Raw genomic sequence first — 57,671 nt, forward strand, 5'->3', positions numbered from 1 at the left:
TCTGCGCGATCTTCTGCCAGACGCCCTTCTCGTTGGCGAAGCCAAAGCCCTCACCACCGATCACCGCACCCGACTGGATGACCACCCGTGCGCCGATGCGTACGTCGTGGTAAAGGGTAACGCGCGGTGCCAGCCAGCCACCTTCGCCGATCTGCGAACGCGCACCGACCACGCAATGCGCGCCCAGGGTCACCCCGGCACCGATACGAGCTGCAGACTCGATCACCACGAAGGGGCCGATAGACGCGCTGGGATCAACCTGCGCATCACTCGCCACCTGGGCAGTTGGGTGTACACCCACAACGCCATGCGGTTTGCGGTCGAACAGATGCGAAAGCTGCGCGTAGGCCAGGTAAGGGTTTTCCACGACCACCGCAGTGCCGTCATAGCCTTCGGCATCGGCTGCGGTCAGCAGCACGGCACCGGCACGGCAACTGGGGAGAAACTTGCGGTACTGCGGGTTGGCGAGAAACGTCAGCTGGCCGGGGCCGGCATCCTGCAAGGTCGCCAACCCATTGATCACCTGGCTGGCATCGCCACGCACAACAGCGTCCAGCTGCTCAGCCAGCCGGGCCAGTACAAACACCGGGCTCGTCATGATCAGCGCAGCTGATTCATGCGCTCGATAACCTGGCGGGTGATGTCGAACTGCGGTTTGACATCAACGACCGCACCGCGCTCGAACACCAGGTCGTAGTTGCCGGACTTGATCACTTCTTCCACAGCCTTGTCCAGGTTGGGCTTGAGCTTCTTGAGCATGTCACGGTCGGCAACGGCCTTGGCTTCGTTCAGTTCCTTGGACTGGAACTGGAAGTCACGGGCCTTCTGCTTGAATTCGAGTTCCAGACGCTCGCGCTCGGCGGTCTGCATCTTTTCGCCATCTTTGACGATGCGATCCTGAATGCGCTTGGCATCGCTTTCCAGGGTTTTCAGTTTGTTCAGTTGGGGGCCGAACTTCTTCTCGGCGTCAACCGCGTAGCGCTTGGCCGCGTCGGATTCGAGCAGGGCCATCTGGTAGTTCAGGACGGCGATTTTCATTTCCGCGAAGGCCGGGGTGGCCAGCAGCGCGGCACTTAACAAAACCAGTTGAGTCAACTTACGCACAATAAAACTCCTGCAAAACTGCGGTCGTGGGTCAGACGTCTTAGAACGTCTGGCCGAGGGAGAATTGGAACACCTGGGTATCGGCATCATCCGGTTTGACCACCGGCATGGCCAGGCTGAAGCTCAGCGGGCCCAGGGCGGTAATCCAGGTCAGGCCGACACCGACCGAGCTGGCCAGATTGCCGGCATCGATATCACAGCTGTCGCTCAAGCGTTTCTGGCTGGCCGAGCAGTTGGTATCGAAGACGTTACCCACATCCCAGAACAGAGCGGTACGCAGCGAGCGCTGATCCTTGACGAATGGCAGCGGGAACAGCATTTCGACGCCACCTTGCACCAGCACGTTACCACCGAAGGGCAATGGGTCTTGGTCAGGATCGCGACGAGTGCCAGGATTATTACCTGTACTTGGCGTACTGCGCGGCCCGAGGCTGCTGTCTTCGAAGCCACGCACGGAGTTGAAACCACCGGCATAGTAGTGCTCGTAGAACGGCAGCTCGGCGGTCGAGCCGTAAGCATCGCCATAGCCCAGCTGGGTATGGAAGCGCAGCGTGTAGTTGTCGGTCAGCGGCTGGAATACCTGGCCACGGTAGTCGAGCTTATAGAACGAAAGGTCGCTGCCCGGCACGGTCGTTTCCAAGACCAGGCTCTGGGAGTGGCCACGGTTCGGCATCACACCACGGTTCAGGGTCGATTCAGACCAGCCAACAGACGCCTTCAGGTTCAGGTAACTGTCGCCCTCCTGCTCGGTGAAGTCGAAGATCTCATCGACCGTGTACAGACCGGTGTTGATATCGTCTTGCTGGATGGTCAGGCCATAAGTGAGACGTGAGGTTTCACTGATCGGGTAGCCGATGCTTACGCCGGCGCCCAGGCTATCTACCGCGTAGCTCGACACATCGACATCCAGCTCGTCGTAGTCGGTGGTGCGGTAGAACGCGTTGTAACCCAGGCTCACGCCATCCGGCGTCCAGTAGGGGTCGACAAAGCCAAAGTTATAACGGCTCTGGTATTCGCTGCGGGTCAAACCCAGGCTGACTTTGTTACCCGAACCGAGGAAGTTGTTCTGAGTGATCGAACCACCCAGGATCAGACCGGCGTTCTGGGCGAAACCCACGCTCGCGGTGATCGAACCTGAGGCCTGCTCTTCGACGCTGTAGTTCACATCGATCTGATCATCTGTACCCGGTACCTGCGGGGTCTCGACGTTGACTTCCTTGAAGAAGCCCAGGCGCTCGAGACGCGTCTTGGACTGATCGATCAGGTAAGTCGAAGCCCAGCCGCCTTCCATCTGGCGCATTTCACGGCGCAGCACTTCGTCTTCGGACTTGGTGTTACCACGGAAGTTAATGCGGTTGACGTAAGCACGTTTGCCCGGATCAACCACGAAGGTGATGGACACGGTGTTGTCTTCGTCGTGGGCTTCCGGCACGCCGTTGACGTTAGCGAAGGTGTAGCCCTCGTTACCCAGGCGACGGGTAATCAGCTCACTGGTGGTGGTCATCACCTTGCGCGAGAACACCTGACCTTCCTGCACCAGCAGCAGCGCCTTGACTTCGTCTTCCGGCACCTTGAGGTCACCACTCAGACGTACATCACGCACGGTGTACTTCTCACCCTCGTCGACGTTGACGGTCACATAGACGTGCTTCTTGTCCGGGGTAATCGATACCTGGGTCGACGAGATATCCATGTTGATATAGCCGCGGTCCAGGTAGTAGGAACGCAGGCGCTCAAGGTCGCCGGAGAGTTTTTCGCGGGCGTACTTGTCATCGTTTTTGAAGAACGACAGCCAGTTGGTGGTCTTCAGCTCGAACAGGTCGATCAGGTCTTCATCGGGGAAGACACTGTTGCCCACCACGTTGATGTGCTGGATGGCCGCAACGCTGCCTTCGTTGATGTCGATCTTCAGCGCCACACGGTTACGCGGCTGCGGAATGACCTCGGCCTGAATCTCGGCCGAGTAGCGACCCTGGGCCACATACTGACGCTGCAGCTCGTTGCGCACGCCTTCGAGCGTCGCGCGCTGGAAAATCTCGCCTTCGGCCAGGCCGGACTGGTTCAAGCCTTTGAGCAGGTCTTCACTGCTGATGGCCTTGTTGCCTTCGATCTCGATGCTGGAGATCGACGGACGCTCGACCAGGGTGATGACCAGCACGTTGCCATCGCGACCGAGCTGGATATCCTGGAAGAAGCCGGTCTTGAACAGCTCGCGCGTCGCTTCGACCAGCGTACGGTCATCGGCCTGCTCGCCTACGTTGAGCGGCAGGGCGCCAAACACGCTACCAGCGGAAACCCGCTGCAAGCCGTTGACGCGGATATCGGAGATGGTGAAGGACTCAGCGTGAACTTCGGCGATCATCAATGCGGCAAGCACCGCAGGTAGCAGCAGACGTTTCATGAAGTCCTTTCTTATTCCAACTGACGATAAAAAATCTGCCGCCTGGAGCGACAGATTTGTAATTCAGTAGCGGTTACAAACGACCCAGATCGTTGACCAGAGCAAGCAACATCACCCCGATCACCAAACTGATGCCAATCTGCATCCCCCAACCTTGAACCCGTTCGGACAGCGGGCGACCACGCACCCACTCGACGAGGTAAAAAAGCAGATGCCCGCCGTCGAGTACCGGAATGGGCAAGAGATTGAGCACCCCCAGGCTTATGCTCAGGTAGGCGAGGAAGTTCAAGAAGTCCCCAAAACCCGACTCAGCCGAAGCGCCCGCCACTTTAGCAATGGTTATCGGCCCGCTCAAGTTTTTTACCGACAGCTCGCCGAAGAGCATTTTCTTTAACGAGTCGAGGGTCAGCAGGCTCATGGTCCAGGTGCGCGAGGCCCCTTCCACTACGGCTTCCAGCGGACCATAACTGATCTCGCGGAGCATCTCCGCTGGCCAGTCAACGCCGGCAACACCAGCGCCCAGGTAGCCACTACGCTGCTCACCCTCACCGCGCTCAGCCAGGCGCAGCGTCACTTCGCGCACCTGCCCTTGGCGCTCAACCTGCAGATTAACGCTCGCACCTGGCAATTCGCGTACACGATCGACCAATTGCTGCCACTCATCCATCGGCTGCCCATCAAGGCTCAACAGACGATCTCCGACCTGCAGCCCGGCTGCCTGGGCAGGGCCTTCTGGATCGAGCTCCGCCAATACCGGAGGCAGTGAGGGGCGCCACGGGCGGATACCCAGCGAGCCAATGGGGTCGGGTTCTTCGGCCCCTCTCAACCAACCATCGAGCACCACAGTGCGCGTGCTGACCTGGGTCGATCCCGGCTCCCGCACATCCACCGCCAGGTTGCCGGTTTCGCCCAGGCGTCGCACCAACTGCAGGTTGACCGCCGACCAGCCCGTGGTCGGCTCGCCATCAATGGCGACGATTTCGGCACCCACCTGCAGACCGGCCGCGGCCGCCAGGCTATCAGGGCTGACCGCACCTATGACTGGACGCACCTGCTGGCTGCCGAGCATGGCCACCATCCAGAAGAACACCAGCGCCAGAATGAAGTTGGCCAGCGGCCCCGCCGCGACAATGGCGATACGCTGATAGACGGTTTTACGATTGAACGCCTGCTCCAGCAGCGCCGGCTCGACCTCACCTTCACGCTCATCGAGCATTTTCACGTAACCGCCCAGGGGAATGGCCGCCACCACGAATTCCGTGCCCTGACGATCATGCCAGCGCAGCAGCGGCGTGCCGAAGCCGACGGAGAAGCGCAATACCTTGACGCCGCAACGGCGCGCCACCCAGAAGTGGCCAAATTCATGGAACGTCACCAGTACGCCCAGCGCCACCAGTGTTCCGAGGATCATGTACAACGCACTCATGCCATCACTCCATGCCGATCATGCACGGCGATTCAACCAGTGTTCGGCACGCACGCGGGCGCGCCGGTCTGCCTCGAAGACACATGCCAACTGCTCAACAGGCAGCACGGCCTCGGCGCTCAAAACGTGGTCAATGATACGCGCGATCTCGGGGAAACGGATGCGCCGTTCGAGAAACGCCTGGACCGCCACCTCATTGGCCGCGTTGAGCATCGCCGGCGCAGTCCCGCCCTGCTCAGCCGCCAGGCGCGCCAGGCGCAGGCAAGGGAAGCGCTGCTCGTCCGGCGCCTGGAAATCGAGCCGGGCAATGGCGAACAGATCCAGCGGCGCCACGCCGGAGTCGATGCGCTCTGGCCAGGCCAGGGCATGGGCGATCGGCGTGCGCATGTCCGGATTACCCAACTGCGCGAGCACCGAGCCGTCGATATAGTCGACCAGCGAATGGATCACGCTTTGCGGGTGGACAACCACCTCAACACGCGAAGGCGGCGCGTCGAACAACCAGCAGGCCTCGATCAGTTCGAGCCCTTTGTTCATCATGCTCGCCGAATCGACGGAGATCTTCCGACCCATCGACCAATTGGGATGCGCGCAGGCCTGCTCGGGCGTTACCGCGTCCAGCTGTGCCAGCGGTGTTTCGCGAAACGGGCCACCGGAGGCTGTCAGCAGAATACGCCGGACACCGACCGCCCCCAGCCCGCGACTGTAATCCACAGGCAGGCATTGGAAAATTGCATTGTGCTCACTGTCGATCGGCAGCAGCTGTGCGCCACTGCGCCGAACGGCCTGCATAAACAGGGCGCCGGACATTACCAGCGCCTCCTTGTTGGCCAGCAGCACCTTTTTGCCCGCTTCGACCGCCGCCAGGGTCGGGGTCAACCCGGCGGCGCCGACGATGGCAGCCATCACCGCATCCACTTCGGGATGGGCTGCCACTTCTGCCAGCCCCGCCTCCCCCACCAACACGCGCGTGGCCAACCCGGCATCAGCCAGCTGCGCCTGCAGCAGCGCCGCGGCAGCTGCATCGGCGACCACCGCAAACGCCGGACGATGGCGCAGGCACAAGCCAGCCAACTCGGCAACGCGGCTGAACGCAGTCAAAGCAAATACCGCATAGCGCTCAGGATGGCGCGCGATCACATCCAGGGTGCTGAGTCCGATGGAGCCGGTAGCACCCAGCACGGTGACCTGTTGCGGGCGATTCAAGGCGTGGCCCAACCGGCCAACCACAGGAGTACGGCGAAGACCGGCACAGCCGCAGTCAGGCTGTCGATACGGTCGAGAATGCCGCCGTGGCCTGGCAGCAGATTACTGCTGTCCTTGATCCCCGACTGACGCTTGAACATGCTTTCAGTCAGGTCACCCACCACCGAGAACGCCACTACTACAGCAGCGCCCAGCACACCCCAGAGCAGCTCGCTAGCGCTCCAGTCGCGGTAAAGACCAACCCCGAAGGTAATCAGCAAACTGGTGATCATGCCGCCAATCAGGCCTTCCCAACTCTTGCCGGGGCTGACCCGCGGCGCCAGCTTGCGCTTGCCGAAGGTTTTGCCGCTGAAATACGCACCGATATCGGCCGCCCAGACCAGCACCATGACCGCCAGGATCAGCCCATTGGCCAACGGCCACTGCTTGAGCAGCACCAGACCCTGCCAGGCAGGCAGCAGAATCAACAGGCCGATCACCAACTTGCCAATACCGCCCCCCCAGTAGCGACTGCTATCGGGATAGCCTGTCACCAGCCAAGTTGCCGCCAGCCACCAGAACAGCGCCAGCAGCAGTACACCAGGCGCCAGCACAGGCATGAAGTACAGCAGCAGCAGCAGCACGGCTACTGCACCCGCATAAGTCAGGCGCTGAGTGGCGCCGGCAAACCCCGCCAGACGCGCCCACTCCCAGCCACCCAAGGTGACGACCGCGCCGATAAACAGGGCGAACGCCGCACCATGCAGCCAGAAGAAGCCACCCAGGGCGATGGGCAACAGCACCAGCGCCGTAATCACTCGTTGTTTAAGCATTTGCACGTGCCTCGGCTTCGACCTGCTCGCTGGTTTTACCGAAACGCCGCTGTCGCGTGGCGTAATCCGCCAGGGCCTTGCGCATGGCATCGTGTTTGAAATCCGGCCAGAACAGGTCGGAGAAATACAGCTCACTGTAAGCCAGCTGCCACAACAGGAAATTGCTGATGCGATGCTCCCCACCGGTGCGGATACACAGATCAGGCAGCGGTAGCTCACCGGTCACCAGGCAACGCTGGAGCAACTGCGGGCTGATCTCTTCAGGCCGCAAATGCCCAGCCTGGACATCACGAGCCAGGCGCTGGGCGGCCTGGGCGATGTCCCACTGACCGCCGTAGTTGGCGGCAACCTGCAACACGAACCGCTTGTCGCCCGCCGTCTGCGCTTCGGCATCACGCATGGCCTGCTGCAACTCCGGGTGAAAGCGCGAGCGATCACCGATGATGCGCAGGCTGATACCGTTGTCATTGAGTCGTCGGGTTTCTCGACGCAGGGCGCTGAGGAACAACTCCATCAGCGCACCTACCTCATCAGCCGGGCGCGCCCAATTCTCACTGGAGAAGGCGAACAGGGTCAGCACCTCGACCCCCGCCTCGGCGCACACCTCGATCACCGCGCGCACCGCATCGACGCCGGCTTTATGCCCAGCCACACCCGGCAGCAGGCGCTTCTTCGCCCAGCGGTTGTTGCCATCCATGATGATGGCAACGTGCCGGGGCACCGCCAACAGTGGGTCTACAGGAGTCTTGTGCATGGCGAGAGCTCGGCCATCAGACGGCCATCAGGTCCGCTTCTTTCTGCTTCACGGCCACTTCGATCTCAGCCACGAACTTGTCGGTCAGCTTCTGGATATCATCAGCCGCACGGCGCTCTTCGTCTTCGCTGATCTCTTTCTCCTTGACCAGATCTTTCAACTGGCTCAGGGCATCGCGACGAATGTTGCGCACGGCAACGCGACCATCTTCGGCAGCATCACGAGCCTGTTTGGTGAAGCCCTTGCGGGTTTCTTCGGTCAGGGCCGGCATGCTGATCAGCAGCAGCTCGCCAAGGTTGGTCGGGTTAAAGCCCAGGCCGGAGCTCTGAATGGCCTTGTCCACAGCTGCGAGCATGTTGCGCTCGAACGCCACGACCTGCAGGGTGCGGGCGTCTTTGACGGTGACGCTGGCAACCTGGTTGATCGGTGTATCAGAACCGTAATACGGGACCATCACACCGCCAAGGATGCTCGGGTGCGCCTGACCAGTACGGATCCGGCTGAAAGCGTGGACTAACGACTCCAGGCTCTTCTGCATACGGACCTGGGCGTCCTTCTTGATCTCATTGATCATGCTTGTCTTCCTCGATCAGGGTGCCTTCAGCGCCGCCCACTACGATATTGAGCAGGGCGCCGGGCTTGTTCATGTTGAAAACGCGAAGCGGCATAGCGTGGTCGCGGCACAGGCAGATCGCCGTGAGGTCCATCACACCCAGCTTGCGATCGAGCACTTCGTCGTAAGTCAGGCGGTCGAACTTCTCGGCATGCGGGTCCTTGAACGGATCGGCAGTGTACACGCCGTCGACCTTGGTCGCCTTGAGCACCACGTCGGCATCGATTTCGATGGCGCGTAGGCAGGCGGCCGAATCGGTGGTGAAAAACGGGTTGCCGGTACCGGCGGCAAAGATCACCACCTCACCGGTCTTGAGGTGACGCATGGCCTTGCGACGGTCGTAATGATCGGTGACACCGACCATGGAGATCGCCGACATGACGATGGCCGGAATATTCGAGCGCTCCAGGGCATCGCGCATGGCCAGGGCATTCATCACCGTGGCCAGCATGCCCATGTGGTCGCCGGTGACCCGATCCATACCCGCCGCCGAAAGAGCGGCGCCACGGAACAGGTTACCACCACCGATCACCAGGCCGACCTGCACGCCGATACCGACCAACTGGCCGACTTCCAGCGCCATGCGGTCGAGCACCTTGGGATCGATGCCGAAATCTTCCGAGCCCATCAGGGCCTCGCCGCTGAGTTTGAGCAGAATGCGCTTGTAGCGCGGTTGACGACCACTCACCTGCTGAGCCATTACCAGTCTCTCCTGCGGCGTTTTTGAATACTGACAGGCCAAGCCTGTGATTATCGAGCGCTTCGACAGCGCTCAAGGCACTTTGGTGCCACGAGGGCAGCAGTGCCTTGTACAGCGTAGCTGGCGCACTTTGAAAAAGAGGCCGCGCGCATAAGCGGGCAGCCTCTCCAATGCGACAGCGAAGCCGTCTTACTGCTTGCTGGCAGCCAGCTGGGCAGCAACTTCTTCGGCGAAGTTGTCGACCGGCTTCTCGATGCCTTCGCCTACCTGGAAGCGGGTGAAGGAAACGATTTCAGCACCGGCTTTCTTGGCCAGCGCGCCGACCTTGATTTCCGGGTCCTTGACGAACGCCTGCTCAACCAGGCTCGCCTCGGCCAGGAACTTCTGGATACGGCCAGCGACCATCTTCTCGACGATGTCAGCAGGCTTGCCCTTGATTTTCTCTTCGTTGAGGCTCAGGAACACGGCTTTCTCGCGCTCGATGGCTTCAGCGGAAACTTCCGAAGGCAGCAGGAATTCCGGGTTGCTGGCAGCAACGTGCATGGCAACGTCTTTGGCCAGCTCAGCATCACCGCCTTTCAGAACGACGATCACACCGATCTTGTTGCCGTGCAGGTAAGCGTTGACCACATCACCTTCAACGCGCGCCAGGCGACGGATGTTGACGTTCTCGCCCACTTTGGCAACCAGCGCTTCACGGGCCGGCTCTTGAGCGGCGATCAGCGGAGCTGCGTCGGTCAGCTTGTCAGCAAAGGCTTTGTCGAGGCTGCTGGTGACGAAGTTCTTGAAATCGTCCTGCAGGGCCAGGAAGTCGGTTTGCGAGTTGACTTCGAGGATCACAGCCGACTTGCCGTCTTCAGCGACTTTCACGCCGATAGCGCCTTCAGCAGCTACGTTGCCTGCTTTCTTGGCCGCTTTGATTGCGCCGGAAGCACGCATGTCGTCGATGGCTTTTTCGATGTCGCCGCCAGCCTTGGTCAAGGCTTTCTTGCAATCCATCATGCCTTCGCCAGTACGCTCACGCAGTTCTTTAACCAACGCTGCAGTAATCTCTGCCATTTTCACAATCCTCTGGATAGGTTGTTAACCATTCCACCCGCCAAAACGGGCGCTCGATTCGTAACGCATTGCCGACAATGATCACATCGCATTGCAACTGCGAGTCGGCGATGGTTTTCTAGGTGGCAAAAAGGGGGCCAAGCCCCCTTTTTGCGAACTAAGCAAAACGCTCTAGGCGCCTGGCTTAGCCTTCAGCCGCTTCAACAGCCGGGGCTTCTGCGACGAATTCGTCGGTGCCGCCATTGGCATTGTTGCGACCACGGATCACGGCGTCGGCCATGGCACCCATGTACAGCTGGATGGCGCGGATGGCGTCGTCGTTACCCGGGATGATGTAGTCAACGCCTTCTGGGCTGCTGTTGGTATCGACGATGCCGATAACCGGGATGCCCAGCTTGTTGGCTTCGGTGATCGCGATGCGCTCGTGATCAACGTCGATGACGAACAGTGCGTCAGGCAGACCGCCCATGTCCTTGATACCACCCAGGCTGCGGTCCAGTTTTTCCAGATCGCGGGTGCGCATCAGGGCTTCTTTCTTGGTCAGCTTGGTGAAGGTACCGTCCTGGGACTGAGTCTCCAGGTCGCGCAGACGCTTGATCGAGGCACGGATGGTCTTGTAGTTGGTCAGCATGCCGCCCAACCAGCGATGGTCGACGTACGGCGAACCGCAACGTGCAGCTTCTTCAGCGACGATCTTGCCAGCCGAACGCTTGGTGCCGACGAACAGGATCTTGTTCTTGCCCGAAGCCAGCTTCTCAACGAACGACAGCGCGTCGTTGAACATCGGCAGGGTTTTTTCGAGGTTGATGATGTGGATCTTGTTGCGCGCGCCGAAAATGAACTTGCCCATTTTCGGGTTCCAGTAACGGGTCTGGTGGCCGAAGTGCACACCGGCCTTCAGCATATCGCGCATATTGACTTGGGACATGGTCGTTCCTTAATAAGTCGGGTTAGGCCTCCACGCATCCCAATCTCCAACCCTTGCGGGCACCCAGGAAATCGTGTCGATACGTGTGTGGGTTAAGCTTCCAGGCACTACTGCCCGTAAAGCGGCGCGTTTTATACCATAAGCCTTGCACAGATGCCACTCGCAATGACTGTAAACAGCGCCCGAAGCAGGGCGACCTGCGCAACCCTGGGGCGCGGCAGTGCTTCTCTGTTAGAATCGCGACTTTATCTTTTTGCCTTGCGCCGCCGCGCGCCGAGAGAGCCCGTATGACCGTCACCATCAAGACGCCCGATGAAATCGAAAAAATGCGCATCGCCGGCCGTCTCGCCGCTGAAGTGCTGGAAATGATCGGCGAGCACGTCAAGCCGGGCGTGACCACCGACGAGCTGGACCGCATTTGCCACGACTATATTGTCAATGTGCAACAGGCCATCCCAGCCCCGCTTAATTACAAGGGCTTCCCCAAGTCGATCTGTACCTCGATCAACCATGTGGTCTGCCATGGCATCCCCAATGACAAACCGCTCAAGGATGGTGACGTACTGAATATCGACGTCACCGTGATCAAGAACGGCTACCACGGCGACACCAGCAAGATGTTCATGGTCGGCAAGGTGCCCGAGTGGGCCGAGCGCTTGGCGCGGGTCACCCAGGAATGTCTCTATAAAGGTATCGAACTGGTCCGCCCCGGCGCTCGCCTGGGCGACATCGGCGAGGTGATCCAGAAGCACGCCGAAAAGAACGGCTTCTCGGTGGTCCGCGAATACTGCGGCCACGGCATCGGCGCGGTGTTCCACGAAGAGCCGCAGGTCGTTCATTACGGCCGCGCCGGTACCGGCATGGAACTCAAGGAAGGCATGACCTTCACCATCGAGCCGATGATCAACCAGGGCCGCGCGGAAACCCGCCTGCTGGGCGACGGCTGGACCGCGATCACCAAGGACCGCAAGCTCTCTGCGCAGTGGGAACACACCCTGCTGGTCACCGCTGATGGCTACGAAATCTTCACCCTGCGCAGCGATGACACTATCGCCCGCACAGCGCCTTGATTCCCGAGTGCCGATCGTTCGCTGAGATAAAGGAAAGCCTCTGCATGCCGCAGGTAGATCCCGAGCTGTTCGACCGTGGCCAGTTCCAGGCGGAACTCGCCCTCAAGGCCAGCCCTATCGCCGCCTTCAAGAAAGCCATCCGCCGCGCCCATGAGGTGCTCGATGCGCGTTTCCGCGAAGGTCGCGACGTGCGCCGCCTGGTCGAAGACCGCGCCTGGTTCACCGATCAGATTCTGCGCGAAGCCTGGGACCGTCTGGATTGGTGCGAAGACGCCGACATCGCCCTGCTGGCCGTAGGCGGCTACGGCCGTGGCGAGTTGCATCCCTATTCGGATATCGACCTGCTGATCCTGCTCGACAATGCCGATCACGAGACCTTTCGCGAACCGATCGAGCGCTTTCTCACCCTGCTCTGGGACATCGGCCTGGAAGTCGGCCAGAGCGTGCGCTCGGTTGATGAATGCGCCGAAGAAGCCCGCGCCGACCTTACGGTCATCACCAACCTGATGGAAAGCCGCACCATCGCCGGCCCCGAACGCCTGCGTCTGCGCATGCAGACGGTGACCAGTGCCGAGCAGATGTGGCCGAGCAAGCACTTCTACCTGGCCAAGCGCAAAGAACAGCGCGCCCGCCACAGCAAATACAACGACACAGAATACAACCTGGAGCCCAACGTCAAGGGCTCACCCGGCGGGCTGCGTGACATTCAGACCATCCTCTGGGTTGCACGCCGGCACTTCGGCACACTCAACCTGCATGCCATGGTCGGCCAGGGATTTCTGCTGGAGAGTGAATACGCACTGCTGGCTTCCAGCCAGGAGTTCCTCTGGAAGGTGCGCTACGCCCTGCACATGCTGGCTGGCCGCGCCGAGGATCGCCTGCTGTTCGATTACCAGGTACAGGTCGCGACTCTGCTCGGCTACGAAGCAGGCGACAACAAGCGCACCATCGAACGCTTTATGCAGAAGTACTACCGCGTGGTCATGGGCATCGCCGAGCTGTCCGACCTGATCAACCAGCACTTCGAAGAAGAAATCATGCGCGCCGGCGAAAGTGGCCCGGTGACGACGCTCAACAGCCGCTTCCAGCTGCGCGACGGCTACATCCAGGTGACCCACCCGAACGTGTTCAAGCGCACCCCGTTCGCCATTCTGGAAATCTTCGTGCTGATGGCTCAGCACCCCGATATCCATGGCGTGTGTGCCGACAGCATTCGCCTGCTGCGCGACCACCGCCACCTGATCGACGACGACTTCCGCAAGGACATCCGCAATACCAGCCTGTTTATCGAACTGTTCAAAAGCCCCCAGGGCATCCACCGCAACCTGCGGCGGATGAACCGTTACGGCATTCTCGGCCGCTACCTGCCGGAGTTCGGGCATATCGTCGGGCAGATGCAGCACGACCTGTTCCACATCTATACGGTCGATGCGCACACCCTCAACCTGATCAAGCACCTGCGCAAATTCAAGTGGCCCGAGCTGGCGGAGAAATTCCCCCTGGCCAGCAAGCTCATCGACAAACTGCCCAAGCCCGAGCTGATCTACCTCGCCGGGCTCTACCACGATATCGGCAAAGGCCGTGGCGGCGACCACTCCGAGCTGGGCGCGCTGGATGCCGAAGCCTTCGGCCAGCGTCACCACCTGCCGACTTGGGATACCGGGCTGATCGTCTGGCTGGTCCAGCACCACCTGGTGATGTCGACCACCGCCCAGCGCAAGGACCTCTCCGACCCGCAGGTGATCCACGACTTTGCCCAGTTCGTCGGCGACCAGACCCACCTGGACTACCTCTACGTGCTGACTGTGGCCGACATCAACGCCACCAACCCGAGCCTGTGGAACTCCTGGCGCGCCAGCCTGCTGCGCCAGCTCTATACCGAAACCAAGCGCGCCCTGCGCCGCGGCCTGGAAAACCCGGTCAACCGCGAGGAGCAGATCCGTGTAACCCAGAGCGCTGCGCTGGACATCCTGGTGCGTGGCGGCACTGACCCGGACGATGCCGAGCAGCTATGGAGCCAACTGGGCGACGACTACTTCCTGCGCCACACGGCCAACGACGTGGCCTGGCACAGCGACGCCATCCTTCAACACCGTACCGATGGCGAGCCACTGGTGCTGATCAAGGAAACCACCCAGCGCGAGTTCGAGGGCGGCACGCAGATATTCATCTATGCCCCCGACCAGCACGACTTCTTCGCCGTGACGGTGGCGGCCATGGCCCAGCTCAACCTGAACATTCACGATGCGCGGATTCTCACCTCCACCAGCCAGTTCACCCTCGACACCTACATCGTGCTCGAAGGTGAAGGCGGCTCGATTGGCGAAAACCCCGAGCGCATCAAGCAGATCCGCCAGGGCCTGATCGAAGCCCTGAAGAACCCCGACGAGTACCCCAGCATCATCCAGCGCCGGGTACCACGCCAGCTCAAGCACTTCGCCTTCGCCCCCCAGGTGACCATCCACAACGATGCCCAGCGCCCGGTGACCGTGCTCGAACTGACCGCTCCGGACCGCCCCGGCCTGCTGGCGCGCGTCGGGCGGATCTTCCTGGATTTCGACCTGTCGCTGCAGAACGCCAAGATCGCCACCCTGGGCGAGCGGGTCGAAGACGTGTTCTTCGTCACCGACGCCCACAACCAGCCGCTGTCGGACCCCAAGCTGTGCCGCCGCCTGCAGGACACCATCATCGCCCAGCTGTCGGATGCCAATACCCAGGCCCGTGACCCGACCCGTATCAGCATTTGATCGAGGCGCCGAGGCGCGCCCGATGAGCTCAGGAACCAGCCCCATGAACCACGCGTTGAACCAGTTGCAGCCCTACCCGTTCGAGAAACTGCGCGCCCTGCTCGGCGCCGTGCAGCCGGCGGCCGATAAATCGCCGATCGCCCTGTCGATCGGCGAGCCCAAGCACCGTTCGCCGGCCTTCGTCGCCGAGGCCTTGAGCGCCAACCTCGACCAGCTGGCCGTGTACCCGACCACCCAGGGCATCCCGGCGCTGCGCGAAGCCATTGCCACCTGGTGCACGGCACGTTTCGGCCTGCCGGCCGGGGTGATCGACCCGGCGCGCCACGTGCTGCCGGTCAACGGTACGCGCGAAGCGCTGTTTGCCTTCACCCAGACCCTGGTGCAGCGCGATGTCCCTCCACCTCAAGGGCCGGGCCTGGTGGTCAGCCCCAACCCGTTCTACCAGATCTATGAAGGCGCCGCCCTGCTCGCCGGCGCCCAGCCGCACTACCTGCCGTGCCTCGAAGCGCACGGCTTCAACCCGGACTTCGACGCGGTCAGCGCCGATGTCTGGCAGCGCTGCCAGATTCTCTTTCTCTGCTCACCCGGCAACCCGACGGGCGCGCTGATCCCGCTCGAGACGCTGAAAAAACTGATCGCCCTGGCCGACCAGTACGACTTCGTGATTGCCGCCGACGAGTGCTACAGCGAGCTGTATTTCGACGAAGACAGCCCGCCGCCCGGCCTGCTCAGCGCCTGTGCCGAACTGGGCCGGCATGATTTCAAACGCTGCGTGGTGTTCCACAGCCTGTCCAAGCGCTCCAACCTGCCGGGGCTGCGCTCGGGCTTTGTTGCCGGTGATGGCGACATTCTGAAATCATTCCTGCTGTACCGTACCTACCACGGTTGCGCCATGCCGGTGCAAACTCAGCTGGCCAGCGTTGCTGCCTGGCAGGACGAAGCCCACGTTAAAGCCAACCGCGACCTGTACCGCGCCAAGTTCGACGCGGTGCTGGCGATTCTCGATGGCGTACTGGACGTGCAGCGCCCCGATGGCGGCTTCTACCTGTGGGCGAAAACGCCGATGGATGACGAGACCTTCACCCGTGAGTTGTTCGCCCGCGAACATGTCACCGTGGTACCGGGCTCCTACCTGTCGCGCAGTGTCGACGGGCACAACCCAGGGGCCGGTCGCGTGCGCATGGCCCTGGTCGCGCCCTTGGCCGAATGTGTGAGCGCCGCCGAGCGAATCCGTGATTTTGTGAAGAGCCTGTAAGCATGAGCAAAACCCTGTTTGGCATCAAAGCCTGCGACACCATGAAAAAAGCCCGCACCTGGCTCGACGAGCACGGCGTGGACTATCAGTTTCATGATTACAAGGCCGCGGGTATCGACCGTGGCAACCTGGAAAAGTGGTGCGATGAGCATGGTTGGGAAACCGTCCTGAACCGCGCAGGCACCACCTTCCGCAAGCTGGACGAGGCGCAGAAAAGCGACCTCGACCAGCACAAGGCCATCGAGCTGATGCTCGCTCAGCCGTCGATGATCAAGCGCCCCGTGCTGGATCTCGGCAACCGTACCCTGGTGGGTTTCAAACCCGAGCGCTACGCCGCCGAACTGGCGTAACACCCCTATTCGTTGCAAGGAAAATACTCATGAGCACCACTCTTTTCAGCCTGGCTTTCGGCGTAGGCACACAAAACCGTCAAGGCACCTGGCTGGAAGTCTTCTATGCCCAGCCGCTGCTCAACCCAGCCAGCGAGCTGGTCGCCAAAGTGAGCGAAAAACTCGGCTACAGCGGCGGCAACCAGGCTATCGCCCTGAGCAACAACCAGGCCGGCGATCTGGCCGAAGCACTCAAGTCCATTGATGCCGTGCAGTCCGCCCTGCTGACGCGCCTGGCCGAGAGCCAGAAGCCGCTGGTGGTCACCCTGCTGGCCGAAGACGCGGCCCTGAGCAGCACCCCTGAGGCCTACCTCAAGCTGCACCTGCTGTCGCACCGCCTGGTCAAACCCCACGGCCTGAACCTGGCCGGGATCTTCCCGCTGCTGCCGAACGTGGCCTGGACCAGCCAGGGCGCCATCGACCTCGCTGAGCTGGCTGAGCGTCAGTTGGAAGCGCGCCTGAAAGGCGAGCTCCTGGAAGTCTTCTCGGTCGACAAATTCCCGAAAATGACCGACTACGTGGTGCCCGCCGGCGTGCGCATTGCTGACAGCGCGCGCATTCGCCTGGGCGCCTACGTGGGCGAAGGCACCACCGTAATGCATGAAGGTTTCGTCAACTTCAACGCTGGCACCGCAGGCCCGGGCATGATCGAAGGTCGCGTCTCGGCGGGCGTGTTCGTCGGCAAGGGTTCCGACCTGGGCGGCGGCTGCTCGACCATGGGCACCTTGTCCGGTGGCGGCAATATCGTGATCTCTGTGGGCGAAGGCTGCCTGATCGGTGCCAACGCCGGTATCGGCATTCCCCTGGGCGACCGCAATACCGTCGAGGCAGGCCTGTACATCACTGCCGGTACCAAAGTCGCGCTGCTCGACGACCAGGGCCAACTGGTCAAGCAGGTCAAGGCCCGCGACCTGGCCGGCCAGCCAGACCTGCTGTTCCGCCGTAACTCGGTGAACGGCGCCGTGGAGTGCAAGACCCACAAATCGGCGATCGAGCTAAATGAAGCCCTGCACGCGCACAACTGAAAAGTTGGTTTAAAGCTGCTGCGCTCGGCTATGCGGCGTTGAACTCAAGCTCAAAATGCTCATGTACATTCGTACACTCCGCTTTTTCGCTTGAGTTCGCCTTGCCTAGCCTTCGCTCGCTACGCTTTAAAAACAACTTTTGGGTAGCAGCTTTGTAGGATGGGTTGAGCATCGCGATACCCATCACGCTCATTATGGGTATCGCTGCGCTCAACCCATCCTACGGTCTCGATTGCCTGCACATGCCTATCCATTCCCCCTGGCGCACCGACTTCCCTGGCATTCTGGCCCTTGCGGCCGAAGGCCAGACCTACCTGGACAGCGCCGCCACCGCGCAAAAGCCCCAGGCCATGCTTGATGCCCTGCTCGGCTATTACGCCGGCGGCGCCGCCAATGTGCACCGCGCCCAGCATCTGCCGGGCGAGCGCGCGACTCGCGCCTTCGAGGCCACGCGGGCAAAAGCCGCGCGCTGGCTGAACGCCCCTGCTGCCGAGCAACTGATCTTCACCCGCAGTGCCACCGAGGCGTTCAACCTGCTGGCCTATGGCTTGGAGCAGCGCTTTCAGCCGGGTGATGAGATCGTTATCAGCGCCCTGGAACACCACGCCAACCTGCTGCCCTGGCAGCAACTGGCGTTGCGCCGTCAGCTCAAACTGGTGGTGCTGCCGCTGGATCACAGCGGCCTGATCAACCTGGACCAGGCCGCGCAGTTGATCACCCCGCGCACTCGGCTGTTGGCGATCAGCCAGCTGTCCAACGTGCTCGGCAGTTGGCAGCCGCTTGCCCCGCTACTGACATTGGCCCGCGCCCAGGGCGCACTGAGCGTGGTCGATGGCGCCCAGGGCGTAGTCCATGGCCGGCCGGATGTGCAGGCACTGGACTGCGATTTCTACGTCTGCTCCAGCCACAAACTCTATGGCCCGGACGGCGTCGGCCTGCTTTACGGCCGCAATGACGCGCTGCAGCAGTTGGCGCCCTGGCAGTTTGGCGGCGAGATGCTGCTGCACACCGACTACGCCAGCGCCACCTTCCGCCCCGCGCCCCTGGGTTTTGAGGCCGGCACGCCGCCGATTGCCGCGGTGATCGCCCTGGGCGCCGCCATCGACTACCTGGGCAGCCTCGACGCCAGTGCCGTCAGTGCCCACGAAGCCACCCTGCATGCCGAATTGCTCAGCGGCCTGCAGCAGCGCCGCGGCGTGCGTGTATTGGGTTCACCGAACGTCGCCCTGGCCAGCTTTGTGGTCGAGGGCGTGCACCATGCCGACCTCGCCCACCTGCTGAGTGAGCAAGGCATTGCCGTGCGCGCCGGTCACCACTGCGCCATGCCGCTGCTGCAAGGGCTTGGCCTCAGCGGCGCAGTTCGCGTGTCCCTGGGCGTGTATAACGATGGCGACGACCTGCAGCGCTTTTTCAACGCGCTGGATCAAGCCCTGGAGTTGCTGCAATGAGCCTGCCCGCTACGGCGCAAAGCGCGTTGGACGCCTTCGCCGCCTGCCCCGGCTGGGAGCAGCGCGCGCGCCTGCTGATGCAGTGGGGCGATCAGCTCGCACCGCTCACCGATGCCGAGCGCTGTGAAGCGAACCGGGTAACCGGCTGCGAAAGCCAGGTCTGGTTGCTGGCCGAGCACGCGGACGGGCACTGGCAGTTTCGCGCCAGCAGTGATGCGCGCCTGCTACGCGGTCTGCTGGCTCTGTTGTTGGCCCGGGTCAATGGCCTGACCCGGGCCGAGATGGCGCACCTGGACCTGCCGGCCTGGTTTAGCCAGCTTGGCCTGGCCCGTCATCTGTCACCCTCGCGCAGCAATGGCCTGCAGGCTGTGCTGGCGCGCATGCAGCTGCTCGAGAGCGCTGATCAGGGCGCAGGGGCGCCAACCATCAGCTAGCCGATTGCCGCTCCGCAGGCCTGCGCGTGCCGGCCACCAGCTTATCGACCACCCGTGCGGCGGCGATCATGCCGAAGGTCGCGGTGACCATCATCACCGCGCCCATTCCACCCGCGCAGTCGAGCCGTACTCCATCACCGACGAACACCTTCGAGGCGCAGACGCTGCCGTCCGGCTTGGGGTAGCGCAGTTGCTCGGTGGAATACACGCAGGGCACGCTGTAGTTGCGCCCCGCGGTGCGGGAAAAGCCGTAGTCGCGGCGCAGGGTGGAGCGCACCTTGGAAGCCAGGGGGTCGTTCCAGGCTTTGTTCAGGTCGCCGACCTGGATCTGCGTGGGGTCGATCTGCCCACCTGCGCCGCCAGTGGTAATGATCTGAATCTTGCGCCGCTTGCACCAGGCGATCAGCGCCGCCTTGGCGTTGACGCTGTCGATGCAGTCGATCACCGCATCCAGCTGCTCGGTGATATACACAGCCATGGTCTCGCGGGTGACGAAATCCGCCACCGCATGCACCACACAGGCCGGGTTGATGGCGCGGATGCGCTCGGCCATGACTTCGACCTTGGCCTGGCCAACGGTGCTGTTCAAGGCATGCAACTGCCGGTTAGTGTTGCTGATGCACACGTCGTCGAGGTCGAACAGGGAGATTTCCCCGACCCCGGAGCGGGCCAGGGCTTCAGCCGCCCAGGAGCCGACACCGCCGATCCCCACCACAGCCACATGGGCGGCGGCCAGGCGCTCGGCTCCCTCACGCCCATACAGGCGCGCAATGCCGGCAAAGCGCTGTTCATCGAGCTGCATCCACCACCCCCGCAATCGTTTCAGGCGCGCATTATAGGAAGCTGACCGGCATCCCCCAAGCCTTGCCTGCACAGGCGAGTCGAACCAAGACTGTGGCGCCGTGATCCAAGCCTGTACGCGGGTGCTGTCAGCCGCTATACAGTCACCAGACGCCGGAGTAGCATGCGCGCCAACCGGCGTTCGCCGGCTTTCCCCCAGTTCCCCGCTTCGGAACCTGATACCGCCATGCCTTCGCGTAAATTCGGACTCAACCTGATCGTCTTTCTGGTGATCGCTGCCTTGTTCACCGGCTTCTGGGCGCTGTACAACCGCCCGGTGACCGCCCCGGACTGGCCCGAGCAGATTGCCGGCTTCTCGTATTCGCCCTTCCGCCAGGGCCAGAATCCGCAGCAGGACATCTACCCCAACGACGACCAGATCCGTGAGGACCTGGAGCTGCTCAGCAAGCACACTGACAATATCCGCACCTATTCAGTGGACGGCACCCTGGAGCGCATCCCGCTGCTGGCCGAAGAATTTGGCCTGCGCGTGACCCTGGGTGTGTGGATCAGCCCGGACGAAGAGCGCAACGAACGGGAGATGGCCAAGGCCATCGAGATCGCCAATAACTCGCGCAGCGTGGTGCGTGTGGTGGTGGGCAACGAAGCCCTGTTCCGCCGGGAAATCACCACCCAGAACCTGATCAAATACCTCGACCGCATGCGCGCAGCGGTCAAGGTACCGGTCACCACGTCCGAGCAGTGGCACATCTGGGACGAATACCCGGAGCTGGCCGAACACACCGATCTGGTCGCCGCCCACGTGCTGCCGTACTGGGAATTCATCCCCATGGAGGACTCGACCCAGTTCGTCCTCGACCGCGCCCGCGACCTGAAAAAACTCTTCCCGAAAAAGCCCCTGCTGCTCTCGGAAGTCGGCTGGCCGAGTAACGGCCGCATGCGTGGCGGTGCCGATGCCAGCCAGGCGGACCAGGCCATCTACCTGCGCACCCTGGTCAACACGCTCAACGCCCAGGGCTACAACTACTTCGTCATCGAAGCCTTCGACCAGCCCTGGAAGATCAGCGACGAAGGTTCGGTGGGTGCCTATTGGGGCGTCTACAACCTTGAGCGCCAGGCCAAGTTCAACTTCGAAGGCCCGGTAGTTGCCATCCCGCAGTGGCGCCTGTTGGCCATCGCCTCGGTGGTCATGGCCCTGATGGCCCTGGCCCTGATGCTGATCGACGGCAGCAGCCTGCGCCAGCGCGGCCGTACCTTCCTCACCGTCGTAGCCTTCGCCGGCGGCTCGGCCCTGGTGTGGATCGGCTACGACTATAGCCAGCAGTACAGCACCTGGTTCAGCACCCTGGTGGGTTTGCTGCTGGGCGTCGGCGCCATCGGTGTGTTTATCGTGCTGCTCACCGAAGCCCACGAACTGGCCGAAACCGTGTGGACGCAAAAACGTCGCCGACCATTCGAACCGGTACTCGGCGACAGCGCGTTCCGCCCCAAGGTGTCGATCCACGTGCCCTGTTACAACGAGCCGCCGGAGATGGTCAAACAGACCCTCGATGCCCTGGCCAAGCTCGACTACCCGAACTTTGAAGTGTTGATCATCGACAACAACACCAAAGACCCGGCCGTGTGGGAGCCGGTGCAGGCCTACTGTGAAGAGCTAGGCCCGCGCTTTCGCTTCTTCCATGTGTCGCCATTGGCCGGCTTCAAGGGCGGTGCGCTGAACTACATCCTGCCGCACACGGCGCCCGACGCCGAGGTTGTAGCCGTGATCGATGCCGACTACTGCGTCGACCCCAACTGGCTCAAGTACATGGTGCCGCACTTCGCTGACCCGAGCATTGCCGTAGTGCAGTCGCCGCAGGACTACCGCGACGGCAAGGAGAGCATCTTCAAGAAGCTCTGCTACGCCGAGTACAAGGGCTTCTTCCACATCGGCATGATCACCCGCAACGACCGCAACGCGATCATCCAGCACGGCACCATGACCATGATCCGCCGTAGCGTGATGGACGAGCTGAAGTGGGCCGACTGGACTATCTGCGAAGACGCCGAGCTGGGCCTGCGCGTGTTCAAGAAGGGCTACGCCGCTGCCTACGCGCACAACAGCTTCGGTCAGGGCCTGATGCCCGACACCTTTATCGACTTCAAGAAGCAACGCTTCCGCTGGGCCTATGGCGCCATTCAGATCATGAAGGGCCACGCGCGTAGCCTGTTTCTGGGTAAAGACTCGCAACTCAAGCGCGGCCAGCGCTACCACTTTATCGCCGGCTGGCTGCCGTGGGTTGCCGATGGCCTGAACATCTTCTTCACCGTCGGCGCCCTGCTCTGGTCTGCGGCCATGATCATCGTGCCGCAGCGGGTCGACCCGCCGTTGCTGATCTTCGCCATCCCGCCACTGGCGCTGTTCGTATTCAAGGTAGGCAAGATCGTCTTCCTCTACCGCCGCGCGGTCGGGGTCAACCTCAAGGATGCCTTCTCCGCAGCGCTGGCCGGTCTGGCGTTGTCGCACACCATCGCCAAGGCGGTGCTGTATGGCTTCTTCACCACCAGCATCCCGTTCTTCCGTACGCCGAAGATGCGCAGCAGCCACGGTATGCTGATGGCCCTGTCGGAAGCCCGCGAAGAAGTATTCATCATGCTTCTGCTGTGGGGCGCGGCTGTAGGCATCGGCATCGTCCAGGGCCTGCCAAGCGCCGACGTGAAGTTCTGGGTGGCCATGCTGCTGGTGCAGTCGCTGCCGTACCTGGCCGCGCTGATCATGGCGCTGCTGTCGTCGCTGCCCAAGCCCATCGAAGAAACTGACGATCAACCTGTCGCGGTTTAATCCGCGCGCAGCACATAGCAGACGGCGGCCAAGGGCCGCCGTTTTGCTTTAAGATGTCGACCTTTCCCGCACTGCCCGCCCTGGAGCCGCAATGACCGCCCCGTCCACGCCCCTCACGCCCACCCTGGAACTGGCCTGCGACCTGATCCGTCGCCCTTCGGTGACACCGGTCGACGAGGGCTGCCAGGAACTGATGATGCGCCGCCTGGCCGCCATCGGCTTTGCGCTCGAACCCATGCGCATCGAAGACGTGGACAACTTCTGGGCCAGCCACGGCCAGGACGACGGCCCGGTGCTGTGCTTCGCCGGCCACACCGACGTAGTCCCCACCGGCCCGTTGCAGGCCTGGCAACACCAGCCATTCGACGCCCTGATCGACGCCGACGGTATGCTCTGCGGGCGCGGCGCGGCTGACATGAAGGGCAGCCTGGCCTCGATGATCATCGCCGTGGAGCGCTTTGTCGCCGAGTACCCGCTGCACAAGGGGCGCATCGCCTTCCTGATTACCAGCGACGAAGAAGGCCCGGCCCATCACGGCACCAAAGCCGTAGTCGAGCGCCTGCGCGCGCGCAATGAGCGTCTGGACTGGTGCATCGTCGGCGAGCCCTCGAGCACCACCCTGGTCGGTGACGTGGTCAAGAACGGCCGCCGTGGCTCCCTCGGCGCCACCCTCACCGTGCGCGGCAAGCAGGGCCACGTGGCCTACCCGCACCTGGCGAAGAACCCGATTCACCTCGCCGCCCCGGCCCTGGCCGAACTGGCTGCCGAACACTGGGACGCCGGCAACGCCTTCTTCCCGCCGACCAGCTTCCAGGTGTCCAACCTCAACGCCGGCACCGGCGCGACCAACGTCATCCCCGGTGAGCTGAAGGCGGTGTTCAACTTCCGTTTCTCCACCGAGTCAACGGTCGAAGGCCTGCAGCAGCGGGTCAATGCCATCCTCGACAAGCATGGCCTGGACTACCACATCGACTGGGCGCTGTCGGGCCTGCCGTTCCTCACCGAGCCGGGTGCACTGCTAGACGCCGTCGCCGCCAGCATCCGCAGCGTCACCGGCCGCGAAACTACGCCGAGCACCAGCGGCGGCACCTCGGACGGGCGCTTTATCGCCACTCTGGGCACCCAGGTGGTCGAGCTTGGCCCGGTCAACGCCACCATCCACCAGATCGACGAGCGCGTGCTGGCCAGCGACCTGGATGTGCTGACCGAAATCTATTACCAGACCCTGGTCAAGCTGCTCGCCTGACCCTGCCGCCCGGCGCCGCGCGCCGGGTTTCGTCCGCACAGCCTTCGGAACGCCCCATGCTCACCTGCCCCCTCTGCCAAGGCGCCCTCAGCGCCGTCGACAACGGCGTTGTCTGCCCAGCGGGGCACCGCTTCGACCGTGCGCGCCAGGGCTACCTGAACCTGCTGCCGGTGCAGCACAAGAACAGCCGCGACCCCGGCGACAACGCCGCCATGGTCGAAGCCCGGCGGCGCTTTCTCGACGGCGGCCACTACGCTCCGCTGGCGGCGCGCCTCGCCGAGCTGGCCGCCGAGCGCAGCCCGGCACGCTGGCTGGATATCGGCTGTGGTGAGGGTTACTACACCGCCCAGCTCGGCGCCGCCCTGCCCCAGGCCGACGGCTACGCCCTGGACATCTCCCGCGAAGCGGTGAAACGCGCCTGCAAGCGCGCACCGCAGCTCACCTGGCTGGTCGCCAGCATGGCCCGCGTGCCGCTGGCCGACGCCAGCTGCAACCTGCTGGCCAGCGTGTTCAGCCCGCTCGATTGGCAAGAAGCCCAGCGCCTGCTTGCCCCCGGTGGCGGCCTGCTGCGCATGGGGCCGACCCGCGAGCACCTGATGGCGTTACGGCAAAAGCTGTATGACGAAGTGCGCGACTACGACGACGAAAAACACCTGGAGCTGATCCCACCCGGCATGCGCCTGGCCCACAGCGAAACCCTGCGCTTCACCCTGCACCTGGACAGCGAACAAGCCCGCGCCGACCTGCTGGCCATGACCCCCCACGGCTGGCGCGCCAGCGCCGAACGCCGCGCCGCGGTCATCGCCGCACCCTTAGAAGTCGGCGTGGCCATACGCTACGATTGGATCGAACGCTGCTAACCAGGCCGCCCCGCGCGCCCTACACGCACCCCACCACAGAGGCCCGTATGCGCCAACCGGATATCGAGATCTACCTCAAGGATGCCGACCACCAGGCCATCGCCCAATGGCTGGGCGAAGCCCTCGGCCCCTGCAGCACCTGGCAGCAAAAAGGCCAGACCTACAAATGCCAGGCCGGCGACATACCCGTCACCTGGCTGCCCAAAGCCGTCGGCAAATGGCACAGCCTGCTCCTCGAAAGCGCCAACACCCCCTGGCCCGACGACCTCGCCTGCGCCCAGGCCGCCTACGCCGCCCTAGGCGTAGAAGTCCGCTGCGCCCCCGGCAGCTGGGAAGAAAGCGAAAGCGACGAACAAGCCGACCGCTGGATGCGCATCAGCGACGACGGCGTCGAAGAAATCACCTGGCGCACAGGCTAAGCCGCAGCAGCACCAACGGCTAACACCCCTACGCTCCTACCTCCCCCTGTAGGAGCGAATTTATTCGCGATGCTGTTGCCCATCGCAAACATGCCTGCCCGCCCCAATCGCATCGACATCACCACGCCCCCACTCAGGCAAGACAACACCGCGCGAAAAATCGACAAGCACCGACGAATGAACGAAATAGGCACCCGCCCTATTACGCATTCAGCAGCAGCCACTTCAATCAGATACCAATAACGAAAAAAGCGCATAACCCGCGCCCCACCTGCAATAGACAGGCTCCGCGAGAATCGAGTAGTGTCTCCGGCATATCTGCACACGCATCTGATCGAGCGAACGAAGCCGTCCAACCGTGGTGTATAACACCCTTATACGGTCGCAGGACTGCTGAAGGCCTTGGCTTAGATAGGGATAGCGAGAGGAACAAGGAATGTTAGCACCACGCCTGTTCGGGGAGTTATACACCAGTTGGTGTCTATTTATAGTTAGGCACCATGGAGATAATTTGCATGGACGTTACACCAAACCAATTGTTTGCTTTCGCCATTTACGAAATCCGGCAATTGCTCGCCCATCATTTAGGTAGCGACGACAATTCTGATCCAGCGGTAAAAGCTGCAGCCCATCTGGCATATGCTCTCCATAACCAAGCTGACGTTATCTTGCAAGACCGCACATTTGATCCTCAGCAGGCTATAGAATCTCTGAACGCAATAGATCGAATGCTGGCAACCAATTTTCAAGCTAGATTCTTACAATCAGTTAGCCATGATGCCTAACTAGTGGTTCAAATCGTTCGCTTCGCTCACTGGGACGGGCTAAAGCCCGCCCCTTAACCAAACGTTATGCCTTCACTTCAGATATCACCGCCACGCAACTCATTGAAAGGAGACTAAAGTGAAATACTTAAAAATCGTGCTAACCGCAATAACAGTCAGCAGCATTCTTGGCTGCGCATCAAACAACAACATAGATACAAGTAACTTGGTTCTTGTAAAAGAAAATCATGCAACAATAATCAGAGACGGCAATAGCTATATTCTTGATAGTTACATAATACCGTTTCAGCAGCCGTACTACATCACCGTCAAACGCAACGACAAAAAGCCAATTTCTTTGACCGAAGCATCAGAAGTCGCAGAAGAGTACATTCAACCAAGAGGATGCACTGAGCCACTGGCTCGCCGCCCTGATCTTGACAAATCAAACGCCGATAAAACTCAATGGCTTATTGGAGTTGAATGCTAGCGGATAATGAGTGCATAACAAATGGTATATGGACTCTCCCCACAAGCAGTGAGTTAAGCTTTTCTTCTGCACCTGTCGTCAGCGCGCTTGCAGTCGTATATCCGGCCTGCGCTTGGCGCTTGGCGCTTGGCCCTTGCCATTCTGTAATGCGCGCCACGGGGCCAGACGTTGAATTGGTGCGCGCCCGGTGGTGGATGGAAAAAGCGTCATCCACCCTACGGCCTCGCCTGTTAAATAGCTGTTCACCACAGCCACATGGAACCATCCGCCTTTTTGGTCCCCACCGGCATGACTGTCGCGTTGCCAATTACCACTAAGCCATCGTCCCACTCGAAACACACTTTCAAACTGTCGCGCAGTTATTGATAACGCTTGTCATTAAGAATAGTATCCGCGTCCTTTTCTCTGCCAAGGATCGTCCATGCGGCGCTTTCTCCTCCCGATGCTCGCGGTGCCTGCCCTCGCGTGCCCTGTAGCGGCTTTTGCTGAAACAACCCCAGAAACGCCCTTGTCTCTTGAGTCGATGGAGATCACCACCTCGGCCGAACGTGCCGATGGGCCGGTGGAGGGTTACCGGGCAACGCGTTCGGCGAGTGCGACGCGCACGGATACGCCCATCCATGAAACGCCACAGGCGATCAGCGTGGTCCCGGCGCAGGTGGTGCAGGACATTGGCGCCACGCGATTGGAGGATGCGCTGGACTACGCTGGCGGCGTGGAGCGTGGCAACAACTTTGGCGGGCAAGGTCTGACAGAGTTTCTGGTGCGCGGCTTCAGCACTCAGGAGTTCTACCGCAATGGTTTCGCGGTGAACCGTGGTTATCCGAACATGCCCGATGCCAGCACGCTGGAGCGCATCGAGGTGCTGCGGGGGCCGGCTTCGATGCTATATGGGCGTGGCGATCCGGGCGGTACCTTCAATATCGTCAGCAAACAGCCCCAGGCCCAGCGCCGCACGGTGCTCGGCAGCCAGGTCGATACCCAGGGCCTGCGCCGCGGCACCCTGGACACCACCGGCGCTCTGGACGAGAGCGCGGCCTTTACCTATCGCCTCAACCTGGTGGCCGAGGGCAGCGACAGTTTCCGCGATCATGTGCAGAGCGAGCGCTACAACATTGCGCCGGTCCTGCGCTGGCAGCTCAATGAAGACACGGCAGTGATCCTCGAGGGTGACTACCTGCACAACCGACACCCGCTGGACCGCGGTGTCACGCGCTACTCCACGCAGGCCGGCAAGCTGTCGCGTGATCGTTTTCTCGGCGAGGAAAGCGCCGGCAAGTTGACCAACCAGAACGCCACCACGCAGCTGCGTGTCGAGCACCAGCTTGATGACCAGTGGGCTGTGCGCGGCGGCGTGCAGTACCTGGACGGTAGCCTGGATGGCGGTGCCGTCGAGAATAATGGCCTGGCCGCCGACGGCCGCACCGTTGGCCGCAACTACAGCGAGCGCTGGCTGAACTGGAACGACTTCGCCGCCCAGACCAACCTGGAAGGCCACTTCGACACCGCTGGGCTGCAGCACACACTGTTGCTGGGTCTGGAATACGATGAGTACAACTACAACTCGCTGATCAGGCGTTCGGCTAATGGGGTAAATGCTTTCCCCATCGACCTGTACAACCCGGTCTATGGCCAGGCATTACCCGCACTGACCCGAACCACCACCCATGACGACGAAAACCTCAAGACCTACGCCTTCTACCTGCAGGACCAGATCGAGCTGACCGAGCGCCTCAGCGCACAGATCGGTGCCCGCCTGGAGCGGTTCGAGCAGCGTTATGTCGACAAGCTCTCCAGCACGAGCTCCTGGGACCAGGCGCACAATGCCGTTTCCCCGCGCTTCGGGCTGATCTACGACCTGACCGAGGCGCTGGCGGTTTATGCCAACACCTCGCGCTCGTTCAAGCCCAACCGTGGCGCCGACCGCACCAGCCAGGCGTTCGACCCCGAAGAAGGCATCGCTCATGAGCTCGGTATCAAGTACGAGTTGCCGGAGCATGACCTCAGCGTGACGGCGGCGGTGTACCACATCACCAAGGAAAACGTGCTGACCAGCGACCCGCTGAATACCGCTTCTGAGAACTTCCAGGTCGCGGCTGGCGAGGTACGCAGCCGCGGTTTCGACCTCAGCGTGGCGGGCAATATCACCCCCGAGTGGCGGGCCATCGGTGGTTACGCCTATGTGGATGCGCAGGTCACCGACAGCTCGACCACCAGCATGCCGGTCGGCACGCGCCTGGCCAATGTGCCGCGCCATAGCCTTAATCTGCTCAACACCTACGAGTTTGCCGGCGGCTCGCTGGACGGGCTCGGCCTTGGGGTGGGCGTCAAATACGTGGGTGATCGCTACGGCAGCACCTCGAACACCGCATTCGACATGAGCGCCTACACCACCGTGGACCTGCTGGCGTACTACCCGCTGACCGAGCGCGTTCGCCTCAACCTGAACCTGAACAACCTGTTCGACGAGGACTACGAGGAGCGCGCCTGGGGTAACATCTGGGCGTATCCAGGCGCGCCTCGCACCTTGCAGGCCGGGATATCGGTCACGCTGTAACGCGGCCGACAGCCTGCTTTGAGGCAGGCTCAAAGAAGCAGCGCCGATGATGCCAGTCAGCTCAGTTGACTGGCATTTTTTATAGGGGATGCGTGGGTTAAATGCGCGGATACCGACCGTAGGGTGCGCCGCGCGCACCGCCGTGTTTACCGCGTGACGGGCTGGTGCGCACGACCTAAGTGGCCCCGCTTACGCTTGGTGCAGCTGCGTGGAGGGGATCGCCCGCAAGCGGGCTCCTACGAGCGCTAAATCTTTAATATTTGATCGTTCCCACGTCGAGACGTCGAACCGTCCGCATGGGCATGCAGCCAGAGACGCTCCGCGTCTCGCGACAACGGACGCAGAGGGTCCCACGCGGGGTTACCACGCAGAGCGTGGGCACCATCGAGATGTCCCCACCGGGGCCGCAGCACCATGCCGCTGGGCAAAATAAAGGCCACTGTATTTCTCCGGGTGATGGTGTGATTCAATAAAAACGTGTGCACTTTTGCTGACTGCTGCTCAAGGAAACCTGCATGCCAGTACCGCCCCCCTATTATCGCGCGAGTGAGCAGTTCGAGCGTTTTATGCTCGATGCCCGCGACGCGGCCGAACTTCACACCACCAATATGGCCTGGAATATGGTGGTCGGTGTTTTGCAGGCGTTTCGGCGGCGCGTATCGCTAAAAAATGCGCTGCTGTTTGCCAATTTATTGCCTCCTGGTATTCGTGCGCTCTTTGTTGCTGACTGGGACGCTGATGAAACCGTGCACCCGTTTGTCAGCCCTGCCGAGCTGCTGCGGGAGATCCGCAGCGTTCGCACGGCCCACAATTTCGCCCCGGACAATGCACACCTGGCCGTTGCCATTGCTTTACGCCGCAATGTCGACACACAAGCACTCGATGGTCTGCTGCAGCAAATCGGTGAGGAGGCCTATCGTTTCTGGTTTGTAGAGCCTGACGTCATGCGGCGCGCGCCCCAAACACGTGAGCTTTTGATTCAATGCCGGGCAGATTGAACGGCGTTAGGCGAGATCGGCGTCAGCGTTAATTCAGTTTTTATCCTCTCGAGGCCCCTGTGGACACCACGGTCTTTCTCGCCGTTATTGCTGCCGCTGCTCTGCATGCCGGCTGGAACGCCCTGCTGAAAATCGGCCTCGACCGTTTTCTCACCGCCACGCTGATTCAAATCGGCGCCGGCCTGGTGGCCCTCTGTGGGTTACCGCTGGTGGCCATGCCGGCCGCGGCGGCCTGGCCGTGGATTGCCTTGTCGGCACTGCTGCACATTGGCTACAACGTATTCCTTTCCCGGGCCTATCAGTACGGCGACCTTGGCCAGGTGTACCCCATCGCGCGGGGCAGTTCGCCGCTGTTCGTCGCGCTGTTGTCGCTGCTGCTGTTGCACGACAGCCTGGGGACGGGGCAATGGCTGGGGTTGCTGACGCTGGTGCTGGGCATCTGGCTGATGGCCATGCGCGGCGGGCATGGCAAGGCGCCGCCACCCGCGTTGCTGTTCTGCGCCTTGATGACCGCGCTGTTTATCGCCGGTTACACCCTGAGTGATGCCCTGGGCGCGCGGGCCAATGGCGATGCGCTGTCCTATTCACTGTGGCTGTTTGCGGTAAACGGTGTAGTCATGGGGGTGGTACTGGCGGTCACCCGTGGGCCACGGGCGTTTCTGCAGTTGGGTGGACATTGGCGCGGTGGCCTGGCCGGCGGTGCGATGTCGATGGCGGCGTACAGCATCGTTATCTGGGCCATGACCCAGGCACCGGTGGCGCTGGTCTCGGCGCTGCGCGAAACCAGCGTGCTGTTTGCCGTGCTGCTCGGTGCGGTGCTGCTCAAGGAGCCGCTGCGGCCGATCCGTTTAATCGCCTGCGCGGTGATTACGGCGAGCGTGGTGCTGATGAAGCTGGCGTAAGCCTGCGCCCTGTCGAGAGAGTTTTGCCCGGCGCCCGGGCTTGCGTCACACTAGCGCCCCCCGAGCACCCGCTCGTTTGCATAGCCAGCAGACCTCAGAATGACCCGCTCCCCGTTCCGCCGCCTCGTGTTTGGCACCCTGCGCCGCCTGTTGTACCTCTGGGTACGCTCGGAGACCATCAACCAGTCGGCCTTTACCCTCAAGCTGGACCGCAGCAAGCCGGTGTTTTTCGTGCTGCAACAGCCGTCGCTGAGCGATTTGGCGGTGGTCGACCGCGAATGCAGCAAGGCGGGCTTACCACGGCCGGTGGTGCCGGTGGCGGTGGGTGAGCACATCGAGCCTTCGGCCTTCTTTTACCTGACGCCGGAGCCGGACTGGCTGGGCCGCCAGGACAAGCGCGGGATTTCGCCAACCCTCGAACGGCTGGTCAGCGCCCTTGGCCAGCAGGCGGTCGACGATGCGCAGATCGTTCCGGTGAGCGTGTTCTGGGGCCAATCGCCAGACCACGAAACCAGCCCCTGGAAACTGCTGTTCGCCGACAGCTGGGCAGTCACCGGGCGTCTGCGCAAGTTGGTCAGCATCCTCATTCTGGGGCGCAAGACCCGCGTGCAGTTCGCCGCGCCCATCCACCTGCGCGAGCTGGTCGAGCAGGACAAGGGCCACGAGCGCACCCTGCGCATGGTCCAGCGCATCCTGCGGGTGCACTTTCGCAACCAGAAGGCCGCGGTCATCGGCCCGGACGTGTCGCACCGGCGCAACCTGGTCAAAGGCCTGGTCCACGGCCCTTTGGTGCGCCAGGCGATTCTGGATGAAGCCGAGCGCGAGAAGATCAGCGTGGAGAAGGCCGAAGCTCAGGCGCTGCGCTACGGCAATGAGATCGCCTCGGACTACACCTACACGGTGATCCGCTTTATGGAGCTGGTGCTCTCCTGGTTCTGGAACAAGATCTACGACGGCATCAAGGTCAACCATATCGAAGGTGTACAGGACATCGCCCAGGGCCATGAGGTGATCTATGTGCCCTGCCACCGCAGTCATATCGACTACCTGCTGCTGTCCTACCTGCTGTTCAAGAACGGCCTGACCCCGCCGCATATCGCCGCGGGTATCAACCTGAATATGCCGATTGTCGGTGGCCTGCTGCGCCGGGGCGGGGCGTTCTTTATGCGCCGCACCTTCAAGGGCAACCCGCTGTACACCGCCGTGTTCAACGAGTACCTGCACACCCTGTTCAGCAAGGGTTACCCGGTGGAGTACTTCGTCGAAGGTGGCCGCTCGCGCACCGGGCGCATGCTGCAGCCCAAGACCGGTATGCTCGCCATCACCCTGCGCAGCTACCTGCGTAGCCACCGTCTGCCGGTGGTCTTCGTGCCGGTATACATCGGCTACGAACGGGTGCTGGAAGGTCGTACCTACCTGGGCGAGCTGCGCGGCAAGAGTAAGAAGAAGGAGTCGATCTTCGACGTGTTCAAGGTCCTTGGCGCACTCAAGCAGCGCTTCGGCCAGGTGTGGGTCAACTTCGGGGAACCGATCAAGCTCAATGAATTTCTCGACCAGCAGCAGCCTGACTGGCGCGAACAAGAGCTGGCGCCGCAGTACCGCCCCGCCTGGCTGAACGAGACCACCAACCGCCTCGGCGAGCGCGTGGCGCGTCACCTCAACGAGGCCGCAGCGGTCAACCCGGTCAACCTGGTGGCCCTGGCGCTGCTCTCGACCAGCAAGCTGGCCCTGGACGACCGTGCCCTGGCGCGGGTGCTCGACCTTTACCTGGCCCTGCTGCGCGCGGTGCCCTACTCGCCGCACACCACTTTGCCGGATGGCAACGGCCAGGCACTGATCGAGTACGTGCAGGGCATGAACCTGCTTGCCGAGCAGAAGGACGCCCTGGGCAAGATTCTCTTTCTGGACGAGCACAATGCAGTCCTGATGACCTATTACCGCAACAACGTGCTGCACATTTTCGCCCTACCGGCGTTGCTGGCGAGCTTCTTCCAGAACAGCGGGCGGATCAGCCGCGAGCAGATCCTGCGCTATACCCAGGCGCTCTATCCTTACCTGCAGGCCGAGTTGTTTATCCGCTGGCAACGCGATGAGCTCGAAAGCGTAATCGACCAGTGGTTGGCGGCGTTCGTCGAGCAGGGCCTGCTCAAGGTGGAGAACGATGTCTACATACGCCCGGCCCCCAGCTCGCGCCAGTTCGTCCTGCTGACCCTGCTGTCGCGCGCCATCGCCCAGACGCTGCAACGCTTCTATATGGCCATCGCCTTGCTGCTCAACGCCGGGCAAAACAGCCTCAGCGCCGAAGCGCTGGAGGACCTGTGTACGGTCATGGCCCAGCGCCTGTCGATCCTGCATGGCCTCAATGCGCCGGAATTCTTCGACAAGAGCCTGTTCCGCCACTTTATCCAGCGCTTGCTCGACGAAGGCGTGCTGCGCCGCGACGAAGCCGGCAAACTCAGCCACCACCCGCTGCTCAGCGAACTGGCCGAAGGCGCTGCCAAGCGCGTACTGCCTGCGGAAATTCGCCTGTCGATCCGTCAGGTGACCATGGACAGCAGCGAGGACGCGGTCGAGCCGCTGTAAGCACCACTAAAGGCGGCGTTTCAGCGCTGCCTTTAGTGGTCACCCGTGAGTGTCGTCAGCCGCAAGGCGCTCTCATTCAGGCCATCTGTGCGCCGATCGTCACTAAGCGCGCAGCCCCTCAATACGTAGCTGACCTCCCCGCCACAGTTAAACGGAGTTCGCGCCTTGCGCTGCCGGGCAGTGGTGCGCGCCTCCTGCTCTACGAGCGTTTATCTGTACAAAACCTGTACATTTATAAATATATGTACAGGTTAAGTCCTGCTCAGACATAATGCCGGCCGCCTGTTGTTGCAGGCTGCCCCTCAGCTCGTGTCTTGCGCCTACCGCTACTCCCCAAAAAACTTCAGAAGGGCGCCCTCCGCAGAGTCAGGCATGCCCTCAGCAGGAGGTTCACCGTGTTTGCCAATCTGAGCATTTCGCAAAAACTCTATACCGGGTTCGGCGTCATCCTCCTGATTCTTCTCATGCTGGTTATCTCGACCTGGCACGGCTTCGATCAGGTCGATACGACAGTTAAACGCAACATTTACACGTATCAAGTCCTCGACGAATCCGCTGACTTATTGACCAATCTGCTCAACATCCAGACCGGAATGCGCGGCTTCGTCATCAGTGGCCTGGACCCTTTTCTTACTCCGCTCAACGATGGCAAAACGGCCGTTCAGCAAAATATCAGCACTCTGCGCCGCCTCACCCAGGACAACCCAGCCCAGCAGCAACGCCTGGATAGACTCAACACCTTGTACGACCAATGGTTTACCGAGGATGTAACCACCAGCGTCGAGTTGCGCCGGCAAGTAACGGCAGGCTCGCAGCCGATGGACGCCGTGGTGCAGCACGTCAGCGCAGGCACCGGAAAAGCCAAGGTTGACGCCATGCGCGCCCTGCTGAACGACATGGAGCATGAGGAGCAAGGCTTGTTAGCCGAGCGCACTGAAGCCATGCAAGCAGCCCAATCCATGGCGCTGATGATTCTGCTGATAGGTGGTCTGCTGGCCGCCGCCGTGGCGATTGCCGTGGCCTACAGCCTTTCGAGCAATATTGCCGGTCGCCTGCAGAAGGCAGTGGCGGTTACCCGCGCGATTGCCGAAGGGCGCCTGGATACTCGCATCGAACCTGCCGGGCGCGATGAAATCGGCGTTCTGCTGGATGCCTGCGCCAGCATGCAGCAACGCCTGCGCGAGATGATCGGGCAGATCCGTGCGGGTGCAGAGCAATTGGTCGGCGCCGCGCAGAATATTTCCAGCGCATCCACCCAGTTGTCGGTCTCGACCCAGGAACAATCCCAGGCCTCGTCGAGCATGGCTGCGACCGTCGAAGAGCTGACGGTGAGCATCAACCATGTGGCCGAAAGCGCTCGCGAGGCCCATGAGCTGTCCAGTGAGTCCGGCCGACAGTCAGCCGAAGGCGGCACGGTGATCCAGAACACCTTGTCGAGCATGCAGCGCATCGCCGAAACCGTACAGGGCGCTGCGGTGCAGATTGATGAACTGGGCAAGCAGTCCGACCAGATTTCCTCGATTGTCAGCGTGATCCGTGCAATCGCCGACCAGACCAACCTGCTGGCACTCAACGCCGCCATCGAAGCCGCTCGCGCGGGAGAACAGGGCCGTGGCTTCGCCGTGGTCGCCGACGAGGTCCGCCTGCTGGCTCAGCGCACGGCCAACTCCACCCAGGAAATTACCGAGATGATCAAGAAGATCCAGACCGGTACGCGCAGTGCGGTGAGCAATATGGAAGTCGGCGTGCAGCAGGTGAACAGTGGTGTTGAGCAGGCCAACCAGGCCGGCACAGCCATCGTCACTATCCGCGAAGCCTCCAGCCGCGTGGTCAGTGTGGTGGATCAGATCTCCCTGGCCCTGCGCGAACAAAGCGAAGCCAGCCAGGACGTGGCGCGCAACGTCGAACGCATCGCGCAGATGTCCCAGCAGAACAGCGAGGCCGTGGCCGACACCTCGCAAACCGCGCAAAACCTGCAGCAGCTGGCGGTAGCGCTGGAAAAACAGGTCGCCTCGTTCCGCTTGTAAGCAGCCTCACAGGCCCCGCAGTTTTCTGTGTGAGGGGCTGGGCGGCGCTCCCACAGAACTCGACTAGTGTCACGACACACATAATTGGTCGCTATCTGTAGGAGCGAATTTATTCGCGATAATCCTTGAAAGCGCTGAAAGCATCGCGGCTAAAGCGGAACGCCGCCCGGCCCCTCCCACGCTAGAACAAATCCATCTGCCCGCCGATGAGGGTGGCGAAATCGTCGCCCACGAACGGCAGGATGGCGTCGGCAATGGGTTGCAACTGGCGGCTGACGTAATGCCCGTAGTCGATGGGCGCGTGGCGCACTTCCAGGGGCTCGGGGCCGGCCTGAGTGATCAGGTAGCTGATCCAGCCTCCGCTCTGGTATTGCAGCGGGCGGCCCTGGGCGTGGTTGTGCTCGTCGGCCAGGCGCGCTGCGCGGACATGGGGCGGCACGTTGCGCTGGTAGTCATCAAGACGCCGGCGCAGGCGCTTGCGGTAGATCAGCAGCTCGTCCAGCTCACCGGCCAGGGTGCGTTGCACCGTTTCGCGAACATAGTCCTGGTAGGGCTGGCGCTCAAAAATGCGTCGGTACAGCTCTTGCTGAAACTGCCGGGCCAGGGGCGACCAGTCGGTGCGCACGGTTTCCAGGCCCTTAAAGACCATCTCATCCGGCCCGTCGCTGCGCCCAACCAACCCGGCATAGCGCTTCTTGCTGCCCTCCTCGGTGCCACGAATGGTCGGCATCAGAAAGCGTTTGTAATGCGTTTCGTATTGCAGCTCCAGGGCGCTGACCAGGCCCAGCTCCTGCGCCAGGTGCTCGCGCCACCACTGGTTGACCCGTGCCACCAGCGCCCGCCCAATCTGCGCCGCCGCGGCCTCGTCATGGGCCTGGCGCAGCCAGACGAAAGTGGAGTCGGTGTCGCCGTAGATCACCTGATAACCCTCGGCTTCGATCAGTGCACGGGTGCGCAACATGATTTCGTGGCCGCGCAGGGTGATCGACGACGCCAGGCGCGTATCGAAAAAACGACAGCCGCTGGAACCGAGCACACCGTAAAACGCGTTCATGATGATCTTCAGCGCCTGGGACAGCGGCTGGTTGTGCTCACGCTTGGCCGTCTCGCGGCCCTGCCAAACACGCTCGACAATCGCCGGCAGGCAGTGCCGCGTGCGCGAGAAGTACGCCCCGCGAAAGCCCGGCACGGCGTGCGCCGGGTCGGGCTCGCGCAGCCCCTCGATCAGCCCCACCGGGTCGATCAGAAAGGTGCGGATGATCGAGGGGTACAGACTCTTGTAATCGAGCACCAGCACCGACTCGTACAAACCGGGTTGCGACGCCATGACAAAGCCGCCGGGACTGGCCTGGGGCGGACGCTCACCCAAATTCGGCGCGACGAAGCCCTGGCGGTGCATCGCCGGCAAATACAGGTGAGTGAAGGCCGCCACCGAGCCGCCGCTGCGGTCGGCGGCCAGGCCGGTAACGGTGGCGCGCTCGAGGAGGAAGTCGAGGATTTTGGTGTGGGCGAAGATCCGCGTGACCAGCTCGCAGTCGCGCAGGTTGTAGCGCGCCAGCGCCGGCTTGTCCTCGGCGAACATGCGGTCGATCTCGTCCATGCGCTGGTACGGGTTGTCGATCGCCTTGCCTTCGCCGAGCAGGGTCTGGGCGACGTTCTCCAGGCTGAACGAGGGGAAGCTCCAGGTCGCCGAGCGCAGCGCTTCGATGCCGTCGATGATCAGCCGCCCGGCCGCCTCGGCAAAGTAATGGTTGCTGGCGCTACGGTGCGCGCGCCAGCCCATTTCGTCGCCACCACGGCCCAGGCGCAGCGGCACCTTGAGGCGCTGGGCATGCTCGTGCAGCACGCGCAGGTCGAACTGCACCAGGTTCCAGCCGATGATCGCATCGGGGTCGTGGGTCGCCAGCCAGGTGTTGAGGCGCTCCAGCAGCTCGGCGCGGCTGGCGCAGTAGCTCAAGTCGAAATCCAACGCGGTGGCATCGCCATTGGCCGGGCCCAGCATATACACGTGGCGCTGGCCGCAGCCCTGCAGGGCAATCGAATAGAGTTCGCCGCGCGAGGTGGTCTCGATATCCAGCGACACCAGGCGCAGTTGCGGGCGGTAGTCCGGCGCCGGACGGATCTGCGCATCGACCAGGCAACCCTCGACAGCGCTGCCGCCAAACTGCACCGGCGCGGTGATAAAGCGCTCCATCAGGTAGCGCTCCGGCGGACGGATATCGGCCTCGTACACATCCACCCCGGCGGCGCGCAGGCGTTTTTCCAGCGCCAGCAACTGACGGTACTGACGGCAGTAGAGGCCCACTACCGGGCGCTGGTGAAAGTCGCGCAACGCCAGGGCGCGCCACTCGAGATCGCGCTCGCCGGCCAGCAGTGCCTCGGCCTGGGCCTGCTGCTCCTGGGGCACGAAGGCCACGGAGGTTTGTGGCGGCACGCGAATGCGCTGCGGCCCCTGGTCGGTGGCCAGCCAGAAGTCGATCTCGGTGCCGCTCGGCGTTTCGCGCCAATGGCGAGTGAGGACAAAGCCCTGTTGCAGGTCCACCCTGAATCTCTGTAATACGCAATGACCGCTGATTCTACGTGGCTTGGGCGTGTCGCGCGCGCTCCACGCCGATTGGCGGCGCCCGCCGGGTCGGCTAAGCTCGTCTGACCGCTCCCCTGTCCATAGGTCTGCTCAATGCGCCGCATCCTCACTCTCGCTGCTGGTCTCGCCCTGTCCACCAGCGCGCTCGCCCTGTCGCTCGCCGACCTGACCCAAAGTGACGCCAGCGGCGGCCTCAAAGATGCCCTGACCCAGGGCGTGCAAGTGGCCGTCAAACAACTCGGCACGCCGGGCGGCTTCAGTAATAACCCGGACGTGCGCATCGAACTACCGGGCAACCTCGGCAAAGCGGCCAAGACCATGAAGATGATGGGCATGGGTGCCCAGGTCAGCCAGCTTGAAGCAAGCATGAACAAGGCCGCCGAAGCCGCCGTCCCCCAGGCTCAGGCGATCATCGTCGACTCGGTGAAGAAAATGAGCGTGCAGGACGCCAAGGGCATCCTCAGCGGGCCGCAAGATTCCGCCACCCAGTACCTGAACAAAAGCAGCCGTGAACAGATCCGTGCCAAGTTCCTGCCCATCGTCAAACAGGCCACCGACCAGGTCGGCCTGGCCAAGCAGTACAACAGCTTCGCCGGCCAGGCCGCGAGCTTCGGCGTGATCGACGCGAAAAGCGCCAATATCGAAAGCTATGTCACCGAGCAGGCGCTCGATGGCCTGTTCGAAATGATCGCCCAACAGGAAGCCAGCATCCGCGAAAACCCCGCCGCCGCCGCGACCAGCCTGGCGAAGAAGGTGTTTGGCGCGCTCTAAGCAAGCCATAGCGACCTGCCCTGGTAGCCTGGGTTGAGCGCAGCGATACCCAGGGATAGGCACAGCGCACGGTACACCTGAGGCCGCAGGGTGCGCGCCGGCGCAGGCTCTAGGTGCGCGCAGCGCACCCTACTCGGCTACTCGTGTCGCTCCCCGCCAAGCGGCCATGCAATATTGATCGTTCCCACGTCGAGACGTCGAACCGCCCGCGTGGGCATGCAGCCAGAGACGCTCCGCGTCTCGCTACAACGGACGCAGAGCGTGCCAAGCGGGGTTACCACGCAGAGCGTGGGAACCATCGATACAGAGCCTTAACCTATCGCGGCTAAAGCCCCTCCCACGCTGCCTGGCAGACACCGGCGTTTAGCGCGCCCAAGGTCAATCAGGCAGCAATTCGCTCCAGGGGATGCCCACACTCAATCCGCCACGCGCTCCGCTTCTTTAACCCGGAACCACCCCGCATACAGCGCCGGCAAAAACAGCAGGGTCAAGGCGGTGGCGACGATCAGCCCGCCCATGATGGCCACGGCCATCGGCCCGAAGAATACGCTGCGTGACAGCGGGATCATCGCCAGCACCGCCGCCAGGGCGGTCAGCACGATGGGCCGGAAGCGCCGCACCGTGGCTTCGATGATGGCGTGCCAGCGATCCATGCCGCTGCTGATGTCCTGCTCGATCTGGTCAACCAGAATCACCGAGTTGCGCATGATCATCCCGGACAGGGCGATGGTGCCGAGCATGGCAACGAAGCCGAACGGCTGGCGGAAGATCAGCAAGAACAGGGTCACACCGATCAGCCCCAGGGGCGCGGTGAGAAATACCATGGCCGAGCGCGAGAAGCTTCTGAGCTGCAGCATCAACAGGGTCAGCACCACCACGATAAACAGCGGCACACCGGCATTCACGGATGCCTGTCCACGGGCCGAGTCCTCGACGCTGCCGCCGATATCCAGCAGGTAGCCGTCCGGCATGGCCGTGCGGATCGGTTCCAGGGTCGGCAGGATCTGCTGGACCAGGCTGGCCGGCTGTTCCTTGCCATACACGTCGGCCCGTACGGTAACGGTCGGCAAGCGGTTGCGGTGCCAGATCACGCCTTCTTCAAAGCCGTATTCCAGGGTCGCCACCTGCGCCAGCGGTACGCTTTTACCGCTTTCAGTGGGCACCGCCAGACTCGGCAGCAGGCTCAGTTCCTGGCGCTCGCTGAGGGTGCCGCGCAGCAGTATTTCGATCAGCTCGTTGCCTTCGCGGTACTGGCTGACCGGCGAGCCGGTCAGCGAGCTGCGCAGGAAGCTCGACAGATCGGCGGTGCTGACGCCCAGGGCACGGGCGCGCTCCTGATCGATATTCAGGCGCACGACCTTGCTCGGCTCTTCCCAGTCCAGATGCACATTGGACACATGGGGGTTCTCACGCACCTTGTCAGCCACTTCGCGGGCCAGGGCACGCACCTCGTCGATGTGCTCCCCGGAAACACGGAACTGCACCGGATAGCCCACCGGCGGGCCGTTTTCCAGGCGCGCCACCCGCGTACGCAGGCTGGGGAACTGCTCGCGCAGGGTGTCGATCAGCCACAGGCGCACCTGCTCACGCTCCTCAATGCTCTTGGCCAGCACCACGAACTGGGCAAAGCTCGCTGCCGGCAGTTGCTGGTCCAGCGGCAAGTAGAAGCGCGGCGAACCAGTACCAATGTAGGCCACGTAGTTATCGATGCCCTCATGCTCACTGAGCAGACGTTCCAGGCGATGCGCCTCGGCCTCGGTGGCGCTAAGTGAAGCGCCCTCACCCAGCTTGAGGTCGACCATCAGTTCCAGGCGCCCGGAGGCCGGGAAGAACTGCTGCGGGACGAAGCGGAACAGCAGAATCGAGGCAACGAACAAGCCCAGGGTCAGCACGATCACTGTCTTGCGCCAGCGCACGCACCACTCCACGGTCCGTCGTACGCGGCTGTAGAACGGTGTGCCATAAGGGTCGTGGTCGTCTTTGCCATGCTGCTTGGCAGCGTGCCGCTTGGCCAGATCAGGCAGCAGCTTGACGCCCAGGTAAGGCACGAAGACCACGGCGGCGATCCAGGAAACGATCAGTGCGATGGTCACCACCTGGAAGATCGAACGGGTGTACTCGCCCGTACCGGACTGGGCCGTGGCGATGGGCAGAAAGCCTGCCGCCGTGATCAGGGTGCCCGTGAGCATGGGGAATGCCGTGCTGGTCCAGGCGTAGCTGGCCGCTTTGATACGATCCAGGCCCTGCTCCATCTTGATCGCCATCATCTCCACGGCAATGATCGCGTCGTCGACCATCAGCCCCAGCGCCAGTACCAGCGCGCCGAGGGAAATCTTGTGCAGACCGATGCCCAGGTAGTACATCGCGGCGAAGGTCATCGCCAGCACCAGCGGGATCGACAGCGCCACCACCAGGCCGGTGCGGATACCGAGGGAGAAGAAGCTCACCAGCAGTACGATGATCACCGCTTCGGCCAGCACCCGGACGAACTCGCCGACACCGGTACGCACCGCCGCCGGCTGGTCGGAGACCTTGCGCAGCTGCATGCCCGCCGGCAGGGTTTCCTGCAGGCGAGCGAAATCGACTTCCAGGGCCTCGCCGAGCACCAGAATGTCGCCGCCGGCCTTCATCGAAACGGCCAGGCCAATGGCGTCCTCGCCCATAAAGCGCATGCGCGGTGCGGGTGGGTCGTTGAAGCCACGCTTGACCTCGGCCACATCGGCGATGCGGAAGGTGCGATCCGCCACGCGAATAGGAAAATTACGGATTTCATCGACCGTCTCGAAGCGCCCGGTAACGCGTAGCTGCACGCGGTCAGTGGTGGTCTCGAAGAAACCGGCCGAGCTGACCGCGTTCTGCTCTTCAAGCGCCTGCTGCACCGCCGCCAGGGGCAGACCGAGGGTCGCCAGCTTGGTGTTGGACAGCTCGATCCAGACCTTCTCGTCCTGCAGGCCGACCAGCTCGACCTTGCCGACATCCTTGACCCTTTGCAGCTGCAGCTGGATGCGATCGGCATAGTCCTTGAGCACCGCGTAGTCGAAGCCCTCGCCGGTCAGGGCGTAGATATTGCCGAAGGTGGTGCCGAACTCATCGTTGAAAAACGGCCCCTGGATACCCTGGGGCAAGGTATTGCGAATGTCGCCGATCTTCTTGCGTACCTGGTACCAGAGCTCGGGGATTTGCGACGAGTTCATGGAGTCGCGGGCCATAAAGGTCACTTGCGACTCGCCAGGACGCGAGAAGGAAACGATCCTGTCGTACTCACCGGTCTCCATCAGCTTCTTTTCGATGCGTTCGGTCACCTGGCGCGCCACCTCCTCGGCGCTGGCACCGGGCCAGTTGGTACGCACAACCATGGCCTTGAAGGTGAACGGCGGGTCTTCACTCTGTCCCAGCTTGGTGTAGGACAAGGCCCCAACCACAGCCAGCAGAATCATGATGTAGAGCACGATCTGGCGATTGCGCAATGCCCAAGCGGAAAGGTTGAAGTCCATCGCGATCACTCCTTGGCCGCGAAGTTGATCAACCGATTGTCACGGTCAACCGGGCGTACCTGCTGCCCTTCACGCAGCACCTGCGCACCTGCGGCCACGACCCAATCATCGGCCGTAAGCCCCTCGAGTACCGGCACCATCTTCTCGCCATAGGGGCCAACACGGACCGACGTGCGCTTGAGCGTGGAGGTCTGCGGGTCGACGACCCAGACATAGGGCTTGCCCTGTTCAGCGCTCAGTGCCGAGAGTGGCACGGCCAGCGGCACGTTGCCTTCATGGGCGATAAACACCCGGGCACTCTGGCCCAGCTCGGCCGGGACCTTGCCTTCGGTAAAGGACACGCGAGCGGCGAAAGTGCGCGACTGTGCGTCTGCCGCCGGGGACATTTCGCGGATGCGCCCAGCGAAACGCTGATCGGGCTGCGACCACAGCGACACCTCGACCGCCTGGCCGACCTTGAAGCGCTCGAAGGCTTGCTCTGGCAGATTGATCAGGACCTCGCGCTCGCCATCGGCGGCCAGGGTGAATACGGTTTGCCCAGCGCCAACCACCTGCCCCACTTCGATCTGACGCTCGGCAATCACCCCATCCTGCGGCGCGCGCAGCACGGCGTAACCGGCCTGGTTGTCAGCCACGCTGAACTCGGCGCGGATCTGGTTGAGCCGTGCTTCACCCGCCCGGTAGGTGTTTTCGGCGTTGTCGTACTGCGAGCGGCTGACCAGGTTGCGTTCAAGCAGCTTTTTGTAGCGGTCACGCTCGGCCTTGGCCAACTGCAGATTGGCTTGCGCGGCGGCGACCTGAGCCCGGGTGGCCTCCAGTTGCAGGCGCACATCGCGCGGATCGAGTTCAGCCAGGGGCTGGTCCTTCTTCACCTGGTCACCCACGTCGACCAGACGCTGGCTGACCTTGCCGCCAATGCGAAATGCCAGTTGCGGCTCGAAGCGCGCGCGCACCTCGCCGGGGTAGCTGTCGACCAGTTCGCCAGCTCGCTGCGGCTGCACCACCATCGCGGGGCGGATGGGCTGCTCGGTCGGCGCACCATCGCCACAGGCGCCGAGCAGCAGGGCAAGAGTCAGGGGCACAGTAACGCAGAGGGCCTGGCGTAACATGAGGGATGACCATTCAAGAGGGTTTGGAATATTTGTACTGCGGAGTATAGTAAAAATAGCAAACCCGCCAGTCCAGTATTTAATACGCCTCATGTCGAATACCTCGTTACCCGCCAGCGGCCCGGGTCGGCCCAAGGATCCAGCCAAGCGCCAGGCCATTCTCGAAGCGGCCAAAACGCTGTTTCTGCGCCACGGCTACGCGAGCATCAGCATGGATGCCATCGCCGCCGAGGCCGGTGTGTCGAAGCTGACCGTGTACAGCCATTTCAATGACAAGGAGACGCTGTTCTCTGCCGCGGTGCAGGCGCGTTGTGAGGAGCAGTTGCCCGAGCACCTGTTCGAGCTGCCCGAGGGTGCGCCCATCGAACGGGTGCTCGAAGCGATCGGCCTGAGCTTCTGTGCGCTGATCAACAGCCATGAATCCATCGAGTTGCACCGGGTCATGGTGACCCTGGCCACCCAGGACGCCACGCTGTCGCGGATGTTCTACGAGGCTGGTCCACAGCGCGTGCTGGTGGAAATGGAGCGTTTGCTGCGCAAGGCCGACGCCCGCGGCCAGTTACGCCTCGGCAACCCGCAAACCGCCGCCGAACACTTCCTCTGCCTGCTCAAGGGCGTCGCCAATTTCCGCCTGCTGGTCGGGTGTGGCGAGGCGCCACAAGGCGAGGCCGCAGAACAGCATGTACGAGAGGTGGTGGCGCTGTTCGTGCGGGCCTTTCAGGTCAGTGAACGCACCTGACCTCTTAGCCCTTAGCCCGTGGGTTCGAGCTTCTTCTTCGGATAGATGTCGTAACGACTGGATTTGCCTTCAAGCACGTAGCCTGGCTTGCTGCCCTCGATCGCCGGCGCCTTGCGCGGACGCTTGACCACCACCCGATGGCTCGCCAAGGCCAGGGCCGCGGCCAACAGCGCTGGGGCGTCGAGATCGTCGCCGACAAAGGGGCGGAACAGGCGCATCTCTTTTTTCACCAGCGCGCTCTTGTCGCGGTGCGGGAACATCGGGTCGAGGTAGATCACCTGGGGCGGCGTTTGTGTCCAGCCCTGCATTAACTCGATGGCGTTACCCGTCAGCAGCTGCATGCGCGCGGTGATCGGCGCCACTTCACTGCTCAGCGCCGCACGCTGCAGCCCATCGGCAAGCAGCGCCGCCACCAGCGGCTGGCGTTCGATCAGGGTCATCGCACACCCCAGGCTGGCCAGAACAAAGGCGTCGCGACCCAGCCCCGCGGTCGCGTCGAGCACCTGCGGGCGAATGCCCGGCTGTACGCCAACCGCCTTGGCGATCATCTGCCCGGTGCCGCCACCGAATTGCCGCCGATGGGCCATGGCACCCTCGACGAAGTCCACCCGCACCGGGCCGGGTGCCTGGGGCCCGCGCTCGACCAGTTGCAGGCCCTCGGCGCCCAGTTGCAGGGCGAAGGCCGTGTCGCTGCCCAGGGGCAAGCCGAGACGCTCGGCCCACTGCGCCGCCGCCTCATGGAAATGCGGCGCCAGGGAATGCACACTGATCGAGGCCTCATTCGGGTGTTCGCAGATCGTGCTCATGTACGGCTCAATTTCGTGGCCAAGCGGCCGATAGGGGAATGAGCGCGCATTCTGCCAGACCCGGCAGGCGCCCGGCGCACCGAGTTTGCCATGCTTGAGATCGTATCCCGCCTTGCTGATGATGTTTCCGGCTCCAAAGCCAGGGCCGCCGCGCGCGTCCAGGGTGCCGAAGCCTGCTCGGTGCTCTACGACCAGATCCTGCACAGTTTGATGTTCCCCGCGCAGCCCGTAGCGCCGGCAACCACCCCTGCCCTGCCCGCGTCGGCTATGCACGATGCAGCTGCGCAAGCCGCGCCCCAGGCCGCGACCGAGGGCAGCCTGATCGCCGAGCAACGTGCCTATGCCAGCCGCTTGCAAGTGATCGATCACGGTCGCAATGGTCTGGCCGCCAATGCCTGGCCCTTGATCGCCGCCCCCAGCCCGGCAAACGAACCTGGCACCGCGCTGGCCACGCGTAGCACCACCGATAACGAACCGATGATCCTGCCCTGGGAGCAACTGCTCGCGCGCATGGCACTGCAGCAACGCCTGAGCGGCTAAGCAAGCCGTTGAAAATGGTGCGCACAGCGCACCCTACAGATCTAAGCTCCTGCGCCGCATAAGCACTAAATACTATGCAGCAATGTCTGAGCGGATAAGCCTCACCGGCACATGCGGAACAAGCCCATATCGAGGTGAAAGTGATCACGGTGGGCGGCGTTGTAATCCGGGCCCAGAGTGGCGTTGAAGCTACGGCAGGCAGCATCACGCACTGCGCGTAGAAAACGCGCCTCGTCATCATCGCCCGACCAATCGTTCAGCACACGAATACGCCGGCCATCCGCCAGGCGAAAGCCGACGATATCCAACGCATTGGCACTGGCATGCTGACTGCGCCGCTGGCTACCGGCGATGGTGCGACAGGCAAAGCTGCCGACATGTTCGACCACCGTCACCGGGCTGCCGAATACCGACTGCGCCGCCGGTTGCAGGCCATGGCGCTCGAACAGGGCAAAGGCAGCGGCCAACGGGCAGCTGGCGACGAAACTGCTGCTCAGGCGTACCTCAGAGCCCTGCACGCGCACGGTATTGCTCAGCGGGCAGTTGGCCTCAGGCGTGCTGTCGGCCAATGCGACGTAACGCAAGGTGGAGCTGTCCAGCGCCTGGGCGCACAACGCCGGATCATCCTGCAGTCGCCAAAGCTTGAACGGCGTCAGCCAATTCGGCGGACGCTGCACATCCAGCGGCGCCCAGGGGTTCCACTGCGCGGGCACCGCGAGCCATTGTTGCTGAACCGCCACTGCGCCCCCGACAACCATCACCAGCAGCAGGATCAGCCCGCGCATCCTGAGCCCTCAGCCCTTGAACAGGTCGTTGATGCGCTCGAATGCCATGGCCCGGCCCGTGGCCGTCAAGCTGCGCTGGTTGATCAGCTCATCGGCTGCAGCGAAAAAGGCGCCATACGCCACCCGTGCGAAGTTGGAGCCCAGGCTGACACGCTTGACGCCCAGTTCAGCCAGCGCATCCAGGCTCAGTTGCAGCGCCGCCGAACCCACCAGCACGTTCACCGGGCGCGGCGCGACTGCCTCGACCACCGCACGAATCTGCTCGCGGGTCGTCAGCCCCGGCGCATAGAGCACATCGGCACCCGCCTCGGCGAAGGCCACCAGGCGCTTGATGGTGTCGTCCAGGTCGGGCCGGCCGTGGAGAAAGTTCTCGGCACGCGCAGCAAAGGTAAAGGGAAATGGCAAGTCACGCGCCGCCTCGACCGCTGCGCGAACGCGCTCAACGGCCAGCTCGAAGGGGTAGATGGGCGCCGCCAGTTGGCCACTGGCGTCTTCGATGGAGCCACCGACCAGGCCGATCGAGGCCGCCAAACGGATGGTCTCAGCGCACTGCTCGGGCGCATCGCCGTAGCCATTTTCCAGGTCGGCGGCCACCGGCAATGCCGTCGCCTCGATGATCGCTCGCGCATTGGCCAGCGTCTCCTCGCGGCTCACCGCCCCTTCGGCATCCCGTCGCCCCAGGGAGAATGCCAGGCCGGCGCTGGTGGTGGCCAAGGCCTGATAGCCCAGGGCGGCTAACATTTTCGCCGAGCCGGCATCCCAGGGGTTGGGCAGCACAAGGAGGTCGTCACCCTGGTGCAGGGCGCGAAATCGCTCACCCCGTTGTTGCTGATCCTGCTTGGTCATCACCCACCTCCTTTGGCTTTGAACCGACAACCTACGGACAACCTCACAGCAAGTCGAGTTGCGGCGTTGCAACCTGAGCTGTCGGCTCAGGTAACGCCGGCAAGCCCGGCAGGCGTGTGCCCAGCGATGCGTGAAAACGCAGCGCCTGGGCGGCTGCGAGCTGATTGTCCGGGGTATGCAGAAAGACATAAGGCGTCAGCCCCTGCTCGATCCAGCCCGCGACCTTATCCACCCAAGGCTCAAGAAACGTCTGATTGGCTTCAAGATCCGGTCCGCCGATAAAACGCACCTGGGGTGCCTGACTGAAGGCAGTCGGGCGAATCGGCAGGCGCGGCTTTTTCGCCTGCGCGTGCAGCACCGCCGGGGCGCTCGACTGGCAACTGAACAAGGCCCGCGAATCCAGGCAGATACGCTCCACCCCCAGACCATGCAGCAGGCGATTGAGTGCCCGCTCCTCGTCACCCTTGGCGAAGAACGCCGGATGCCGCACCTCTACGGCCAGCGCCCGCGAGGCGAAAGCCTCCAGCCAGTCACCCAGCTCGCCGAGGCGTTGCGGGCCGAAACTGGCCGGCAGTTGCAGCCAGAGCGGCGCTACCCGCGCACCCAATGGCGCGAGCAGTTCGAGAAAGCTACGGGTCGCGGCCAGTTGGTCGCGCAGGTCGCCTTCGTGGCTGATATCGCGGGGGAGCTTGGCGCAGAAGCGAAACGTCGCCGGCATCACCTCGGCCCAGCGCGCCACCGTATCGGCCGCAGGCCGCGCGTAGAAGGTGGTATTGCCCTCTACCGCATTGAACAGTCGGCAGTAGTGTTCGAGACGATCGGCAGAGCGTAAGTCAGCGGGGTAGACGCTGCCGCGCCAGGCGGCTTCGTTCCAGGACGGACAACCGAGAAAATAGGGCAGCACGCGTCAGGCGAACAGGTCGAGACCCAGCACCTGCTGTGCATCGACATCGTTGGCGTAGGCGGCGGTGGTGCTGTAGCTGGCAATGGCCTGTGCGGCGCGATTGCTCAGGGCTGGCTGGTAGTCCAGATCACGCGTGCGCGCAGGAAAACTGTCGACACTGGCGGACGAAGCCTCGACGCGGCGGGTCTGCGGTGTCTGTTCAAAGCCCTGGGTGCTCGACGGTGCGGCCGGTTGCTCGCGACGCGCCTCGACCTCGCGCTGCGCTTCACGGAACGGCGTAACGGCCGTTCCCGAGCGAGGACCGCGATCGGGCGAGTAGGGAGCGATGGAACCGTCTATGCGCATTCAGAAACTGCTCGGCAGAAGCCAATAGAGGCAAAGTGATTGCAATTTAGCCGCGCCATCCCGGCTTGGCAATCGCGCCGGACGCGGCAAGCCGTTTTCGCGACAGAAGGCCGAATTAACGTGCTGCCTTGGGGGTGGCGACCTGATCGCGCAGGTAGACCGGCTGCGCCTGATCGGCCGGCAGCGCTTCTCCCCGCGCCCAGGCGAAACGGGCCAGGGTGAGCAAGTCCAGGGCATGGGGCAGCAGCGCACCATCCTGACCGCTGGTGGCCACGGCAATGCGCCCGGCGTGAGTGCCCCAACCAGTGCCCGCACCGTACCAGTCGCCCTCGGCACCCGCCGGCAAACACGCCTGCTCCGGCGGCAAAACCGCTTCATGGCCCAGCAGGCGCATCTCCCCCGCTTCAGCGCGGTAGCAGCCCCAGTACACTTCATCCATGCGCGCGTCGATGGCGGCTGCCACCTGCTGCGCACCCGCTTCACGCAGACTGCGCTGGGCCAGTACCGCCAGGTTGGAGACCGGTAGCACCGGGCGCTCCAACGCAAACGCCAGCCCCTGCACCACGCCGATGGCAATGCGCACACCTGTGAACGCGCCCGGCCCACGGCCAAAGGCAATTGCATCCAGAGCATTCAGGGACACGCCAGCCTGCGCCAGCAGTTGCTGAATCATCGGCAGCAGGCGCTGGGCATGCAGACGCGGGATCACGTCGTAGTGGCTGATCACCTCACCGTTATGCAGCAGCGCAACGGAGCAGGCTTCAGTGGCAGTGTCGAGGGCCAGCAGAGTGGTCATGACGATCTACAGAGATGGCTAAGCGGGCGGGCATTAAACCGGTTTAGGGGGGAATTTTCCAGCACAGACGCCCCTTCGCGCGCTGTGCGAGCGAAGGGGCGTCTGGGTTTGTTGCTGTTTTGTCGTGAGCCGAGTTGCCGCGGGCGTAATCCGGGTTTCAGAATGGCTATGTCCCAGCTCGGTGTTGCACGGCGCCGCTGCTTCTCGTAGGAGCCGCGCCTCGCGGCGAATAGCAGCCATTCAGCGGTCTATAAGATAGCCCACAAGCTTCGCGCCGGGGGCGGCGCTCCTACGGGAGCCGCGTTTATGGTCTGCATGCGACTGCAACAGTCAATTGGGACATAGCCTTCAGAATACGCCCACCGCATTCAGCGCGTTGCTACGCTAAAGTCACCACTTCTCGATAACCGTCTCAGCGTCCCAGCCTTGCAGCGGCGCTTTGGACCAGGTGCCGTAACCGGCATTGGGGAAGACGATCCACTCGGCACCCCATTTGTCCGCTTCGGCGGCGACTGTGGCGCGCTGTTCGTCCAGCGGCGTCTTGCGGAAACGCCCGTCAAAATCGTGCAGGGTGTCGCCCAGCAGCAGGACGATCTGATGGTCCGCGCTGACAATGGCGCGACGCTCGACCTTGGGTGGCCCCAGCAGCAGCACACTCTCCTCCGAGACCTGTGGCAGACCGAGCTTGCTCAGGGTGGCCAGGGTGTACTTTTTCTGCTCGTCGGCGCGGTCCGAGATATAGCGAATGGTCACGCCCAGCTTATCGGCATGCTCGAGAAACTTCTTCGCGCCGGGGATCAGCGCAGGCGTACCGTCGCGCTCCCAGGGCAGCCAGGTATCCCAGGCATCATAGGTATGACAGTTGGCCAAATCGCGCGCCAGCAGGGCACTGTTGTCGATCACGGTTTCATCCAGGTCGGTGACGATCGCCAGCTTCGATGCATCTTTGGCCGCCGCCACGGCTGCATCCAGCTTCAGCGTGGCGATGTTGTAGGCCTGCAGTTGCAGGGCCTGAACTTCCGCCGATTGCTGCTGGAAACGCAGCCCCATGGTGTGCTCGGCGACAGCGCACTGCTCCTTCTCCTTGGCTGGCGCAGCCGTATCGGCAAAAGCGGCTGGGGTGGCCAGCAGCGAGAGCGCAAGGCCCAGCCAAAGGCGGCTGATTGCTGGTTTCTCGGTCATTGAATGTCCTCTCTTCCTTAGGGGTGATAGGCGGGTCGTCTGTCCGCTGCAGCGGACAGCCGACCGCGAGCGTTACCGATAGTAGAAAGCCTGTCGCGCCGCCTCATGCTTGAGAGCGACCCAAACGTATCCGTACCACCATGAACGACAAAGGCTCCCAGGGAGCCTTTGCGGATGATGCGCCAGCACACAAAGCGTGGCGCAATAAGAAGGGGCTTGCGCAACAAGCCCCGAGTCCAGACCGGCTGGACGAAACTAACTCAGTTCAGCGCGGCCAGGGTTTTCGCAGTGATCTCTTCGACGCTACCGATGCCCGGAATGTGGCTGTATTTCGGTGTGCCTTCGGCCGCCGAGAGTTGCTGATAGAAGTCCACCAGCGGCTTGGTTTGCGAGTGGTAGACGGACAGGCGATGACGCACGGTCTCTTCCTTGTCGTCTTCACGCTGGATCAACTCTTCACCGGTTTCGTCATCCTTGCCGGCGACCTTCGGTGGGTTGTGCTCGGTGTGGTAGACGCGCCCCGAGGCCGGGTGCACACGGCGACCGGCGATACGGCCGACGATTTCTTCGTCGTCTACTGCGATTTCAACGACGTGGTCGATGATCACACCGGCATCCTTGAGGGCCTGAGCCTGGGGGATGGTGCGCGGGAAACCGTCGAACAGAAAACCGTTGGCGCAGTCGGGCTGGGTGATGCGTTCCTTGACCAGGTTGATAATCAGGTCATCGGATACCAGGCCGCCGGCATCCATGATGCTCTTGGCTGCCAGGCCCAATTCGGTACCGGCCTTGACCGCTGCACGGAGCATGTCGCCCGTGGAGATTTGCGGAATGCCGAACTTCTTGGTGATGAAACCGGCCTGAGTACCTTTGCCCGCACCGGGCGCTCCCAACAGAATCACGCGCATCGATGTGCTCCTCAAGATTGGATAAATATCGTCGGACTCGCCTCGTGGGGCCAATCTCAGAATGGTTCGAGCCGCGTCGGACAAGGTGCCAAACGGCCAAAAGGTTGATCAAGATACACAGCGCACCCCCACCGCACAAGCCACCCAAAAGTCGGATAAAGCATGACCCGAACGGTCGAACATGGCCCCTTGCCAGCCGGGTTTATGCCGCGGCTGGTGGGGCATTGGGGCCTCTGCCTGGGGCTCAGCCGGTGTTGCGCAAACCGGCGGCAATACCCGCCACGCTCACCAGCAGCGCCTGCTCCAGCGCGCTGCCAGCTGGGCTGGACTGCTGCCGGGAGCGCGCCAGCAGTTCAGCCTGCAGCAGGTGCAAGGGGTCAAGGTAGGTGTTGCGCACGCTGATCGACTCCAGGGTTTCGCGGTTGTGGGCCAGCAGCTGCGACTGCCCGGTCAGGCCGAGCACGCAGGTCACCGCCTGCGACAATAGGCCGCGTAAATGCGCACCCAAGGGCTGCAGCGCGGGCTCCACCAAGCGTTCGTCGTACTGTTCGGCGATCTGCGCATCGGCTTTGGCCAGGACCATTTCCAGCATGTCGATACGTGTGCGGAAGAACGGCCACTGCGCGCACATCTGCGCCAATTGCTCACCCTCGCCCCGGGCCAGGGCATTACTCAGGGCGGTTTCCCAGCCGAGCCAGGCCGGCAACATCAGGCGCGTCTGGGTCCAGGCGAAGATCCAGGGAATCGCCCGCAGGCTCTCCACCCCACCCTCGCGGCGCTTGGCCGGGCGGCTGCCCAGGGGCAGGCGGCCCAGCTCCTGCTCGGGTGTGGCCTGGCGAAAGTACTCGACGAATTGCGGGTGTTCGCGCACCACCGCACGGTAGGCCTGGACGCCATCGTCGGCCAGGCGGTCCATCAATGTGCGCCAGGCCGGTTCCGGCGCAGGCGGCGGCAGCAGGGTGGCTTCCAGCACGGCGGCCAGATACAGATTGAGGTTCTGTTCGGCGATGTCTGGCAGACCGAACTTGAAGCGAATCATCTCGCCCTGCTCGGTGGTGCGAAAGCGCCCGGCGACCGAACCCGGCGGCTGCGACAGGATCGCCGCATGGGCCGGACCACCGCCCCGGCCGACCGTGCCACCGCGGCCATGGAACAGCAGCAGTTCGACCTGATGCGCGCGGCACACCTCGACCAGGGTTTCCTGGGCGCGGTACTGCGCCCAGGCCGCCGCCGTGGTGCCGGCGTCCTTGGCCGAGTCGGAATAGCCGATCATCACCTCTTGCGGGCCATGCAGGCGCGCGCGGTAGCCTGGCAACTCAAGCAGCCGCTCGATCACCGGGCCGGCGTTGTCCAGGTCAGCCAGGGTTTCGAACAGCGGCACCACGCGCATCGGCCGCTGCAAACCGGCTTCCTTGAGCAGCAGTTGCACAGCCAGCACGTCGGAGGCCGCCCCGGCCATGGAGATCACGTAGGAGCCGAGCGAAGCGGCGGGCGCGGCAGCGACTTCACGGCAGGTCGCCAGCACTTCGGCGGTGTCGGCAGCCGGTTTGAAATGGCTCGGTAGCAGGGGCCGACGGCTGTCCAGTTCGGCCTGCAGGAAGCTCAGGCGGCGCGCCTCGTCCCAGTCGGCGTAACGCCCCAGGCCTAGATACTCGGTAATTTCACTCAGCGCAGCGGCATGCCGCGTCGCGTCCTGACGCACGTCCAAACGCACCAGAAACAGGCCGAAGGTCGCGGCCCGGCGCAGGCAGTCGAGCAACGCGCCTTCGGCGATCACGCCCATGCCACAGGCGTGCAGCGAGTGATAGCAGGCCTGCAAGGGCGCCAGCAGTTCCTGATTGTTCTGCAACACTGCCGCGCTCGGCTCAAGCGGTGTATGCAACGCCTGCTGCGCCCATTGCCGGGTCGCCCGCAGACGCTCACGCAGGCTTTTGAGCACCTGCCGGTAGGGCTCGGCGCTGTCGCCGGCCAAGGCCTGCAGCTCGGCACTGGCCTGCTGCATGGAGAGGTCGGCGGCGAGGTGGTCAACGTCGCGCAGGTACAGATCGGCCGCCATCCAGCGCGCCAACAGCAGCACCTCGCGGGTAACCGCAGCCGTGACATTGGGGTTGCCGTCGCGGTCACCGCCCATCCAGGAGGCGAAGCGAATCGGCGCGGCCTCCAGCGGCAGGTGCAGACCGGTCACCGCATGCAGCGCCTGATCGGCCTTGCGCAACACCGCGGGCAGCGCCTGCCAGAGCGAATGCTCGATCACCGCAAAGCCCCACTTGGCTTCATCTACCGGCGTAGGGCGGACACGGCGAATCTCTTCGGTGTGCCAGGCTTCGGCGATTAGCCGCTGCAGGCGCTGGGTGATCTGCTCGCGCTCGGCGGCAGACAGGTCACTGTGATCCTGACGCGCCAGCTCGGCGGCGATGGCATCGTATTTCTGGATCAGGGTACGCCGTGCCACCTCGGTCGGGTGGGCGGTCAGCACCAGCTCGATCTCCAGACGCCCAACCTGGCGCGCCAGGGCGTCAGCGCTATGGCCCTGAGCAATCAGGCGCTGCAGCAGTTGCGGCAATACATGGTTCTCGAAGGGCTCGGCCTCACCGGGGCTGCGACGGCGCACGCGGTGGTACTGCTCGGCGATATTGGCCAGGTTGAGGAACTGGTTGAAGGCCCGCGCCACCGGTAGCAACTCGTCCTCACTGAGCCCGTCGAGACTGGCACTGAGCTGCTCGGTGCCATCGGCAGCGCCACGCCGTCCGGCCTTGGCGCCCTTGCGGATCAGCTCGATCTTGTCGAGGAAGGCCGCGCCATGCTGGTCACGGATAGTGGTGCCGAGCAGCTCGCCCAGCAGGTGGACCTCTTCACGCAAACGCACATCGATATCAGTCATGCAGCTCCCTCGCCGTGAACAGCACATGGCCAGCGGAACACCTGCCGCCTGCCTGTTGCCCAAGACTAGGGTCTGTTGCCGTTGCGTCGCAAGCCGCGTTGCTGCGAACGAAACGGCAACAGACTCTGGAGAGTGGCCCACGAGGGTCCATTCTTACTTACAAGGGCATGTTTATACGCGCCCTGAATGCACCCGGCCCGCCTGCGGCGGCGCCATTGCCTGGAGAACGGTATGAAAATCCACGAACTCACTCAGCATTGGGAGTCCACCGCCAAGGGCCGTCTGACCCGCACCTCCTATCAACTGCACCTGGAGGTCGAAGCCGCCGCACGCCTGGCGGCACTGGCCGAGATGTACCCCAAACACCATGCCGAAGAGTTACTCGGCGAACTGATAGGCGCCGCCCTGGAAGAGCTTGAAGCGAGCTTCCCTTACGTCCAGGGCACCCAGGTTATCGCCACCGATGAACAGGGTGACCCGCAATACGAGGACATCGGCCCAACGCCGCGCTACCTGGCGCTTTCGCGTAAGCACCTGCAGCGCCTACTCAGCGAGACTTAAATCACCGCCTGTCATTTTTGCCCTGCCGACAGCGCTGTTTTCGCACGGTTGAAATCAGCGCTGAAAAGCGCGAGCCAAAGCGGTTCCGCTTCTATCACGACTGACCGACTCGACAAATTCTCTGAACCATTGCGAACCCCCTTCGGTCGGAAACTATGAGTCATGGCACATAGCCGCTGATTTTCAGCACCGCCTTGCCTGCTAAAGCAAGCGTGCCTCCCGAGCCTCTATAGCCGGGCTTTTTCCGAACTTTTTAAGGAGTTCCCCCAATGGAAACGAACAGCATGAAGACCCAGGCCAGCACTCGCGCCTCGACACCTATGCGCAACCTGAAATTGGCTGCATTGCTGATCGGCAGCAGCGTGATTCTGGCCGGCTGTGCCGGCAATCCGCCCACCGAGCAGTTCGCTGTGACCCAATCGGCTGTTAACAATGCCGTCAGCGCAGGCGCTACCGAATATGCGGCGGTGGAAATGCAATCGGCCCGCGACAAGCTCAAGCAAGCCGAGCTGGCCATGCACGACGAAGATTATGAAAAAGCCAAGCGCCTGGCTGAGCAGGCCGAGTGGGATGCCCGTGTAGCCGCACGCAAGGCCCAAGCCGCCAAAGCCGAGCGCGCGGTACAGGATGCCAACCAGGGCATCGAAGAATTGCGTCAGGAAGGGATGCGCAGCACCCAGCAGTAACCCTGCGACCTTCAAGACCTCAATTGATTAAGGATGAACCGCTATGCGTAAACAAGTCATGATCCCCGCCCTGCTCGCCCTCAGCGTCGGCCTGGCCGCCTGCTCGTCGCAGCCCAACGTCAATCTGGAACAGGCGCAGACCAACTTCTCCGGCCTGCAGAGCGATCCGCAAGCGTCCAAGGTCGCCGCCCTGGAAACCAAAGACGCGAGCGAAATGCTCAAGCGTGCCGAAAAGGCTTATCTGGACAAGGAAGACGAGGAGAAGGTTGACCAACTTGCCTACCTCACCAACCAGCGTGTCGAAGTGGCCAAGCAGACCATCAACCTGCGCACTGCTGAAGAGAACCTGCAAAACGCCGCTGCCAAGCGTGCAGAAGCTCGCCTGGAAGCGCGCGACGCACAAATCCAGCAGCTGCAAAGCAGCCTGAATGCCAAGCAAACCGAACGCGGCACCCTGGTTACCTTTGGCGACGTGTTGTTCGACCTCGACCGCGCCGAGCTGAAGCCGGGCGGTCTGGGTAACGTCAACAAGCTGGCTCAGTTCCTTCAGGACAACCCTGAGCGCAAAGTCGTTGTCGAGGGTTACACCGACAGCACCGGTTCGGCCAACTACAACCAGCAACTGTCCGAGCGCCGCGCCAACGCTGTACGCGCTGCGCTGGTGAAGATGGGTGTGGGCCCTGAGCGCATCGTCGCTCAGGGTTACGGCAAGGAATACCCGGTAGCTGACAACTCCAGCTCCTCGGGCCGGGCGATGAATCGCCGTGTGGAAGTGACCATCTCCAACGACAACCAGCCGGTCGCACCGCGCTCGTCGATGGGGCAGTAACTGATACAAGCAGTAAGCACACAGCCTATGTAATGGGCTGCAGCTAAAAAACGCCGCGATCCCCGATGGGAATCGCGGCGTTTTTTTTGCCTAAGATCCCGCCTAACCAGCAATTGCTCAGGCTATCCAGCACGACGCGACTCACGCCTAACCATTCTGATAAAGCCAGCCGCGCCGCGCCTCCCAACGACAGCGGTCGGCACCTCCTCTAACGCCCCCCAGGCAGATCTGTTCTGCGCGCCTTTAAGCGTTTGACTTGCAGCAACTGTATTATGGTATACCATAAGCCCATAAACACTTCCGCAGCACCCGTCTTTACCGCGCCTGGAGAACCATAATGGGCTTCGAGATTCGCAAGATCGTCAGCTACACAGAAGAGACCTTTATCGAGAGTGGCAAGGTTGCGGAAAAACCCGTGACCATGGCCGGACTCGCTGTGGTGATGAAAAACCCCTGGCACGGTCGCGGCTTTGTCGAAGACCTGAAGCCGGAGATCAAGGCCCATTGCTCGGCGTTGGGTGCCCTGATGGTCGAACGGTTGACCGCGCTCATCGGCGGTGCCGCTAACATCGAGGCGTACGGCAAGGCAGCGGTGGTGGGCGCCGATGGCGAAATCGAGCATGCCTCTGCGGTTATCCATACCCTGCGCTTTGGCAACCACTACCGCCAGGCGGTGCAGGCCAAAAGCTACCTGAGCTTCACCAACAAGCGCGGCGGGCCAGGCACCTCGATCCAGATTCCGATGATGCACAAGGACGACGAAGGCCTGCGCTCGCACTACATCACCCTGGAAATGCAGATAGAAGACGCGCCTCGCGCCGACGAACTGGTGATCGTGCTCGGCGCCGCTGACGGCGGCCGTTTGCACCCACGCATCGGCAATCGCTATAGCGACCTGGAAGAGCTGGCCGCTGAGCAAGCCCAGTGACCCGAAACGCGTGCAGGAGCTTGCAATGATTGGGCTACAGGCTGAGCGTACCCCGGCGGGTACCAGTTACCTGGTAGCAGGCCAAGGCTACCCGGTGGTGCTGATCCACGGCGTGGGTCTGAACAAAGAAATGTGGGG

General features: G+C 62.7%; 49 protein-coding genes and 2 pseudogenes (2 of these 51 running past the window's edge). 27 read left to right on the forward strand and 24 right to left on the reverse strand.

Going from position 1 to position 57,671, the window contains the following annotated elements:
* From lpxD to rpsB, 11 genes are all read right to left on the reverse strand, one after another.
* On the reverse strand, positions 1–598 hold the 5' portion of the coding sequence (gene lpxD / locus BMW49_RS04465; RefSeq protein ID WP_083251642.1) for a UDP-3-O-(3-hydroxymyristoyl)glucosamine N-acyltransferase. Its footprint begins 461 nt before the window's first position; 598 of the gene's 1,059 nt are visible here — the first part of the coding sequence; its start codon is at positions 596–598; its stop codon lies off the left edge, out of view.
* A 2-nt stretch (positions 599–600) separates the two neighbouring features.
* Entirely contained in the window at positions 601–1,104 is a 504-nt protein-coding gene (locus BMW49_RS04470; RefSeq protein ID WP_069516088.1) for an OmpH/Skp family outer membrane protein, read from the reverse strand.
* A 40-nt stretch (positions 1,105–1,144) separates the two neighbouring features.
* Positions 1,145–3,505, reverse strand: coding sequence for an outer membrane protein assembly factor BamA (gene bamA, locus BMW49_RS04475; RefSeq protein WP_069516089.1), 2,361 nt, complete (start codon positions 3,503–3,505; stop codon positions 1,145–1,147).
* Between the two features lie 73 nt (positions 3,506–3,578).
* The gene (rseP, locus tag BMW49_RS04480; RefSeq protein WP_069516090.1) at positions 3,579–4,931 is read right to left on the reverse strand and encodes a sigma E protease regulator RseP; all 1,353 of its coding nucleotides are present in this window, start codon (positions 4,929–4,931) and stop codon (positions 3,579–3,581) included.
* Between the two features lie 18 nt (positions 4,932–4,949).
* Positions 4,950–6,137 carry a 1-deoxy-D-xylulose-5-phosphate reductoisomerase gene (ispC, locus tag BMW49_RS04485; RefSeq protein ID WP_069516236.1) on the reverse strand — a complete coding sequence of 396 codons (1,188 nt, stop codon included), beginning with the start codon at positions 6,135–6,137 and terminating at the stop codon, positions 4,950–4,952.
* Positions 6,134–6,949 carry a phosphatidate cytidylyltransferase gene (locus tag BMW49_RS04490; protein ID WP_069516091.1) on the reverse strand — a complete coding sequence of 272 codons (816 nt, stop codon included), beginning with the start codon at positions 6,947–6,949 and terminating at the stop codon, positions 6,134–6,136. Before BMW49_RS04490 ends, ispC begins: the two co-directional genes overlap by 4 nt.
* The gene (gene uppS, locus BMW49_RS04495; RefSeq protein WP_069516092.1) at positions 6,942–7,703 is read right to left on the reverse strand and encodes a polyprenyl diphosphate synthase; all 762 of its coding nucleotides are present in this window, start codon (positions 7,701–7,703) and stop codon (positions 6,942–6,944) included. Before uppS ends, BMW49_RS04490 begins: the two co-directional genes overlap by 8 nt.
* A 16-nt stretch (positions 7,704–7,719) precedes the next feature.
* On the reverse strand, positions 7,720–8,277 hold the full coding sequence (gene frr, locus BMW49_RS04500) for a ribosome recycling factor (RefSeq protein WP_069516093.1): 558 nt from the start codon (positions 8,275–8,277) through the stop codon (positions 7,720–7,722).
* Positions 8,267–9,016 (reverse strand): UMP kinase, encoded by a 750-nt coding sequence (gene pyrH, locus BMW49_RS04505; protein ID WP_069516094.1) that lies wholly within the window; start codon positions 9,014–9,016, stop codon positions 8,267–8,269. Before pyrH ends, frr begins: the two co-directional genes overlap by 11 nt.
* Before the next feature lie 189 nt (positions 9,017–9,205).
* Positions 9,206–10,075 carry a translation elongation factor Ts gene (gene tsf / locus BMW49_RS04510; protein ID WP_069516095.1) on the reverse strand — a complete coding sequence of 290 codons (870 nt, stop codon included), beginning with the start codon at positions 10,073–10,075 and terminating at the stop codon, positions 9,206–9,208.
* Positions 10,076–10,259: 184 nt separating this feature from the next.
* Positions 10,260–11,003: a 30S ribosomal protein S2 gene (gene rpsB / locus BMW49_RS04515; protein WP_069516096.1), complete on the reverse strand. Its 744-nt coding sequence runs from the start codon at positions 11,001–11,003 to the stop codon at positions 10,260–10,262.
* A gap of 287 nt (positions 11,004–11,290) precedes the next feature.
* Between rpsB and map the strand changes: the two genes are divergently transcribed.
* From map to BMW49_RS04550, 7 genes are all read left to right on the forward strand, one after another.
* Positions 11,291–12,073, forward strand: a complete 783-nt coding sequence (gene map, locus BMW49_RS04520) for a type I methionyl aminopeptidase (protein WP_069516097.1) — start codon at positions 11,291–11,293, stop codon at positions 12,071–12,073.
* 44 nt (positions 12,074–12,117) lie between these two features.
* A complete protein-coding gene (locus BMW49_RS04525) occupies positions 12,118–14,820 on the forward strand; it encodes a [protein-PII] uridylyltransferase (RefSeq protein WP_069516098.1) in 2,703 nt (900 codons plus the stop codon).
* A 43-nt stretch (positions 14,821–14,863) separates the two neighbouring features.
* Complete coding sequence (dapC, locus tag BMW49_RS04530; RefSeq protein WP_069516099.1) at positions 14,864–16,075, forward strand: succinyldiaminopimelate transaminase; 1,212 nt, start codon at positions 14,864–14,866, stop codon at positions 16,073–16,075.
* A gap of 2 nt (positions 16,076–16,077) precedes the next feature.
* On the forward strand, positions 16,078–16,425 hold the full coding sequence (locus tag BMW49_RS04535) for an ArsC family reductase (RefSeq protein ID WP_069516100.1): 348 nt from the start codon (positions 16,078–16,080) through the stop codon (positions 16,423–16,425).
* Between the two features lie 29 nt (positions 16,426–16,454).
* Positions 16,455–17,489 carry a 2,3,4,5-tetrahydropyridine-2,6-dicarboxylate N-succinyltransferase gene (gene dapD / locus BMW49_RS04540; protein WP_069516101.1) on the forward strand — a complete coding sequence of 345 codons (1,035 nt, stop codon included), beginning with the start codon at positions 16,455–16,457 and terminating at the stop codon, positions 17,487–17,489.
* Positions 17,490–17,731: 242 nt separating this feature from the next.
* A complete protein-coding gene (locus BMW49_RS04545) occupies positions 17,732–18,937 on the forward strand; it encodes an aminotransferase class V-fold PLP-dependent enzyme (protein ID WP_069516238.1) in 1,206 nt (401 codons plus the stop codon).
* Positions 18,934–19,371 carry a SufE family protein gene (locus BMW49_RS04550; protein WP_069516102.1) on the forward strand — a complete coding sequence of 146 codons (438 nt, stop codon included), beginning with the start codon at positions 18,934–18,936 and terminating at the stop codon, positions 19,369–19,371. Before BMW49_RS04545 ends, BMW49_RS04550 begins: the two co-directional genes overlap by 4 nt.
* Here the strand turns inward: BMW49_RS04550 and tcdA are convergent.
* On the reverse strand, positions 19,364–20,173 hold the full coding sequence (tcdA, locus tag BMW49_RS04555; protein WP_069516103.1) for a tRNA cyclic N6-threonylcarbamoyladenosine(37) synthase TcdA: 810 nt from the start codon (positions 20,171–20,173) through the stop codon (positions 19,364–19,366). The genes BMW49_RS04550 and tcdA overlap by 8 nt on opposite strands.
* Before the next feature lie 225 nt (positions 20,174–20,398).
* Between tcdA and BMW49_RS04560 the strand changes: the two genes are divergently transcribed.
* The 12 genes and pseudogenes from BMW49_RS04560 to BMW49_RS25535 all read left to right on the forward strand — a co-directional run.
* Positions 20,399–22,993 (forward strand): glycosyltransferase, encoded by a 2,595-nt coding sequence (locus tag BMW49_RS04560; protein WP_069516240.1) that lies wholly within the window; start codon positions 20,399–20,401, stop codon positions 22,991–22,993.
* Between the two features lie 91 nt (positions 22,994–23,084).
* Positions 23,085–24,239 (forward strand): succinyl-diaminopimelate desuccinylase, encoded by a 1,155-nt coding sequence (gene dapE, locus BMW49_RS04565; RefSeq protein WP_069516104.1) that lies wholly within the window; start codon positions 23,085–23,087, stop codon positions 24,237–24,239.
* Between the two features lie 56 nt (positions 24,240–24,295).
* On the forward strand, positions 24,296–25,099 hold the full coding sequence (locus tag BMW49_RS04570) for a putative RNA methyltransferase (RefSeq protein WP_069516105.1): 804 nt from the start codon (positions 24,296–24,298) through the stop codon (positions 25,097–25,099).
* 47 nt (positions 25,100–25,146) lie between these two features.
* Positions 25,147–25,518 carry a hypothetical protein gene (locus BMW49_RS04575; protein ID WP_069516106.1) on the forward strand — a complete coding sequence of 124 codons (372 nt, stop codon included), beginning with the start codon at positions 25,147–25,149 and terminating at the stop codon, positions 25,516–25,518.
* A 515-nt stretch (positions 25,519–26,033) separates the two neighbouring features.
* Positions 26,034–26,303, forward strand: a complete 270-nt coding sequence (locus BMW49_RS04580) for a hypothetical protein (RefSeq protein WP_069516107.1) — start codon at positions 26,034–26,036, stop codon at positions 26,301–26,303.
* A 118-nt stretch (positions 26,304–26,421) separates the two neighbouring features.
* Entirely contained in the window at positions 26,422–26,772 is a 351-nt protein-coding gene (locus tag BMW49_RS24440) for a hypothetical protein (RefSeq protein WP_139133781.1), read from the forward strand.
* A 421-nt stretch (positions 26,773–27,193) separates the two neighbouring features.
* A complete protein-coding gene (locus tag BMW49_RS04585; protein WP_069516108.1) occupies positions 27,194–29,329 on the forward strand; it encodes a TonB-dependent siderophore receptor in 2,136 nt (711 codons plus the stop codon).
* 515 nt (positions 29,330–29,844) lie between these two features.
* Positions 29,845–30,327, forward strand: coding sequence for a DUF2267 domain-containing protein (locus BMW49_RS04590; RefSeq protein WP_069516109.1), 483 nt, complete (start codon positions 29,845–29,847; stop codon positions 30,325–30,327).
* Between the two features lie 59 nt (positions 30,328–30,386).
* Positions 30,387–31,229 carry an EamA family transporter gene (locus BMW49_RS04595; protein WP_069516110.1) on the forward strand — a complete coding sequence of 281 codons (843 nt, stop codon included), beginning with the start codon at positions 30,387–30,389 and terminating at the stop codon, positions 31,227–31,229.
* A 99-nt stretch (positions 31,230–31,328) separates the two neighbouring features.
* Entirely contained in the window at positions 31,329–33,812 is a 2,484-nt protein-coding gene (gene plsB, locus BMW49_RS04600) for a glycerol-3-phosphate 1-O-acyltransferase PlsB (RefSeq protein ID WP_069516111.1), read from the forward strand.
* A gap of 464 nt (positions 33,813–34,276) precedes the next feature.
* A pseudogene (locus BMW49_RS25530) lies at positions 34,277–34,984 on the forward strand (CHASE3 domain-containing protein); the annotation flags it as partial.
* A gap of 261 nt (positions 34,985–35,245) precedes the next feature.
* Positions 35,246–35,839 (forward strand): annotated as a pseudogene (locus BMW49_RS25535) (methyl-accepting chemotaxis protein); the annotation flags it as partial.
* A 181-nt stretch (positions 35,840–36,020) separates the two neighbouring features.
* On the opposite strand, the gene BMW49_RS04610 reads toward BMW49_RS25535, so the two are convergent.
* Positions 36,021–38,381 (reverse strand): DNA polymerase II, encoded by a 2,361-nt coding sequence (locus BMW49_RS04610; RefSeq protein WP_069516113.1) that lies wholly within the window; start codon positions 38,379–38,381, stop codon positions 36,021–36,023.
* 135 nt (positions 38,382–38,516) lie between these two features.
* Between BMW49_RS04610 and BMW49_RS04615 the strand changes: the two genes are divergently transcribed.
* Positions 38,517–39,194: a DUF4197 domain-containing protein gene (locus BMW49_RS04615; RefSeq protein ID WP_069516114.1), complete on the forward strand. Its 678-nt coding sequence runs from the start codon at positions 38,517–38,519 to the stop codon at positions 39,192–39,194.
* Positions 39,195–39,610: 416 nt separating this feature from the next.
* Here BMW49_RS04615 and BMW49_RS04620 read toward each other — a convergent pair whose 3' ends face one another.
* Positions 39,611–42,688, reverse strand: a complete 3,078-nt coding sequence (locus BMW49_RS04620) for an efflux RND transporter permease subunit (RefSeq protein WP_069516115.1) — start codon at positions 42,686–42,688, stop codon at positions 39,611–39,613.
* Positions 42,689–42,693: 5 nt separating this feature from the next.
* A complete protein-coding gene (locus BMW49_RS04625) occupies positions 42,694–43,797 on the reverse strand; it encodes an efflux RND transporter periplasmic adaptor subunit (protein WP_069516116.1) in 1,104 nt (367 codons plus the stop codon).
* A gap of 91 nt (positions 43,798–43,888) precedes the next feature.
* On the opposite strand from BMW49_RS04625, the gene BMW49_RS04630 reads away from it, so the two are divergent.
* Entirely contained in the window at positions 43,889–44,536 is a 648-nt protein-coding gene (locus BMW49_RS04630; protein WP_069516117.1) for a TetR/AcrR family transcriptional regulator, read from the forward strand.
* Between the two features lie 11 nt (positions 44,537–44,547).
* Here BMW49_RS04630 and BMW49_RS04635 read toward each other — a convergent pair whose 3' ends face one another.
* Positions 44,548–45,342, reverse strand: coding sequence for a class I SAM-dependent methyltransferase (locus tag BMW49_RS04635; protein ID WP_167362776.1), 795 nt, complete (start codon positions 45,340–45,342; stop codon positions 44,548–44,550).
* Between the two features lie 90 nt (positions 45,343–45,432).
* On the opposite strand from BMW49_RS04635, the gene BMW49_RS04640 reads away from it, so the two are divergent.
* Complete coding sequence (locus tag BMW49_RS04640) at positions 45,433–45,882, forward strand: hypothetical protein (protein ID WP_069516118.1); 450 nt, start codon at positions 45,433–45,435, stop codon at positions 45,880–45,882.
* Between the two features lie 101 nt (positions 45,883–45,983).
* Here BMW49_RS04640 and BMW49_RS04645 read toward each other — a convergent pair whose 3' ends face one another.
* The 8 genes from BMW49_RS04645 to ppc all read right to left on the reverse strand — a co-directional run bounded on the left by BMW49_RS04645 (position 45,984) and on the right by ppc (position 54,529).
* Entirely contained in the window at positions 45,984–46,667 is a 684-nt protein-coding gene (locus BMW49_RS04645; protein ID WP_069516119.1) for an extensin-like domain-containing protein, read from the reverse strand.
* Between the two features lie 9 nt (positions 46,668–46,676).
* Positions 46,677–47,513: an isocitrate lyase/PEP mutase family protein gene (locus BMW49_RS04650; RefSeq protein WP_069516120.1), complete on the reverse strand. Its 837-nt coding sequence runs from the start codon at positions 47,511–47,513 to the stop codon at positions 46,677–46,679.
* Positions 47,514–47,556: 43 nt separating this feature from the next.
* A complete protein-coding gene (locus BMW49_RS04655) occupies positions 47,557–48,417 on the reverse strand; it encodes a DUF72 domain-containing protein (RefSeq protein WP_069516121.1) in 861 nt (286 codons plus the stop codon).
* A gap of 3 nt (positions 48,418–48,420) precedes the next feature.
* A complete protein-coding gene (locus tag BMW49_RS04660) occupies positions 48,421–48,762 on the reverse strand; it encodes a hypothetical protein (protein ID WP_069516122.1) in 342 nt (113 codons plus the stop codon).
* 115 nt (positions 48,763–48,877) lie between these two features.
* The gene (gene tsaB, locus BMW49_RS04665; RefSeq protein ID WP_069516123.1) at positions 48,878–49,558 is read right to left on the reverse strand and encodes a tRNA (adenosine(37)-N6)-threonylcarbamoyltransferase complex dimerization subunit type 1 TsaB; all 681 of its coding nucleotides are present in this window, start codon (positions 49,556–49,558) and stop codon (positions 48,878–48,880) included.
* 390 nt (positions 49,559–49,948) lie between these two features.
* A complete protein-coding gene (locus tag BMW49_RS04670; protein ID WP_069516124.1) occupies positions 49,949–50,740 on the reverse strand; it encodes a 5'-nucleotidase, lipoprotein e(P4) family in 792 nt (263 codons plus the stop codon).
* A 260-nt stretch (positions 50,741–51,000) separates the two neighbouring features.
* Positions 51,001–51,648 (reverse strand): adenylate kinase, encoded by a 648-nt coding sequence (gene adk / locus BMW49_RS04675; protein WP_069516125.1) that lies wholly within the window; start codon positions 51,646–51,648, stop codon positions 51,001–51,003.
* 244 nt (positions 51,649–51,892) lie between these two features.
* Complete coding sequence (ppc, locus tag BMW49_RS04680) at positions 51,893–54,529, reverse strand: phosphoenolpyruvate carboxylase (protein WP_069516126.1); 2,637 nt, start codon at positions 54,527–54,529, stop codon at positions 51,893–51,895.
* Positions 54,530–54,760: 231 nt separating this feature from the next.
* On the opposite strand from ppc, the gene BMW49_RS04685 reads away from it, so the two are divergent.
* The 5 genes from BMW49_RS04685 to BMW49_RS04705 form a co-directional block, all read left to right on the forward strand.
* Positions 54,761–55,090 carry a pilin assembly protein gene (locus BMW49_RS04685; protein ID WP_069516127.1) on the forward strand — a complete coding sequence of 110 codons (330 nt, stop codon included), beginning with the start codon at positions 54,761–54,763 and terminating at the stop codon, positions 55,088–55,090.
* A 269-nt stretch (positions 55,091–55,359) separates the two neighbouring features.
* Entirely contained in the window at positions 55,360–55,776 is a 417-nt protein-coding gene (locus BMW49_RS04690) for a DUF4398 domain-containing protein (protein WP_069516128.1), read from the forward strand.
* Between the two features lie 43 nt (positions 55,777–55,819).
* Positions 55,820–56,605: a lipotoxin F family OmpA-related lipoprotein LptF gene (lptF, locus tag BMW49_RS04695; protein ID WP_069516129.1), complete on the forward strand. Its 786-nt coding sequence runs from the start codon at positions 55,820–55,822 to the stop codon at positions 56,603–56,605.
* 337 nt (positions 56,606–56,942) lie between these two features.
* A complete protein-coding gene (locus BMW49_RS04700; protein ID WP_069516130.1) occupies positions 56,943–57,533 on the forward strand; it encodes an amino acid synthesis family protein in 591 nt (196 codons plus the stop codon).
* A gap of 25 nt (positions 57,534–57,558) precedes the next feature.
* On the forward strand, positions 57,559–57,671 hold the start of the coding sequence (locus tag BMW49_RS04705; protein ID WP_069516131.1) for an alpha/beta fold hydrolase. Its footprint extends 721 nt past the window's final position; the window shows 113 of its 834 coding nt (coding positions 1–113); the start codon lies at positions 57,559–57,561; the stop codon falls past the right edge of the window.

The organism is Pseudomonas cuatrocienegasensis, from assembly GCF_900110925.1.
Lineage (GTDB): Bacteria > Pseudomonadota > Gammaproteobacteria > Pseudomonadales > Pseudomonadaceae > Aquipseudomonas > Aquipseudomonas cuatrocienegasensis.

What these genes read in the sequence shown, in the direction of transcription:
- bamA (WP_069516089.1), bottom strand. Translation starts at nt 3,505, where the DNA reads ATGAAACGTCTGCTGCTACCTGCGGTGCTTGCCGCATTGATGATCGCC.
- rseP (WP_069516090.1), bottom strand. Translation starts at nt 4,931, where the DNA reads ATGAGTGCGTTGTACATGATCCTCGGAACACTGGTGGCGCTGGGCGTA.
- BMW49_RS04490 (WP_069516091.1), bottom strand. Translation starts at nt 6,949, where the DNA reads ATGCTTAAACAACGAGTGATTACGGCGCTGGTGCTGTTGCCCATCGCC.
- uppS (WP_069516092.1), bottom strand. Translation starts at nt 7,703, where the DNA reads ATGCACAAGACTCCTGTAGACCCACTGTTGGCGGTGCCCCGGCACGTT.
- frr (WP_069516093.1), bottom strand. Translation starts at nt 8,277, where the DNA reads ATGATCAATGAGATCAAGAAGGACGCCCAGGTCCGTATGCAGAAGAGC.
- pyrH (WP_069516094.1), bottom strand. Translation starts at nt 9,016, where the DNA reads ATGGCTCAGCAGGTGAGTGGTCGTCAACCGCGCTACAAGCGCATTCTG.
- tsf (WP_069516095.1), bottom strand. Translation starts at nt 10,075, where the DNA reads ATGGCAGAGATTACTGCAGCGTTGGTTAAAGAACTGCGTGAGCGTACT.
- rpsB (WP_069516096.1), bottom strand. Translation starts at nt 11,003, where the DNA reads ATGTCCCAAGTCAATATGCGCGATATGCTGAAGGCCGGTGTGCACTTC.
- map (WP_069516097.1), top strand. Translation starts at nt 11,291, where the DNA reads ATGACCGTCACCATCAAGACGCCCGATGAAATCGAAAAAATGCGCATC.
- BMW49_RS04525 (WP_069516098.1), top strand. Translation starts at nt 12,118, where the DNA reads ATGCCGCAGGTAGATCCCGAGCTGTTCGACCGTGGCCAGTTCCAGGCG.
- dapC (WP_069516099.1), top strand. Translation starts at nt 14,864, where the DNA reads ATGAACCACGCGTTGAACCAGTTGCAGCCCTACCCGTTCGAGAAACTG.
- BMW49_RS04535 (WP_069516100.1), top strand. Translation starts at nt 16,078, where the DNA reads ATGAGCAAAACCCTGTTTGGCATCAAAGCCTGCGACACCATGAAAAAA.
- dapD (WP_069516101.1), top strand. Translation starts at nt 16,455, where the DNA reads ATGAGCACCACTCTTTTCAGCCTGGCTTTCGGCGTAGGCACACAAAAC.
- BMW49_RS04545 (WP_069516238.1), top strand. Translation starts at nt 17,732, where the DNA reads ATGCCTATCCATTCCCCCTGGCGCACCGACTTCCCTGGCATTCTGGCC.
- BMW49_RS04550 (WP_069516102.1), top strand. Translation starts at nt 18,934, where the DNA reads ATGAGCCTGCCCGCTACGGCGCAAAGCGCGTTGGACGCCTTCGCCGCC.
- tcdA (WP_069516103.1), bottom strand. Translation starts at nt 20,173, where the DNA reads ATGCAGCTCGATGAACAGCGCTTTGCCGGCATTGCGCGCCTGTATGGG.
- BMW49_RS04560 (WP_069516240.1), top strand. Translation starts at nt 20,399, where the DNA reads ATGCCTTCGCGTAAATTCGGACTCAACCTGATCGTCTTTCTGGTGATC.
- dapE (WP_069516104.1), top strand. Translation starts at nt 23,085, where the DNA reads ATGACCGCCCCGTCCACGCCCCTCACGCCCACCCTGGAACTGGCCTGC.
- BMW49_RS04570 (WP_069516105.1), top strand. Translation starts at nt 24,296, where the DNA reads ATGCTCACCTGCCCCCTCTGCCAAGGCGCCCTCAGCGCCGTCGACAAC.
- BMW49_RS04575 (WP_069516106.1), top strand. Translation starts at nt 25,147, where the DNA reads ATGCGCCAACCGGATATCGAGATCTACCTCAAGGATGCCGACCACCAG.
- BMW49_RS04580 (WP_069516107.1), top strand. Translation starts at nt 26,034, where the DNA reads ATGGACGTTACACCAAACCAATTGTTTGCTTTCGCCATTTACGAAATC.
- BMW49_RS04585 (WP_069516108.1), top strand. Translation starts at nt 27,194, where the DNA reads ATGCGGCGCTTTCTCCTCCCGATGCTCGCGGTGCCTGCCCTCGCGTGC.
- BMW49_RS04590 (WP_069516109.1), top strand. Translation starts at nt 29,845, where the DNA reads ATGCCAGTACCGCCCCCCTATTATCGCGCGAGTGAGCAGTTCGAGCGT.
- plsB (WP_069516111.1), top strand. Translation starts at nt 31,329, where the DNA reads ATGACCCGCTCCCCGTTCCGCCGCCTCGTGTTTGGCACCCTGCGCCGC.
- BMW49_RS04615 (WP_069516114.1), top strand. Translation starts at nt 38,517, where the DNA reads ATGCGCCGCATCCTCACTCTCGCTGCTGGTCTCGCCCTGTCCACCAGC.
- BMW49_RS04620 (WP_069516115.1), bottom strand. Translation starts at nt 42,688, where the DNA reads ATGGACTTCAACCTTTCCGCTTGGGCATTGCGCAATCGCCAGATCGTG.
- BMW49_RS04625 (WP_069516116.1), bottom strand. Translation starts at nt 43,797, where the DNA reads ATGTTACGCCAGGCCCTCTGCGTTACTGTGCCCCTGACTCTTGCCCTG.
- BMW49_RS04630 (WP_069516117.1), top strand. Translation starts at nt 43,889, where the DNA reads ATGTCGAATACCTCGTTACCCGCCAGCGGCCCGGGTCGGCCCAAGGAT.
- BMW49_RS04635 (WP_167362776.1), bottom strand. Translation starts at nt 45,342, where the DNA reads ATGAGCACGATCTGCGAACACCCGAATGAGGCCTCGATCAGTGTGCAT.
- BMW49_RS04640 (WP_069516118.1), top strand. Translation starts at nt 45,433, where the DNA reads ATGCTTGAGATCGTATCCCGCCTTGCTGATGATGTTTCCGGCTCCAAA.
- BMW49_RS04645 (WP_069516119.1), bottom strand. Translation starts at nt 46,667, where the DNA reads ATGCGCGGGCTGATCCTGCTGCTGGTGATGGTTGTCGGGGGCGCAGTG.
- BMW49_RS04650 (WP_069516120.1), bottom strand. Translation starts at nt 47,513, where the DNA reads ATGACCAAGCAGGATCAGCAACAACGGGGTGAGCGATTTCGCGCCCTG.
- BMW49_RS04660 (WP_069516122.1), bottom strand. Translation starts at nt 48,762, where the DNA reads ATGCGCATAGACGGTTCCATCGCTCCCTACTCGCCCGATCGCGGTCCT.
- tsaB (WP_069516123.1), bottom strand. Translation starts at nt 49,558, where the DNA reads ATGACCACTCTGCTGGCCCTCGACACTGCCACTGAAGCCTGCTCCGTT.
- BMW49_RS04670 (WP_069516124.1), bottom strand. Translation starts at nt 50,740, where the DNA reads ATGACCGAGAAACCAGCAATCAGCCGCCTTTGGCTGGGCCTTGCGCTC.
- adk (WP_069516125.1), bottom strand. Translation starts at nt 51,648, where the DNA reads ATGCGCGTGATTCTGTTGGGAGCGCCCGGTGCGGGCAAAGGTACTCAG.
- ppc (WP_069516126.1), bottom strand. Translation starts at nt 54,529, where the DNA reads ATGACTGATATCGATGTGCGTTTGCGTGAAGAGGTCCACCTGCTGGGC.
- BMW49_RS04685 (WP_069516127.1), top strand. Translation starts at nt 54,761, where the DNA reads ATGAAAATCCACGAACTCACTCAGCATTGGGAGTCCACCGCCAAGGGC.
- BMW49_RS04690 (WP_069516128.1), top strand. Translation starts at nt 55,360, where the DNA reads ATGGAAACGAACAGCATGAAGACCCAGGCCAGCACTCGCGCCTCGACA.
- lptF (WP_069516129.1), top strand. Translation starts at nt 55,820, where the DNA reads ATGCGTAAACAAGTCATGATCCCCGCCCTGCTCGCCCTCAGCGTCGGC.
- BMW49_RS04700 (WP_069516130.1), top strand. Translation starts at nt 56,943, where the DNA reads ATGGGCTTCGAGATTCGCAAGATCGTCAGCTACACAGAAGAGACCTTT.